This is a genomic window from Lysinibacillus composti (genome assembly GCF_016908465.1).
Lineage (GTDB): Bacteria > Bacillota > Bacilli > Bacillales_A > Planococcaceae > Ureibacillus > Ureibacillus composti_A.
Genome location: NZ_JAFBDY010000024.1, coordinates 1 through 52,186 on the forward strand (window position 1 = coordinate 1; position 52,186 = coordinate 52,186).

Annotated in this window: 62 protein-coding genes, 1 pseudogene and 2 other annotated features; all 63 genes and pseudogenes read right to left on the reverse strand. The window is 37.8% G+C overall.

The features are described from left to right. Positions 1-727: DNA-directed RNA polymerase subunit alpha (locus tag JOD29_RS17000; protein ID WP_205101725.1), on the reverse strand; the 727-nt coding region annotated here is incomplete at its 3' end. Positions 728-870: 143 nt separating this feature from the next. Continuing rightward, positions 871-1,260, reverse strand: a complete 390-nt coding sequence (gene rpsK / locus JOD29_RS17005; RefSeq protein ID WP_124766189.1) for a 30S ribosomal protein S11 — start codon at positions 1,258-1,260, stop codon at positions 871-873. Positions 1,261-1,285: 25 nt separating this feature from the next. Further along, positions 1,286-1,651 (reverse strand): 30S ribosomal protein S13, encoded by a 366-nt coding sequence (gene rpsM / locus JOD29_RS17010; RefSeq protein WP_124766188.1) that lies wholly within the window; start codon positions 1,649-1,651, stop codon positions 1,286-1,288. A gap of 22 nt (positions 1,652-1,673) precedes the next feature. Next, positions 1,674-1,787, reverse strand: coding sequence for a 50S ribosomal protein L36 (gene rpmJ / locus JOD29_RS17015; RefSeq protein WP_000868344.1), 114 nt, complete (start codon positions 1,785-1,787; stop codon positions 1,674-1,676). Positions 1,788-1,824: 37 nt separating this feature from the next. Continuing rightward, positions 1,825-2,043, reverse strand: coding sequence for a translation initiation factor IF-1 (gene infA, locus JOD29_RS17020; protein WP_016839390.1), 219 nt, complete (start codon positions 2,041-2,043; stop codon positions 1,825-1,827). A gap of 399 nt (positions 2,044-2,442) precedes the next feature. Continuing rightward, on the reverse strand, positions 2,443-3,099 hold the full coding sequence (locus tag JOD29_RS17025; protein ID WP_124766187.1) for an adenylate kinase: 657 nt from the start codon (positions 3,097-3,099) through the stop codon (positions 2,443-2,445). A 58-nt stretch (positions 3,100-3,157) separates the two neighbouring features. Beyond that, a complete protein-coding gene (secY, locus tag JOD29_RS17030; RefSeq protein ID WP_124766186.1) occupies positions 3,158-4,453 on the reverse strand; it encodes a preprotein translocase subunit SecY in 1,296 nt (431 codons plus the stop codon). Then, a complete protein-coding gene (gene rplO / locus JOD29_RS17035) occupies positions 4,453-4,893 on the reverse strand; it encodes a 50S ribosomal protein L15 (protein ID WP_124766185.1) in 441 nt (146 codons plus the stop codon). Before rplO ends, secY begins: the two co-directional genes overlap by 1 nt. Positions 4,894-4,927: 34 nt before the next feature. Beyond that, the gene (gene rpmD, locus JOD29_RS17040; protein WP_124766184.1) at positions 4,928-5,110 is read right to left on the reverse strand and encodes a 50S ribosomal protein L30; all 183 of its coding nucleotides are present in this window, start codon (positions 5,108-5,110) and stop codon (positions 4,928-4,930) included. 13 nt (positions 5,111-5,123) lie between these two features. Continuing rightward, on the reverse strand, positions 5,124-5,624 hold the full coding sequence (rpsE, locus tag JOD29_RS17045; RefSeq protein ID WP_124766183.1) for a 30S ribosomal protein S5: 501 nt from the start codon (positions 5,622-5,624) through the stop codon (positions 5,124-5,126). Positions 5,625-5,645: 21 nt separating this feature from the next. After that, the gene (gene rplR, locus JOD29_RS17050; RefSeq protein ID WP_124766182.1) at positions 5,646-6,005 is read right to left on the reverse strand and encodes a 50S ribosomal protein L18; all 360 of its coding nucleotides are present in this window, start codon (positions 6,003-6,005) and stop codon (positions 5,646-5,648) included. 34 nt (positions 6,006-6,039) lie between these two features. Then, entirely contained in the window at positions 6,040-6,579 is a 540-nt protein-coding gene (gene rplF, locus JOD29_RS17055) for a 50S ribosomal protein L6 (protein WP_124766181.1), read from the reverse strand. Between the two features lie 30 nt (positions 6,580-6,609). Continuing rightward, the gene (gene rpsH / locus JOD29_RS17060) at positions 6,610-7,008 is read right to left on the reverse strand and encodes a 30S ribosomal protein S8 (RefSeq protein WP_124766180.1); all 399 of its coding nucleotides are present in this window, start codon (positions 7,006-7,008) and stop codon (positions 6,610-6,612) included. A 29-nt stretch (positions 7,009-7,037) separates the two neighbouring features. After that, positions 7,038-7,223 carry a type Z 30S ribosomal protein S14 gene (locus JOD29_RS17065; protein ID WP_004233656.1) on the reverse strand — a complete coding sequence of 62 codons (186 nt, stop codon included), beginning with the start codon at positions 7,221-7,223 and terminating at the stop codon, positions 7,038-7,040. Positions 7,224-7,244: 21 nt separating this feature from the next. Beyond that, positions 7,245-7,784 (reverse strand): 50S ribosomal protein L5, encoded by a 540-nt coding sequence (rplE, locus tag JOD29_RS17070; protein WP_124766179.1) that lies wholly within the window; start codon positions 7,782-7,784, stop codon positions 7,245-7,247. Between the two features lie 28 nt (positions 7,785-7,812). Continuing rightward, complete coding sequence (gene rplX / locus JOD29_RS17075) at positions 7,813-8,121, reverse strand: 50S ribosomal protein L24 (protein WP_124766178.1); 309 nt, start codon at positions 8,119-8,121, stop codon at positions 7,813-7,815. Between the two features lie 37 nt (positions 8,122-8,158). Beyond that, positions 8,159-8,527 (reverse strand): 50S ribosomal protein L14, encoded by a 369-nt coding sequence (gene rplN / locus JOD29_RS17080; protein WP_124766177.1) that lies wholly within the window; start codon positions 8,525-8,527, stop codon positions 8,159-8,161. 45 nt (positions 8,528-8,572) lie between these two features. Then, a complete protein-coding gene (gene rpsQ, locus JOD29_RS17085) occupies positions 8,573-8,836 on the reverse strand; it encodes a 30S ribosomal protein S17 (RefSeq protein ID WP_124766176.1) in 264 nt (87 codons plus the stop codon). 24 nt (positions 8,837-8,860) lie between these two features. Next, the gene (gene rpmC / locus JOD29_RS17090) at positions 8,861-9,058 is read right to left on the reverse strand and encodes a 50S ribosomal protein L29 (protein WP_124766175.1); all 198 of its coding nucleotides are present in this window, start codon (positions 9,056-9,058) and stop codon (positions 8,861-8,863) included. Beyond that, on the reverse strand, positions 9,048-9,482 hold the full coding sequence (rplP, locus tag JOD29_RS17095; protein ID WP_124766174.1) for a 50S ribosomal protein L16: 435 nt from the start codon (positions 9,480-9,482) through the stop codon (positions 9,048-9,050). The genes rpmC and rplP overlap by 11 nt, the downstream gene beginning before the upstream one ends. A gap of 2 nt (positions 9,483-9,484) precedes the next feature. Continuing rightward, a complete protein-coding gene (gene rpsC / locus JOD29_RS17100) occupies positions 9,485-10,141 on the reverse strand; it encodes a 30S ribosomal protein S3 (RefSeq protein ID WP_124766173.1) in 657 nt (218 codons plus the stop codon). A gap of 3 nt (positions 10,142-10,144) precedes the next feature. After that, complete coding sequence (gene rplV / locus JOD29_RS17105; protein ID WP_042478638.1) at positions 10,145-10,489, reverse strand: 50S ribosomal protein L22; 345 nt, start codon at positions 10,487-10,489, stop codon at positions 10,145-10,147. Positions 10,490-10,511: 22 nt separating this feature from the next. Then, positions 10,512-10,790, reverse strand: a complete 279-nt coding sequence (rpsS, locus tag JOD29_RS17110) for a 30S ribosomal protein S19 (RefSeq protein ID WP_124766172.1) — start codon at positions 10,788-10,790, stop codon at positions 10,512-10,514. Between the two features lie 60 nt (positions 10,791-10,850). After that, positions 10,851-11,681, reverse strand: a complete 831-nt coding sequence (gene rplB, locus JOD29_RS17115; RefSeq protein ID WP_124766171.1) for a 50S ribosomal protein L2 — start codon at positions 11,679-11,681, stop codon at positions 10,851-10,853. A gap of 52 nt (positions 11,682-11,733) precedes the next feature. After that, positions 11,734-12,018 carry a 50S ribosomal protein L23 gene (gene rplW / locus JOD29_RS17120; RefSeq protein ID WP_124766170.1) on the reverse strand — a complete coding sequence of 95 codons (285 nt, stop codon included), beginning with the start codon at positions 12,016-12,018 and terminating at the stop codon, positions 11,734-11,736. After that, on the reverse strand, positions 12,018-12,641 hold the full coding sequence (gene rplD / locus JOD29_RS17125; protein ID WP_124766169.1) for a 50S ribosomal protein L4: 624 nt from the start codon (positions 12,639-12,641) through the stop codon (positions 12,018-12,020). The genes rplW and rplD overlap by 1 nt, the downstream gene beginning before the upstream one ends. Before the next feature lie 26 nt (positions 12,642-12,667). Next, positions 12,668-13,297: a 50S ribosomal protein L3 gene (gene rplC, locus JOD29_RS17130; protein ID WP_124766168.1), complete on the reverse strand. Its 630-nt coding sequence runs from the start codon at positions 13,295-13,297 to the stop codon at positions 12,668-12,670. Between the two features lie 49 nt (positions 13,298-13,346). Next, a complete protein-coding gene (gene rpsJ / locus JOD29_RS17135) occupies positions 13,347-13,655 on the reverse strand; it encodes a 30S ribosomal protein S10 (protein ID WP_036172433.1) in 309 nt (102 codons plus the stop codon). A 370-nt stretch (positions 13,656-14,025) separates the two neighbouring features. After that, positions 14,026-15,357 carry a Na+/H+ antiporter family protein gene (locus JOD29_RS17140; protein ID WP_124766167.1) on the reverse strand — a complete coding sequence of 444 codons (1,332 nt, stop codon included), beginning with the start codon at positions 15,355-15,357 and terminating at the stop codon, positions 14,026-14,028. A 239-nt stretch (positions 15,358-15,596) separates the two neighbouring features. Beyond that, on the reverse strand, positions 15,597-15,923 hold the full coding sequence (locus tag JOD29_RS17145) for a hypothetical protein (protein ID WP_124766166.1): 327 nt from the start codon (positions 15,921-15,923) through the stop codon (positions 15,597-15,599). Positions 15,924-16,267: 344 nt separating this feature from the next. Further along, positions 16,268-16,810, reverse strand: coding sequence for a hypothetical protein (locus tag JOD29_RS17150; RefSeq protein ID WP_205101726.1), 543 nt, complete (start codon positions 16,808-16,810; stop codon positions 16,268-16,270). Positions 16,811-17,257: 447 nt separating this feature from the next. Further along, positions 17,258-17,898, reverse strand: a pseudogene (locus tag JOD29_RS17155) (response regulator transcription factor). Between the two features lie 276 nt (positions 17,899-18,174). Then, positions 18,175-19,362: an elongation factor Tu gene (gene tuf / locus JOD29_RS17160; protein WP_124766164.1), complete on the reverse strand. Its 1,188-nt coding sequence runs from the start codon at positions 19,360-19,362 to the stop codon at positions 18,175-18,177. Between the two features lie 130 nt (positions 19,363-19,492). Then, positions 19,493-21,568, reverse strand: a complete 2,076-nt coding sequence (gene fusA, locus JOD29_RS17165; protein ID WP_124766163.1) for an elongation factor G — start codon at positions 21,566-21,568, stop codon at positions 19,493-19,495. Positions 21,569-21,793: 225 nt separating this feature from the next. Further along, a complete protein-coding gene (rpsG, locus tag JOD29_RS17170; protein ID WP_124766162.1) occupies positions 21,794-22,264 on the reverse strand; it encodes a 30S ribosomal protein S7 in 471 nt (156 codons plus the stop codon). A gap of 68 nt (positions 22,265-22,332) precedes the next feature. Next, a complete protein-coding gene (gene rpsL / locus JOD29_RS17175) occupies positions 22,333-22,752 on the reverse strand; it encodes a 30S ribosomal protein S12 (RefSeq protein ID WP_124766161.1) in 420 nt (139 codons plus the stop codon). Between the two features lie 101 nt (positions 22,753-22,853). Further along, positions 22,854-23,102, reverse strand: coding sequence for a 50S ribosomal protein L7ae-like protein (locus JOD29_RS17180; protein ID WP_124766160.1), 249 nt, complete (start codon positions 23,100-23,102; stop codon positions 22,854-22,856). Positions 23,103-23,223: 121 nt separating this feature from the next. Further along, complete coding sequence (gene rpoC, locus JOD29_RS17185; RefSeq protein ID WP_124766159.1) at positions 23,224-26,913, reverse strand: DNA-directed RNA polymerase subunit beta'; 3,690 nt, start codon at positions 26,911-26,913, stop codon at positions 23,224-23,226. 120 nt (positions 26,914-27,033) lie between these two features. Then, on the reverse strand, positions 27,034-30,600 hold the full coding sequence (gene rpoB, locus JOD29_RS17190) for a DNA-directed RNA polymerase subunit beta (RefSeq protein ID WP_192894241.1): 3,567 nt from the start codon (positions 30,598-30,600) through the stop codon (positions 27,034-27,036). Positions 30,601-31,030: 430 nt separating this feature from the next. Next, the gene (locus JOD29_RS17195) at positions 31,031-31,633 is read right to left on the reverse strand and encodes a class I SAM-dependent methyltransferase (RefSeq protein ID WP_124766157.1); all 603 of its coding nucleotides are present in this window, start codon (positions 31,631-31,633) and stop codon (positions 31,031-31,033) included. A gap of 150 nt (positions 31,634-31,783) precedes the next feature. After that, complete coding sequence (rplL, locus tag JOD29_RS17200) at positions 31,784-32,143, reverse strand: 50S ribosomal protein L7/L12 (RefSeq protein ID WP_124766156.1); 360 nt, start codon at positions 32,141-32,143, stop codon at positions 31,784-31,786. 80 nt (positions 32,144-32,223) lie between these two features. Continuing rightward, the gene (gene rplJ / locus JOD29_RS17205; RefSeq protein ID WP_124766154.1) at positions 32,224-32,724 is read right to left on the reverse strand and encodes a 50S ribosomal protein L10; all 501 of its coding nucleotides are present in this window, start codon (positions 32,722-32,724) and stop codon (positions 32,224-32,226) included. A 32-nt stretch (positions 32,725-32,756) separates the two neighbouring features. Further along, positions 32,757-32,902 (reverse strand) — a sequence feature (ribosomal protein L10 leader region). Between the two features lie 67 nt (positions 32,903-32,969). Next, positions 32,970-33,668 (reverse strand): 50S ribosomal protein L1, encoded by a 699-nt coding sequence (gene rplA / locus JOD29_RS17210; RefSeq protein WP_124766152.1) that lies wholly within the window; start codon positions 33,666-33,668, stop codon positions 32,970-32,972. A 126-nt stretch (positions 33,669-33,794) separates the two neighbouring features. Continuing rightward, the gene (gene rplK, locus JOD29_RS17215; RefSeq protein WP_141396955.1) at positions 33,795-34,220 is read right to left on the reverse strand and encodes a 50S ribosomal protein L11; all 426 of its coding nucleotides are present in this window, start codon (positions 34,218-34,220) and stop codon (positions 33,795-33,797) included. 170 nt (positions 34,221-34,390) lie between these two features. Continuing rightward, entirely contained in the window at positions 34,391-34,927 is a 537-nt protein-coding gene (gene nusG / locus JOD29_RS17220; RefSeq protein WP_124766150.1) for a transcription termination/antitermination protein NusG, read from the reverse strand. Positions 34,928-35,109: 182 nt separating this feature from the next. Continuing rightward, entirely contained in the window at positions 35,110-35,295 is a 186-nt protein-coding gene (secE, locus tag JOD29_RS17225; protein WP_124766148.1) for a preprotein translocase subunit SecE, read from the reverse strand. A 44-nt stretch (positions 35,296-35,339) separates the two neighbouring features. Further along, a complete protein-coding gene (gene rpmG / locus JOD29_RS17230; protein ID WP_124766212.1) occupies positions 35,340-35,486 on the reverse strand; it encodes a 50S ribosomal protein L33 in 147 nt (48 codons plus the stop codon). Positions 35,487-35,562: 76 nt separating this feature from the next. After that, the gene (sigH, locus tag JOD29_RS17235; protein ID WP_124766146.1) at positions 35,563-36,210 is read right to left on the reverse strand and encodes an RNA polymerase sporulation sigma factor SigH; all 648 of its coding nucleotides are present in this window, start codon (positions 36,208-36,210) and stop codon (positions 35,563-35,565) included. A 105-nt stretch (positions 36,211-36,315) separates the two neighbouring features. Then, positions 36,316-36,828, reverse strand: a complete 513-nt coding sequence (locus tag JOD29_RS17240; protein WP_124766144.1) for an NYN domain-containing protein — start codon at positions 36,826-36,828, stop codon at positions 36,316-36,318. 9 nt (positions 36,829-36,837) lie between these two features. Then, a complete protein-coding gene (rlmB, locus tag JOD29_RS17245) occupies positions 36,838-37,590 on the reverse strand; it encodes a 23S rRNA (guanosine(2251)-2'-O)-methyltransferase RlmB (protein ID WP_124766142.1) in 753 nt (250 codons plus the stop codon). Between the two features lies 1 nt (position 37,591). Further along, positions 37,592-38,008, reverse strand: coding sequence for a Mini-ribonuclease 3 (locus tag JOD29_RS17250; RefSeq protein WP_124766140.1), 417 nt, complete (start codon positions 38,006-38,008; stop codon positions 37,592-37,594). Position 38,009: 1 nt separating this feature from the next. Continuing rightward, on the reverse strand, positions 38,010-39,413 hold the full coding sequence (cysS, locus tag JOD29_RS17255; protein ID WP_124766138.1) for a cysteine--tRNA ligase: 1,404 nt from the start codon (positions 39,411-39,413) through the stop codon (positions 38,010-38,012). A gap of 273 nt (positions 39,414-39,686) precedes the next feature. Beyond that, positions 39,687-39,952, reverse strand: a binding site (T-box leader). A gap of 85 nt (positions 39,953-40,037) precedes the next feature. Further along, complete coding sequence (gltX, locus tag JOD29_RS17260) at positions 40,038-41,498, reverse strand: glutamate--tRNA ligase (RefSeq protein ID WP_124766136.1); 1,461 nt, start codon at positions 41,496-41,498, stop codon at positions 40,038-40,040. 126 nt (positions 41,499-41,624) lie between these two features. Further along, a complete protein-coding gene (gene ispF, locus JOD29_RS17265) occupies positions 41,625-42,101 on the reverse strand; it encodes a 2-C-methyl-D-erythritol 2,4-cyclodiphosphate synthase (RefSeq protein ID WP_124766134.1) in 477 nt (158 codons plus the stop codon). A gap of 10 nt (positions 42,102-42,111) precedes the next feature. Further along, the gene (gene ispD, locus JOD29_RS17270) at positions 42,112-42,795 is read right to left on the reverse strand and encodes a 2-C-methyl-D-erythritol 4-phosphate cytidylyltransferase (RefSeq protein ID WP_124766132.1); all 684 of its coding nucleotides are present in this window, start codon (positions 42,793-42,795) and stop codon (positions 42,112-42,114) included. Between the two features lie 97 nt (positions 42,796-42,892). After that, positions 42,893-43,990, reverse strand: coding sequence for a PIN/TRAM domain-containing protein (locus JOD29_RS17275; protein WP_124766130.1), 1,098 nt, complete (start codon positions 43,988-43,990; stop codon positions 42,893-42,895). A gap of 398 nt (positions 43,991-44,388) precedes the next feature. Further along, complete coding sequence (gene radA / locus JOD29_RS17280) at positions 44,389-45,765, reverse strand: DNA repair protein RadA (RefSeq protein WP_124766128.1); 1,377 nt, start codon at positions 45,763-45,765, stop codon at positions 44,389-44,391. 146 nt (positions 45,766-45,911) lie between these two features. Continuing rightward, complete coding sequence (locus JOD29_RS17285; RefSeq protein WP_124766126.1) at positions 45,912-47,249, reverse strand: gluconate:H+ symporter; 1,338 nt, start codon at positions 47,247-47,249, stop codon at positions 45,912-45,914. A gap of 30 nt (positions 47,250-47,279) precedes the next feature. Further along, entirely contained in the window at positions 47,280-48,278 is a 999-nt protein-coding gene (locus tag JOD29_RS17290; RefSeq protein WP_124766124.1) for a LacI family DNA-binding transcriptional regulator, read from the reverse strand. Between the two features lie 3 nt (positions 48,279-48,281). Beyond that, a complete protein-coding gene (locus JOD29_RS17295; RefSeq protein WP_124766122.1) occupies positions 48,282-49,118 on the reverse strand; it encodes an SDR family oxidoreductase in 837 nt (278 codons plus the stop codon). Between the two features lie 5 nt (positions 49,119-49,123). Further along, positions 49,124-50,188, reverse strand: coding sequence for a mannonate dehydratase (gene uxuA, locus JOD29_RS17300; protein WP_124766120.1), 1,065 nt, complete (start codon positions 50,186-50,188; stop codon positions 49,124-49,126). A gap of 15 nt (positions 50,189-50,203) precedes the next feature. Further along, on the reverse strand, positions 50,204-50,824 hold the full coding sequence (locus JOD29_RS17305) for a bifunctional 2-keto-4-hydroxyglutarate aldolase/2-keto-3-deoxy-6-phosphogluconate aldolase (protein ID WP_124766118.1): 621 nt from the start codon (positions 50,822-50,824) through the stop codon (positions 50,204-50,206). Between the two features lie 20 nt (positions 50,825-50,844). Next, on the reverse strand, positions 50,845-51,798 hold the full coding sequence (locus tag JOD29_RS17310; protein WP_124766116.1) for a sugar kinase: 954 nt from the start codon (positions 51,796-51,798) through the stop codon (positions 50,845-50,847). Between the last annotated feature and the right edge of the window lie 388 nt (positions 51,799-52,186).

The window sequence follows — 52,186 nt, forward strand, 5'->3', positions numbered from 1 at the left end:
CTTCTTCTTTTTCGACCATGATTTCTGCAGTTTGTGCTTCATCAGTTAAGCCAACGAATATGTTTAAATGCTCTGTTAAAATTTTCGCTCCAAGCGAAATTGCTTCTTTAGGACCGATACTACCATCTGTCCATACATCAAGTGATAACTTATCGAAATCAGATTTTTGTCCAACACGAGTGTTCTCCACTTGGAAATTAACGCGTGAAACTGGAGTGTAAATAGAGTCGATCGGGATCACGCCTATAGGAAGATCCTCACGTTTGTTTTGATCAGCAGGAGTATAACCGCGGCCTCGACGAGCGTACATACGCATACGTAAGTGGCCATTTTTTGCAATTGTTGCGATATATAAATCCGGATTAAGGATTTCAACGTCACTGTCATGCGTAATATCCGCAGCAGTTACAATGCCATCGCCTTTAACGTCAATTTCGATTACTTTTTCTTCATCTGCATAAATTTTAAGCGCAAGTTTTTTGATATTTAAAATGATTGAAGCAACATCTTCAACTACGCCTTCAACAGTTGAGAATTCATGTAATACGCCATCAATTTGGATTGATGTTACAGCAGCTCCTGGTAAAGAAGACAGAAGGATTCGACGTAAAGAATTACCCAAAGTGTTTCCGTAACCACGTTCTAGTGGTTCTACAACAAACTTGCCATATTTGGAATCTTCGCTGATCTCAACAGTTTCAATCTTTGGTTTTTCAATTTCGATCATTCAATTTACCCTCCTTCAAAACATCGAATGTATAGGTTTACCATCATATATTGTCAATAATGATTGACTTTATCAAATTGCACAAGTAATTTGCTCTTTGTACAAGAAAATGATGTACTCAATTTATCTTTGAGATGCACCCATTACACACGACGACGTTTTGGCGGACGGCAACCGTTATGTGGAACTGGAGTAACATCTTTAATTGCTGTTACTTCTAAACCTGCAGCTTGAAGTGCACGAATTGCAGCTTCACGACCTGCACCAGGACCTTTAACTGTTACTTCCAACGTCTTCAGACCATGTTCAAGGGATGCTTTTGCAGCAGCCTCAGCAGCCATTTGCGCAGCGTATGGAGTAGATTTACGTGAGCCTTTGAAACCAAGCGCACCAGCACTAGACCAAGAAACCGCGTTACCTTGCATATCTGTGATCGTTACGATTGTATTGTTAAATGTAGAACGAATGTGTGCAACACCAGATTCGATATTCTTTTTCACACGACGTTTACGAGTTTGTTGTTTACGAGCCATGTTAAGAAGGAACCCCCTTTACTTATTATTTTTTCTTGTTCGCTACAGTTTTACGAGGACCTTTACGCGTACGCGCATTGTTTTTCGTATTTTGTCCACGAACTGGTAAACCACGACGGTGACGGATACCACGGAATGAACCGATTTCCATTAAACGTTTGATGTTTAATGAGATTTCACGACGTAAGTCACCTTCTAATTTGTATTTATCTAATTGTTCACGAATTTGGTTTAATTCATCTTCAGTAAGATCGCGAACGCGAGTGTTTTCGTTAACACCAGCAGCTGCTAATACTTTTTGAGATGTAGTTTTACCTACTCCGTAAATATAAGTTAATGAAATTACCACGCGTTTGTCGCGAGGAATGTCAACACCAGCAATACGTGCCATTCGTTAGTGCACCTCCTTCTAATTATCCTTGTTTTTGTTTATGTTTAGGATTTTCACAGATTACCATTACTTTACCGCGTCGGCGAATTACTTTACATTTTTCGCAGATCGGTTTCACAGATGGTCTCACTTTCATCTAACCTAACCTCCTTAATAGTCCGGAGTGCAAAAGATTATTTAAAACGGTATGTGATTCGACCGCGAGTTAAATCATAAGGAGATAACTCTATTGTAACCTTATCTCCAGGTAAAATTCGGATGAAATGCATACGAATCTTTCCAGAAACGTGTGCAAGCACCGTATGCCCATTTTCTAATTCTACCTTAAACATCGCGTTTGGCAAAGTCTCAACAACTGTTCCTTCGACTTCAATTACATCGTCTTTCGCCATCTACTCTGTCTCCCTTCTATATGAGATTCCCGATTTTCAACGTTACATGATTTAGAGAATACATGCAACTGTTTTCTTCCAATTAGAAGCAACCCCATCACCATATGCTTGGATTGTATGAGAGATGTTCGAAAGGCGCTCGTCTGGTTTCGCTTCACACAATCCTGGGAATGATCAGATCCGATTAAGGAAGAGAAAATTCCTATTTGCTTAACGATAGCCGGAATGTCTTGGATGAGAAGTTCATACCCGTTATACAAATGCTTCCACGAAACCCTTAACACTTTTATGAAAAGTGTATACCGGGCACAATATGCTTTTGCAACTCTCAAAATAATGTTTCGTTGTTGCCTCCGCATGTTCCCACGGAAGCAGTTGTTAATCGCCCAATGACGGGTATTAGCTGCGGCTGCCCTGTAATAATAGAGCGTCAAGATCAGCAAATACTTTTGCGATATCTTGCTGTCCATCTATATTTGTAAGAACACCTTTATCTCCATAAAAATCAAGTAAAGGTTGTGCTTGTTTCATATTTACTTCCAGACGGTTCGCAACCGTTTCAGGATTATCGTCCGCACGTGTATATAATTCGCCACCATCTTTATCACATTTACCTTCCACAGCAGGTGGATTGAAAATAAGGTGATAAGATGAGCCACAAACTTTACAAATACGGCGTCCACTTAATCGTGCAACAAGTTCATCTTTTTCAACTTGGATATTGATGACATGCTCAATCTTTCTACCAAGCTCTTCAAGAATTGCATCTAAAGCTTCAGCTTGAGGAACTGTGCGTGGGAATCCATCTAATAAGAAACCTTTTTCACAGTCATTTTGACTTAGTCGTTCACGAACGATACCAATCGTTACTTCATCAGGTACTAATGAACCTTGATCCATAAACGATTTAGCTTGTAAACCTAGTTCTGTACCATTTTTAATAGCAGCACGGAACATATCGCCTGTAGAAATATGAGGGATTGCGTATTTCTCAACAATTTTGTCTGCTTGAGTACCTTTACCAGCACCAGGCAAACCCATTAGAACGATATTCATACGGTTGTTTCCCCCTTAAAGCTGCTGGTTAGGAAACATTCGTTTCCTAAAACCAACATTATTTCATAAAGCCTTTATAGTGACGTTTAACCAGTTGTGCTTCTAATTGTTTCATTGTTTCTAACGCAACACCTACAACGATAATAACACTAGTACCACCAATTTGCGCGGAAGCAGGTAAGTTCATAAAGTTAATAAACAAAATAGGCATAATCGAAATTACAATTAAGAATATAGCACCAACAAATGTTAAACGGTATAGAACTTTCGTTAAGTAACTTTGAGTATCATTACCCGGACGAATGCCAGGTATGTATGCTCCTTGTTTTTTCAAATTATCTGCTAAGTTTTCAGGATTCACTTGAATAAATGCATAGAAGTAAGTGAATGCAACGATCAGAGCAACATAGATTAACATACCAACTGGTTTTGTATAATCAAACGTATTTTGTATAAAAGACGTAATGTCGTTTTGACCGAAGAACGTAGCCAAAGTTTGAGGTGTTACAATAAACGCAACAGAGAAGATTACCGGAATAACCCCCGCAGCATTTACTTTTAAAGGTAAATGTGTTTGTTGTCCACCAGTCTGTGGCGTACGACCTGCAACTCTTTTAGCATATTGGATAGGAATTTTACGCAAAGCTTGTTGTACGTAAATTACACCAACGACAATTGCTAAAAGCACCAAGGCAAGTAATACAAGTATCAAAATTTTAATAAAAAGTTGATCCCCTGCATCCTCAACTTGTTGAGCATATATTTGATTTGCAGCATTTGGAATTGCAGCAACAATCCCTGCAAAGATAATGATTGAAATACCATTACCTACTCCATGAGCGGTAATTTGTTCACCTAACCACAATAAGAAAGAAGTACCTGCAGTTAATACAATTGCAATCGTTAAATATGAGATGACACTAGTGTCTGTAATTAACGAACCGCCGTACATTTGGTTAAACCCAAATGACATAGCAAAAGCCTGAATAAAAGCTAATATTATTGTAAAGTAGCGAGTAAACTGAGCTAGTTTACGACGACCAACATCACCTTGTTTTGCCCACTCTGCAAATTTCGGTACAACATCCATTTGTAATAGCTGAACAATAATTGATGCAGTAATGTATGGCATAATTCCCAATGCAAAGATTGAGAAGTTAGCCAATGCACCACCACCAAATGTATTAAGGAAACCAATTAAATTAAATTGATCGGCAACCTTTAATACATCTGAGTCAACGTTTGGTACTGGAATAAAAGATCCAATACGGAAAACAATCAACATTAATAAAGTGAAAATGATTTTATTTCGTATATCTCGAACGCGCATGAAGTTTGAGATTGTCTGAAACATTAAATCACCTCAGTTGTTCCGCCAGCGTTCTCAATCGCTTCTTTTGCTGAAGCAGAGAACTTATGAGCTTTAACAGTAAGCTTTTTGTTTAAAGTTCCATTACCTAAAACTTTAATTCCAGCTTTTTCTTTGCTCACAATACCAGTTTCGAGTAATAATGCTGGTGTTACTTCAGCACCGTCTTCGAAACGGTTTAATACATCAAGGTTAACGATAGCATATTCTTTACGGTTGATGTTCGTAAAGCCGCGTTTAGGTAAACGACGGAAAAGTGGGTTTTGACCCCCCTCAAATCCTGGGCGAACGCCGCCGCCAGAACGAGCGTTTTGACCTTTATGACCTTTACCTGCAGTTTTACCGTTACCAGAACCGATACCACGACCAACACGGTTACGTTCTTTACGTGATCCTTCTGCTGGTTTTAACTCATGAAGTTTCATATGGGTGGCACCTCCTTGTTCAAAGTTTTAAAGATTAAATTTCTTTTACAGTAACTAAGTGAGCTACTTTAACAATTTGACCACGAACAGCTTCGTTATCAGCTTGTTCTACAGTTTGGTTAACTTTACGTAGACCTAAAGCTTCAATCGTTTTGCGTTGTTGTGGTTTAGTACCAATCAAAGACTTAGTAAGGGTGATTTCTAATTTGTTTGCCATTATAATTCCCCCCTTATCCTAATAGTTCTTCCACTGATTTACCACGAAGTTTTGCAACGTCCTCTGCACGTTTTAATTCTTTTAAACCAGAGATTGTTGCACGAACCATATTGATAGGTGTGTTAGAACCTAGAGATTTTGAAAGAATATCAGTAATACCAGCAAGTTCTAGTACGGCACGTACTGGACCACCAGCGATAACTCCTGTACCAGGAGCTGCAGGTTTGATTAAGATATTACCTGCGCCAAAGCGACCAATTACATCGTGTGGAGTTGTTCCACCAACACGTGGCACTTCGATTAAGTTTTTCTTCGCGTCTTCAACAGCTTTACGGATTGCATCTGGTACCTCTTGAGCTTTACCAGTACCAAAACCTACATGACCGTTTTTGTCACCTACAACAACTAATGCTGTGAAGCGGAAGCGACGTCCACCTTTAACAACTTTCGCAACGCGGTTAATCGTTACTACGCGTTCTTCAAGTTCAAGTTTGTTTGCGTCAATGCGACTCATGAAGTATGTCCCTCCTTCTTATTAAAATTCTAAGCCGTTTTCACGTGCAGCTTCAGCTAAAGCTTTTACACGTCCATGATATAAGTAACCACCACGGTCAAATACAACAGCAGTAATATTTTTTTCCGCAGCGCGTTTAGCGATGATTTCACCGATCTTTGTTGCAGCTTCTACATTGTTACCTGAACCCTCAAAAGCTTTTTCTTGAGAAGATGCACTAACAATTGTTACGCCCGCTACATCGTCAATAAGTTGCGCATAGATGTTCTTGTTTGAACGGTATACGTTTAAACGTGGACGCTCAGCAGTACCCGAAATTTTAGAACGAACACGCGCATGACGTTTTTTACGAACTTGATTTTTATCTTGTTTCGTAATCACAGAGGTCACTCCTTTCTAATGCTTTTAAGCGGCATTATTTACCTGTTTTACCTTCTTTACGACGAACATGTTCGCCTTCGTAACGAATCCCTTTACCTTTGTAAGGCTCTGGAGGACGTACGTCACGGATGTTAGATGCTAAAGCACCAACACGTTCTTTATTAATACCTTTTACGATCACTTTTGTATTTGAAGGAACTTCTACTTCTATACCTTCTTCAGGTGTAAACTCTACAGGGTGAGAGTAACCAACGTTAAGTACAAGTTTTTTACCTTGTAATTGTGCACGGTAACCTACACCGACAAGTTCTAGAGTACGAGAGAACCCTTCAGAAACACCAGTTACCATATTCGCTAGTAACGCACGAGTCGTACCGTGAATAGTACGGTGTTCTTTAGAATCAGAAGGACGTGATAACGTAATTACGTTTCCTTCTTGTTCGATTTTAATATCATTGTTGAATGATTGAGTTAATTCACCTTTAGGCCCTTTTACAGTTACTGTATTGCCAGCAGCGACAGTTACAGTAACGTTAGTAGGAACCTCGATTGGCTTTTTACCTACACGAGACATTTAGTTGCACCTCCGTTCTTTTATTGCTAATTACCAAATGTAAGCTAAGATTTCTCCGCCAACTTGTTTCGCACGTGCTTCTTTATCAGTTAAAACACCTTGTGAAGTTGACACTAAAGCGACACCTAGACCATTTAATACTTTTGGTACTTCATTAGTTTTCGCATATACACGTAGACCAGGTTTTGAAATACGTTTTAAACCAGTGATAACACGTTCGTTGTCTTTTCCGTATTTTAAGAAGATACGAATAATACCTTGTTTGTTATCCTCAACATACTCAACATCACGAACGAAACCTTCACGCTTTAAAATTTCAGCGATTTCTTTCTTTAAGTTTGAAGCAGGTACTTCTAACTTTTCGTGACGAACCATGTTCGCATTACGAATGCGAGTCAGCATATCTGCAATCGGATCTGTCATTGTCATAAATTTTACCTCCTTCCCTAATTAGGGGATTACCAGCTAGCTTTTTTAACGCCAGGAATTTGTCCCTTATATGCAAGTTCACGGAAACAAATACGGCAAAGTTTAAATTTACGATATACAGAGTGTGGACGACCACAGCGTTCACAACGTGTATATTCTTGAACTTTAAACTTTTGCTTACGTTGTTGTTTAACGATCATTGATTTTTTAGCCACGTTTTCGCCCTCCTTATTTAATTACTTTTGGAACGGCATACCGAATTGTGTCAATAACTCGCGAGCTTCTTCGTCAGAATTCGCAGTCGTTACGATCACGATGTCCATACCGCGTACTTTTGAAACTTTATCGTAATCGATTTCAGGGAAAATTAATTGTTCTTTAACACCTAAAGTGTAGTTACCGCGACCGTCGAATGCTTTTTTAGAAACACCACGGAAGTCACGTACACGTGGAAGTGCGATAGCGATTAATTTATCCAAGAATTCATACATACGCTCACCGCGTAATGTAACTTTTGCACCGATAGGCATACCTTCACGTAGACGGAAACCTGCGATCGATTTTTTCGCTTTAGTTACAACCGGTTTTTGACCAGTAATAATTGTTAACTCTTCAACAGCTGCGTCTAAAGCTTTAGAGTTTTGTACTGCGTCACCAACACCCATGTTGATCACGATCTTTTCAACTTTTGGTACTTGCATTACAGATTTATATTCGAACTTGCTCACAAGAGCAGGAGTAATTTCACTTACATATTTTTCTTTTAGGCGGCTCATGTTCGTACCTCCCTTCTCATTTTACTTATTAGTCGATTACTACACCTGATTTTTTTGCAACACGAACTTTTTTGCCATCTTCGATTTTATAACCTACACGAGTCGGCTCGCCAGATTTTGGATCGATTAGCATAACGTTCGAAACGTGGATTGCGGCTTCTTGGCTTACAATACCACCTTGTGGGTTTAACTGGTTAGGTTTAACGTGTTTTTTAACGATGTTTACACCTTCAACTAAAACACGGTCCTTTTTAGGGAAAGCAGCTAATACTACGCCTTCTTTACCTTTATCTTTACCAGTGATAACTTTAACTTTGTCGCCCTTTTTTACATGCATTATGTGTCGCACCTCCTTGATTGGTACTATCATGAAATTAAAGAACTTCTGGAGCTAGAGAAACGATTTTCATGAAGTTACTGTCACGTAATTCACGAGCAACAGGTCCAAAAATACGAGTTCCACGTGGTGACTTATCATCTTTAATGATTACGCAAGCGTTCTCGTCAAATTTAATATAAGTACCGTCTTTACGACGAACACCAGATTTTGTGCGAACTACAACAGCCTTTACAACGTCACCTTTCTTGACAACGCCCCCTGGTGTTGCTTTCTTAACTGTTGCAACGACGATATCGCCGATGTTTGCAGTCTTACGTCCAGAACCACCAAGTACTTTGATTGTTAATACTTCACGTGCACCTGAGTTGTCAGCAACTTTCATACGACTTTCTTGTTGGATCACTTAGGTTACCTCCCTTCGGAATTATGTTTTCCGAAATATTATTTATTAGATAATAACCGCTTTTTCTACAACTTCCACTACGCGGAAACGTTTTGTAGCTGACAGCGGGCGAGTTTCCATGATACGCACGATATCACCGATTTTCGCTTCGTTTAACTCATCATGAGCTTTGAATTTTTTAGAGTACTTAACGCGTTTACCGTATAATTTATGTTTCTTATAAGTTTCAACAAGAACAGTAACTGTTTTGTCCATCTTATCTGAAACTACACGCCCAGTGTAAACTTTACGTTGATTACGCTCAGTCATGCTTAAAAACCTCCTTTATCAGTTTTATTTTGCACTGATTTCTCTTTCGCGAATCACAGTTTTCATACGCGCAATCGCTTTACGAACTTCACGAATGCGAGCTGTGTTTTCTAATTGACCAGTCGCCAATTGGAAGCGAAGGTTGAAAAGCTCTTCTTTCAGTGATTTCACTTTTAATTCAATTTCAGAAGTGGCAAGGTCACGGATTTCATTAGCTTTCATTAGATTCACCACCAGTTTCTTGACGTTTAACAACTTTACATTTAACAGGAAGTTTGTGTGCTGCTAAACGAAGTGCTTCACGAGCAACCTCTTCAGATACACCAGCAATTTCAAACATTACTTTTCCTGGTTTTACTACTGCTACCCATCCTTCTGGAGATCCTTTACCAGAACCCATACGTACCTCTAGAGGCTTTTTAGTATAAGGCTTATGTGGGAAAATTTTAATCCAAACTTTACCGCCACGTTTCATGTAACGTGTCATTGCAATACGAGCAGATTCGATTTGACGGTTAGTAATCCAGCTAGCTGTTTGAGCTTGTAAGCCCCATTCACCAAATGTTACTTCTTTACCGCCTTTCGCTTCACCACGCATGTTACCACGGTGTTCACGACGATATTTTACGCGTTTTGGTAATAACATTATTATTTGCCTCCTTCCACAGAGTTCTTTTTCGTTGGAAGGACTTCACCACGATAGATCCATACTTTAACACCTAATTTACCATAAGTAGTGTCAGCTTCAGCGTGAGCATAGTCAATGTCAGCGCGAAGAGTATGAAGTGGAACCGTACCTTCACTATAGTGTTCAGCACGAGCGATATCTGCTCCACCTAAACGACCAGAAACTTGTGTTTTAATTCCTTTTGCACCAGCACGAATTGTGCGTTGGATTGCTTGTTTTTGAGCACGACGGAATGATACGCGGTTCTCAAGTTGACGAGCGATGTTTTCAGCTACTAAACGAGCGTCTAGATCAGCCTTTTTAATTTCAACGATATTAATGTGAACACGTTTACCAGTTAAATCGCTAAGGTGTTTACGTAAGTTTTCAACTTCAGTACCGCCTTTACCGATTACCATTCCTGGTTTCGCAGTGTGAATTGTAACGTTAACGCGGTTTGCAGCGCGTTCAATTTCTACTTTAGAAACAGAAGCGTCTTTTAAAGTAGTTTCGATATATTTACGGATTTTGATATCTTCATGAAGTAAAGTCGCATAGTCTTTCTCAGCGTACCATTTTGACTCCCAGTCACGAATAATACCAACTCGTAGTCCTATTGGATGTACTTTTTGACCCACGGATTAACCCTCCTTCTTTTCAGATACCACTACAGTAATGTGGCTTGTGCGTTTGTTAATTGCGCTTGCACGTCCTTGCGCACGTGGACGGAAACGTTTTAATGTTGGACCTTCGTCAACAAATATTTCAGAAACAACTAAGTTGTTTACATCTAATTCATAGTTGTGCTCAGCGTTAGCAACTGCAGATTTTAATACTTTTTCAACGACTGGAGACGCCGCTTTTGGAGTATGACGTAAAATTGCAACTGCTTCACCAATTTGCTTTCCTCTAATTAAGTCAACTACTAAACGTACTTTACGAGGAGCAATTCGCACTGTGCGAGCGATAGCTTTAGCTTGTGTCATTAAGATTTACCTCCTCTCAAAATTAGCGTCTTGTTTTTTTATCATCTGCACCATGACCTTTGTAAGCACGAGTTGGTGCGAATTCGCCTAATTTGTGACCTACCATATCTTCTGTAACATATACAGGAACATGTTTACGTCCATCATAAACAGCGATTGTTAATCCGATGAAGCTTGGGAAGATAGTAGAACGGCGAGACCAAGTTTTAATAACCTGTTTTTTCTCAGAACTTTGTTGTGCATCAACTTTCTTTAATAAGTGATCATCAACAAAAGGTCCTTTTTTCAAGCTGCGACCCATTTAGGAACCTCCCTCCGTGATTCCACCACGGTCCACCAAGCGAACCGTAGTTTAACCACTTTATTTTTTACGACCACGAATAATTAACTTATTAGATCTATTTTTCTTATTACGAGTTTTGTAACCAAGAGCTGGTTTGCCCCATGGTGTCATTGGAGATTTACGTCCGATTGGAGAACGACCTTCACCACCACCGTGTGGGTGATCATTAGGGTTCATTACAGATCCACGAACAGTTGGACGTTTACCTAACCAACGTGTACGACCCGCTTTACCGATGTGAATAAGTTCGTGTTGTTCATTACCAACTTGACCGATAGTTGCACGGCAAGTAGCTAATACTAAACGAACTTCACCAGATTGTAAACGAACGATTACATATTTACCTTCACGACCAAGTACTTGTGCAGAAGTACCAGCTGAACGTACTAATTGTCCGCCTTTTCCAGGTTTTAATTCAATATTGTGAATTGTTGTACCCATTGGGATGTTTGCTAATGGTAATGCGTTACCTACTTTAATATCTGCATCAGGACCAGATACAATCGTTTGACCTACTTCTAATCCTTTTGGAGCTAAGATGTAACGTTTTTCACCGTCAGCATAGTTGATTAATGCAATGTTTGCAGAGCGGTTTGGATCATATTCGATAGTAGCAACGCGTCCTGGAATGCCATCTTTCAGACGTTTAAAGTCGATGACACGGTATTGACGCTTATGACCACCACCATTATGACGAACAGTAATTTTACCTTGGTTATTACGACCAGCTTTGCGTTTTTTAGGCTCAAGCAATGATTTCTCAGGCTTAGTAGCAGTAATTTCCGCAAAGTCAGATGACGTCATGTTACGACGGCCATTTGATGTTGGTTTATACTTTTTAATCGCCATTGTGTTTTCCCTCCTTCTTATTTCTTTCAATCAAAAATTTCCTTTTCGGAAATTAAATGTCGAAAATTTCGATTTCTTTGCTGTCAGCTGATAATTTAACGATTGCTTTACGACGTTTGTTTGTGTATCCGCCGAATTTACCAACACGTTTAAATTTAGCTTTGTAGTTCATGATGTTAACTTTTTCAACTTTTACATCAAAAATTTCTTCAACAGCGTCTTTTACTTGAGTTTTGTTCGCGCGAACATCAACTTCGAAAGTGTATTTTTTGTCAGCCAAAAGTTCTGAAGAACGCTCAGTAATGACCGGACGTTTAATGACATCACGTGCTTCCATTATCCAAGCACCTCCTCAACTTTTTCTACTGCAGCTTTTGTGAATACAACTTTGTCGTGACCTAATAGATCAAGAACGTTGATTCCTGTTGCTGTTAAAACAGTTACACCAGGGATGTTACGTGCAGATAATGCTACGTTTTCATCTAAATCAGCTGTAACGAATAATGCTTTTTTATTGATATTTAAGTTTCCTAAGATTGCTTTAAACTCTTTAGTTTTTGGTGCTGCTAATGTTAAAGCATCAAGAACTACTAAGTTTTGTTCTCCAACTTTCGCTGATAAAGCTGATTTAAGAGCTAAGCGACGAACTTTCTTAGGTAATTTATAGCTATAGCTGCGTGGAGTTGGTCCGAATACGATACCACCACCGCGCCATTGTGGAGAGCGGATAGAACCTTGACGTGCACGACCAGTTCCTTTTTGACGCCATGGTTTACGACCACCACCAGCAACTTCTGAGCGGTTTTTAACTTTGTGATTACCTTGACGTAGAGAAGCACGTTGTGCAATTACTGCGTCGAATAATACTGCTTCGTTTGGCTCGATTCCGAAGATTGTATCGTTTAATTCGATTTCACCAACTGAAGCACCTGTTTGACTAAGTACAGATACCTTTGTCATTCCTGTTTCCTCCTTTCTTTGGGAAATTATTTAGATTTCACAGCAGTTTTAACAACTACTAGAGCTTTTTTAGAACCAGGAACATTACCTTTAACAAGTAGTAAGTTACGATCTGCATCAACTTTTACGATTTCTAAGTTTTGGATAGTAACTACATTTCCACCCATTTGACCAGGTAATTTCTTTTGCTTGAATACGCGGTTCGGAGCAACAGGCCCCATTGAACCAGGACGACGGTGGTAACGAGAACCGTGGGCCATAGGTCCACGAGATTGGCCATGGCGTTTAATTACACCTTGGAAACCTTTACCTTTAGTAACACCTGTTACATCAATTACATCGCCTTCTGCGAAAATTTCTACTTTGACTTCCTGACCAACTTCGTACTCTTCCACGTTTACATTGCGGAATTCACGAATGAAGCGCTTAGGAGCAGTATTCGCTTTTGCTACGTGACCTTGTTGAGGTTTGTTAGAAAGTTTTACACGCTTATCTTCAAAACCAACTTGGATCGCTTCGTAACCATCAGTTTCAACAGTTTTCTTTTGAAGTACTACGTTTGGTGTAGCTTCGATTACTGTTACTGGGATTAAATCGCCATTCTCAGCGAAAACTTGTGTCATACCAATTTTTCTACCTAAGATTCCTTTAGTCATTTTGTCACACCTCCTATGGTTATTAAAAAGTTTCTATTTGTTTTTACCATTAAAGTTTGATTTCAATATCAACGCCAGATGGTAAATCAAGTTTCATTAACGCGTCAACAGTTTGTGGTGTTGGGTTAATGATGTCGATTAAACGTTTATGCGTACGCATTTCGAATTGTTCACGAGAATCTTTGTACTTGTGAACCGCACGAAGAATTGTGTACACAGACTTCTCAGTTGGTAACGGAATCGGACCTGATACACTAGCACCTGAACGTTTTGCAGTTTCCACAATTTTCTCAGCAGATTGATCTAAAACTCTGTGATCATACGCTTTTAAACGGATACGAATCTTTTGTTTTGCCATTATTTTCCCTCCTTTTTTCGCCTATTTTCTAGACATTCTCCACGGAAATTTCCCACACACGCGCCATGGCAAAGCGGCCGGGTGTGTCGGCAACCTCCCGCTTCATCGCAGTCAAAGACCAACATTCAACATTATATACAATAAAAAAAGAATAAGCAAGTCTTTTTGCTAAATTCTTTTAAATTGTTAGGTTTATATTTCGATATCTTCTTAACGCACTCTTTTGAACGCATAAACTAGTATATATAAAATACTTGTCGATTTCAACAGTTTAATAAAACTTATTACTGATAATATTTTCCTTCTATATAATAGAAGAAACTGTACAATCATTTTGAATTGTCATACAGTTTCTTCTGTGTAAAAGTTTTTATGAGAAGAACATAACCGCTACCCATCCGAAGATCATTAAAGGTATGTTAAAGATAAAGAATGTAGGGATACATGTATCTCGTATATGATCATGTTGTCCATCCACATTTAAACCGGCCGTGGGTCCCAATGTTGAGTCTGAAGCTGGAGAACCTGCGTCCCCTAGTGCACCCGCTGTACCTATCAAAGTAATAATCGCTGCAGGGCTTAGACCAAACTCTACAGAAATAGGTACAAATATAGCTGCAATAATCGGTATTGTTGCAAATGACGACCCAATTCCCATATCGATAATAAGACCAATTAGCAGCATAATCAGTACAGCCAGACCTTTATTATCTCCTAATATAAGAGTCGCTCCATTCACTAGTGACTCTACATGACCTGTGTCTCTTACAACTTGAGCAAAGCCACTAGAAGCAATCATTACTAATCCGATAAACGCCATTAACCGCATACCATCTGTTAAAACTTGATCGGCTTCGCTCCATTTTAATGCCCCAGTAACATATAAAATGATAACCCCAGCTAAAGCACCTAAAAACATTGCTCCTGACTCTAATGGTACGATTGCTGGTATTTGTACTATTACAGTTGCGATTAACGCTATTATAGTAAAGAATATATTTTTCTTTTCTATTGTTACTTTTAGTTCCGTATCTACAACAATATTTTCATATGTTCGAGGTTTTCGGAAAACAAAAAATGCTACAATCAGACCAACGAACATTCCTATTGCTGGAATCAGCATTGGGCCATATACATCTGATTTTGTAATCGCTAATCCAGCAGCCGTGATTTGGTCCGCAACAATTCCTTGATATACTAGACCAAACCCGAACGGTAAGCTCATATACGGAGTAATTAAACCAAATGCCAAAATACAAGCAATTAACCGACGATCAATTTGCATTAAGTTTAGTATTTTAATAATTGGTGGAATAAGTAATGGTATAAATGCAATATGAATCGGAATTAAGTTCTGCGAAAAAATGGACATTAGTAAAATAACGAAAAATACTAATGCTTTTGCTAAACTTGATTTTTGAGAATCTCCTTCGCGTTTCACTAAATTTAAAACGCTTGAGACTAGCAATTCTGACATACCTGTTTTTGATATAGCAATTGCTAAACCACCTAACATCCCATAGCTTAGTGCAACTTCTGCTCCATCACCAAGACCATTAACGAATGAGGTCATTGTTTCATCTAGTGTCATCCCTGCAGTTATACCACCTGCCAAGGCACCAATCGCTAATGAAAATACAACATTTACTCTTAACACACTTAGAACAAGCATAATAACAACAGCAACTATTACTGCATTCATCTAAAATCCTACTTCCCCTTACTATTTTGCTAACGTGCTAAAGTGTAAACAATGATGATTAGAATGTCAATGTTAAAAGTCACCAACTACTATAGTTAGCGACTTCATTTTGTTCATAGCGAACTGTTTATAACTTTCTTATAATACTGGGTAGATAGTATTGCAAATATAGTATATAAAACAACATATACTAACATAGTAACAACTAGTGGTGTTACCAGTTCTGTGCCAAATAAAAATCAACCAGATTTTACAGCAAAGTAACTATGAAACAAACCTATTATTAATGGAACCCCAAAGTTAAAAGCCTGTTTTGCATATATTCCACTCATCAAGTGTGAAGTAGAAAATCCAATCTTTCGCAAAATCATGTAAGACTCTCTTTCATCCTCCGCCTCAGCCATCTGTTTAAAGTAAAGCCATGTTGTTAATAAAAATGCTAATCCGAGGAATGAAGTTATAAATACTGTTGTTCCAATTGTTGCAATCTGTTCTTTTCTGAGTTCTTCATATGACTGTTGAATCCAACTATCTTGATGTCCGTTTTCGAATTTTTGCCCATACACTGTTCTCTCAGGTGTCAGTTTCTAATATATTTGCTCCGCACGATGTAAGTCACTTTGTTCAGTAACATTTATACCGATTTGTGAACGCCATATCGCTGTCTTTTTCTCCTCTTTATTAATCTTTTCAAACAAGTCATCTGATACAACAAAAACAGGATTACCATACGTTATTTTATTGGATAATAAATAATCTCCTCTAATATCTTTTATAAATAACGGTATCTCTAAATCGCCTGCTTTAATGACAATATCTTTTTCCTTTTGAAGAAGTAAGAGTTCAGCAAAAAAATTTGCATAGCTAGTTAAAAATGCCTCTCCTTCTTTTAGTTCTACATTTGGTTCTACTATATGAAATCACTTATAGGAATAACCAATGATGTCACTCCATGACTAAACAGAGGACTATCCTTTAACGAATCTTCTACTAAATCTTTAATATTAAACGTTACTTCTGAGATACGAAACGAATCCTGATCAGACTCAATTCCCTCCAACCGCAATTGATCTAAAAATTCCAATCCTTGATTATTTAATAAAATAAAATCATACGGTGAAGCTTGTCTTGCACTTTCTTCAGATGAGTAATAGCCAATATAAGATAAACTTGTAATTCCTACAGATAACCCTGTTAATATCGTGATTAATGTTAGTGATTTGGCATTTCCTTTCATCCGATACATAATCGGCGTAACCCCTAATACATCCTTTACATTCAGATGACCATTTTTTCTTGCACGAATGATATTCATGAGGAGTGCCACTGAATAACGAAAGAATAAGAATATACCTAATATTGTTGATGCTAAGATTACAATAATGTGTAAATATAGATTATCAAATTTACTTTTCTCAACATCAAACAGGCATGTAGATTTGATAATATCCATAAATAATTAATAATATTCCTACTCCACCCATTGCATATGAAATATACTTAAACGTTGTATTCTCTCATCGTCATAATTGTAGTATTCTTGTGTTGATTGATTTCTTCTAAGTTGGATAATTATTTAATTGTAATTCAAAGTTTCAATTATTGTATGAGTGCCACAGTATATTTTTGTTGATAAGGTGTGAATGTTATACTTTCTGACGATAATAATTTATTTATTTCCGAGATATTTCCCAGGTAATGCTTTACTAGTCTAGTCTCAATGGTATAACACACGACGAGAAAAAGAGAGACCATAGAAAAAGTTACTATATTAAAATAAACAATTGAAACCCCGGAAAAACCAGTGTCCAAGTAAAACAGGAAATTCATACTAACCAACAATACGAAAAAGAATAAAATCCAGGGGTACCGTTCTCTAAGAAAGAGTGTAAACAATTATTCACCTCTTTGAAGTAATTGCCATATAGCCAAGTCCTTTTTTCGTAATAATTACATCGATTAGTCCTATTCCCTCAAGCTTTATACGTAATCTATTAATATTAACAGAAAGTCTATTATCATTTACGAATCTCTCATCATCCCACAATTCTCGCATAAGCTCATCTCTTGAAACGATTTGGTCCATTCGCTGCAATAGAATAAGCAGTATAAATAATTCATTTTTTGTCAGTTCACAAACTTGATCATCATTTTGGATTGTTCCCTTTGCATAATCAATTGTTGCATCATTCCAACGCACAAAATCAGTTTGCACCTCTTTGTAAATCATATGTTCGTCGTAATAATGCTTGGATTTTAGCTAAAAGTACATCCATATGAAAAGGCTTTTGAATAAAGTCATCAGCTCCCAATTGCATAGCCATCACCATATCCATTGGATGGTCTCGAAGATAAGAAGATAATGGGGACTTTAGAACCTGCCCGTATTTCTCTACACCAATGAAAGCCATCGTATGCTGGAAGCTGAATATCAATAATTACAAGTTGAAACTTTTCACTCAGAAAATAATCCATCACATTTTGAAAGTCAAGCGGTCTTACAACTTCTAAAGACCACGCCTTAAAACGCTCTTGAGTCATTTCAAAAATTGATTGATCATCTTCAATAAGTAAAATTTTAAAATTTCAAAACAAACACCTCCGCCACAATAATTGTAACATCTAATTCCAATCGCTTAAAAGTAGCGGTCTATTATGTATAGAACAATTTAAAATGTAAAATTCATTCGACTAAATTACATTAAATAAAATATGTTCAGCAACATATAGTAATAAAACAATAAGGAAAAGGTAAATAAAAAAAACCAATTCGGAGCGTCCCCCGAATTGGTTTAAAAGATTTAGCTTTCGCCAAAATTATTTTTGAATAGTAGCAACTACGCCAGCGCCTACAGTACGTCCACCCTCACGGATAGAGAATTTTGTACCTTCTTCAAGAGCGATTGGAGAAATTAATTCTACGTGCATTTCGATGTTGTCACCAGGCATTACCATTTCAACGCCTTCTGGTAAGTTAATAACACCAGTTACGTCAGTTGTACGGAAGTAGAACTGAGGACGGTAGTTAGAGAAGAAAGGAGTGTGACGTCCACCTTCTTCTTTTGATAAAACGTAAACTTCTGCTTTAAAAGTAGTGTGTGGAGTGATTGAACCTGGTTTAGCTAATACTTGTCCACGTTGGATATCTTCACGAGCTACACCACGAAGTAAAGCACCGATGTTGTCACCAGCTTCAGCATAGTCTAATAATTTACGGAACATTTCAACACCAGTTACAGTAGTTGATTTTGCTTCTTCAGCTAGACCAACGATTTCTACAACGTCACCAACTTTAACTTGACCACGGTCAACACGACCAGTAGCAACAGTACCACGACCAGTAATAGAGAATACGTCCTCTACTGGCATCATGAATGGTTTGTCAGTTTGACGTTCTGGAGTTGGGATGTATTCGTCAACAGCGTTCATTAATTCAACGATTTTTTCTTCCCATTCTGCTTCACCTTCAAGAGCTTTAAGAGCAGAACCTTTAATTACTGGAAGATCATCACCTGGGAAGTCATATTCAGATAGTAGGTCACGGATTTCCATTTCTACTAATTCTAATAATTCTTCATCGTCAACCATATCACATTTGTTCATGAATACTACTAAGTAAGGAACACCTACTTGACGAGATAAAAGAATGTGTTCACGAGTTTGTGGCATTGGGCCGTCAGCAGCAGATACTACTAAGATACCGCCGTCCATTTGAGCAGCACCAGTGATCATGTTTTTAACATAGTCAGCATGTCCTGGGCAGTCAACGTGTGCATAGTGACGAGTTTCAGTTTCATATTCTACGTGAGAAGTGTTGATTGTGATACCACGTTCTTTTTCTTCTGGAGCGTTATCGATATCAGCGTATGATTTAGCTTCTCCACCCATTTTTTTAGAAAGAACTGTAGCGATAGCAGCAGTTAATGTAGTTTTACCATGGTCAACGTGTCCGATTGTACCAATGTTAGCATGCGTTTTTGAACGGTCAAATTTTTCTTTAGCCATTAGAGAAAGCCTCCTATAATCAATAGTTTATTTTTTTATGTTTATAACCGTTGGCAGGAAATCTCTTTCCTACCAGACAATCATAAGCTTACAAATTATTTATACTTTAAATAAGGTGAAATATCAATTATTATTCACCTTTATTTTTTTTGATAATATCTTCAGAAATTGATTTTGGTACTTCTTCATAGTGATCGAATACCATTGAGAACACACCACGACCTTGAGTTGCAGAACGTAATGTAGTTGCATATCCGAACATTTCAGCAAGTGGAACCATTGCACGAACAACTTGAGCGTTACCGCGAGCTTCCATACCTTCTACACGTCCACGACGAGAAGTGATGTTACCCATGATATCACCAAGATATTCTTCAGGAATTACAACTTCTACTTTCATCACAGGTTCTAAAAGAACTGGATTACATTTAGAAGCGGCAGCTTTAAGAGCCATAGAAGCGGCAATTTTGAATGCCATTTCGTTTGAATCGACATCATGGTAAGAACCATCATATAATTTAGCTTTAATGTCGATTAATGGGTAACCAGCAATTACACCACGGTCAAGTGAGTCACGAAGACCCGCTTCAACTGCAGGAATGTATTCACGAGGTACAACCCCACCAACGATTGCGTTTTCGAATTCGAAACCTTTACCTTCTTCGTTAGGTGCGAATTCAATCCATACATCACCATATTGACCACGACCACCAGATTGGCGTGTGAATTTACCTTGAACTTGTGCAGAACCACGGAATGTTTCACGGTAAGATACTTGAGGAGCACCTACGTTACATTCAACTTTAAATTCACGTTTCATACGGTCAACTAAGATGTCAAGGTGAAGTTCACCCATACCTGAGATGATTGTTTGACCAGTTTCTTGGTCTGTATGTGCACGGAATGTTGGATCTTCTTCTTGAAGTTTTTGTAAAGCTTGTCCCATTTTGTCTTGGTCAGCTTTTGATTTTGGCTCAACAGATAAAGAGATAACTGGTTCTGGGAATTCCATAGACTCTAAAATAACATGGTCTTTCTCGTCACATAGAGTGTCACCAGTTGTAGTATCTTTAAGACCTACAGCAGCAGCAATATCACCAGCGAATACTTTAGAAATTTCTTCACGAGAGTTTGCGTGCATTTGAAGGATACGACCTACACGTTCACGTTTACCTTTTGTTGAGTTTTGTACGTATGAACCTGATTCTAAAATACCAGAGTACACACGGAAGAATGTTAATTTACCAACATAAGGGTCAGTCATAACTTTGAATGCAAGTGCAGCAAATGGTTCTTCATCGCTAGCATGCTTTTCAATTTCTTCACCATCATCATTAATACCTTTAATTGCTTCTACATCAGTTGGTGCTGGTAGATAGTCAATTACAGCATCAAGCATTAATTGTACACCTTTGTTTTTGAATGCAGTACCACAGATAACTGGGTAGAACTGTACTGATAAAGTTGCTTTACGAATAGCAGCTTTTAACTCTGGAATTGTAATTTCTTCGCCAGCGAAGTATTTTTCCATAAGTTCTTCATCAAGTTCAGCAACCGCTTCAACTAACTTTTCACGGTATTCTTCAGCTTGAGCTTTATATTCTTCTGGGATTTCCCCTTCAGTAATATCAGTACCAAGATCGTTAGTATAGAAAATAGCTTTCATTTCAACTAAGTCAATGATTGCTTCGAATTGATCTTCAGCACCGATTGGAAGTTGAATTGGGTGAGCATTTGCTTGTAAACGGTCATGTAATGTACCAACAGAATATAAGAAGTCCGCACCGATTTTATCCATTTTATTAACGAATACAATACGTGGAACTCCATAAGTTGTAGCTTGACGCCATACAGTTTCAGTTTGTGGCTCAACACCTGATTGAGCATCAAGTACTGTTACTGCACCATCAAGTACACGTAAAGAACGTTCAACTTCAACTGTGAAGTCTACGTGTCCTGGTGTGTCGATGATATTAACACGGTTACCTTTCCATTGAGCTGTTGTTGCAGCAGAAGTGATTGTAATACCACGTTCTTGCTCTTGCTCCATCCAGTCCATTTGAGAAGCACCTTCGTGAGTTTCACCGATTTTATGAATCTTACCAGTGTAATAAAGGATACGCTCAGTTGTTGTTGTTTTACCAGCATCAATATGAGCCATGATCCCAATATTACGAGTATTCTCTAGTGAGAATTCGCGTTTCATAGGGGATTTCTCCTTCCGTATTGGGTATATACTATAATTGTAATCTTACGACGAGGTGCATCAAAGAGTTATTCTCTGATAATTGAATGCCCCAATTAATAAATATGTGCTATGCGCAATCACACCATTCATCATTTTTGACATTCGTCGGAGAAAAAACCATATTCTGTTTTCACAGATACATTTAAGCTACGTGCCAGAAACTCTAGCACGTAGTCAAATAAATTACCAACGGTAGTGAGCAAATGCTTTATTTGCTTCTGCCATTTTATGCATATCTTCACGTTTCTTAACTGAAGCACCAGTGTTGTTAGATGCATCAAGAATTTCGTTAGCTAAACGCTCTTCCATAGTTTTTTCACCACGAAGACGAGAATAGTTAACTAAATAACGAAGACCTAAAGTGATACGGCGTTCTGGACGTACTTCAACTGGTACTTGGTAGTTAGAACCACCAACACGGCGAGCACGCACTTCAAGAACTGGCATAACGTTATTTAATGCAGCTTCAAATACTTCTAGAGGTTCATTACCTGAACGTTCTTTAACAAGTTCGAACGCACCATATAAGATCTTTTGAGAAGTACCTTTTTTACCATCAACCATCATTTTATTAATTAAACGAGTTACTAGTTTTGAATTATAAATTGGATCTGGTAACACGTCACGTTTGGAAACAGGACCTTTACGAGGCATGTGTTTTCCTCCTTTCAACTATTTATATATTGGAGTTATATTGATTTGCTAGCTAAATCAAAATTAAATTATTTTTTTTCTTTTGGACGTTTTGTACCGTATAAAGAACGTGATTGCATACGACCGTTAACACCAGCTGTATCAAGAGCACCACGTACGATATGGTAACGTACCCCTGGTAAGTCTTTTACACGTCCACCGCGGATTAATACTACGCTGTGTTCTTGTAAGTTGTGACCTTCACCAGGAATGTAAGCTGTAACTTCGATTTGGTTAGTTAAGCGTACACGAGCATATTTACGTAACGCTGAGTTTGGTTTTTTAGGTGTCATAGTACCTACACGAGTACATACACCGCGTTTTTGTGGAGAGTTAACGTTTGTTAAAGATTTTTTGAAACTGTTATACCCTCTGTTTAACGCAGGTGAATTTGATTTCGTGCTTTTTGATTTACGAGGCTTACGTACCAATTGGTTAATTGTAGGCATCGGATTTTCCTCCTCTCATCTATTCAATGTTAATCCACACATCCAGGTGGTTCATTTTTAGGGTAAAAACAAAGTCTTTGTGTTCCTAAACACAAAAACTACTATGCAGTAATTGCTACAACCGCAGCTCCAACTTGTATACCACAAGCTTTTCCAAGTTCTTTTTTTGACTCAACGAGGCAAACTGGTACGCCGATTTCTTTTGCAAGAACTACTACTTGATCGGTTACCCAATTGTCTGCATCAAGTGCTACAAAAAGTTCAGTTACTTGACCAGCACGCATTGCTTTTACTGCTTGCTTTGTACCTATGATTGTTTTACTAGCCTGTTTTACTTTATCATAAGACATTTTCATATCCTCCGAAGTACAGACAGTTAACTATCAACCTTAAGTATATTAACATTACAAGCTTGAACTGTCAAATATTTTTTATAGATTCGCGGAGAGAAAATTCTCTCCACGATCTTTTTTATTCAGCTGAAGTTAGTTCTCCAGCAAGTTCTAGGTCATCTTCATGGATACGAATTTGTCGATAACGTTGCATACCTGTACCAGCCGGAACAAGCTTACCGATAATTACGTTTTCTTTTAGACCAAGAAGTTCATCACGCTTACCTTTAATTGCAGCATCCGTTAACACACGAGTTGTTTCTTGGAATGATGCAGCAGATAAGAATGATTCTGTTTCAAGAGATGCTTTTGTAATACCAAGAATTACAGGGCGACAAGTCGCAGGAATTTTTCCATTTGTAATTGCTTCTTTGTTTGCTTCAGTGAATTGGTGAATATCAAGTAATGAACCAGGTAATAATTCTGTATCCCCAGCTTCAATAACTCGAACTTTACGAAGCATCTGGCGTACCATTACCTCGATATGTTTATCGCCAATTTCTACCCCTTGCATACGATATACTTTTTGCACTTCTTTTAATAAATACTCTTGAACCGTTGAAACGTCTTTTACTTTTAGTAATTGTTTCGGATCAATTGAACCTTCAGATAAAATTTGACCAGGTAAAATAGAATCACCTTTTGCTACTTTTAAACGAGCATTATAAGGTGCTTGGTATTTACGAGTTTCAATTTCACCTTGAATTGTAACTTCTTTTAAGCCTTCACGAATTTCATCAATTTCTGAAACCGTACCAGTGATCTCAGAAATCACCGCTTGCCCTTTCGGATTACGGGCTTCAAAAATCTCTTGAATACGTGGAAGACCTTGAGTGATATCGTTCCCTGCAACCCCACCAGTGTGGAATGTACGCATTGTTAATTGTGTACCAGGTTCTCCAATTGATTGGGCAGCAATAATACCTACCGCTTCCCCAACTTCAACTTCTTCACCTGTTGCTAAGTTGATACCATAACATTTTTTACATACACCATGTTTTGTATTACATGTGAATGCAGAACGAATTGTCACTTCAGTAATGCCCGCATCAATAATTTCACGAGATTTATCTTGTGTGATTAGCTCGTCACGAGCAACAATAACTTCGCCTGTCTCTGGATGACGTATTGTTTTCTTCGCATGACGTCCCTCAATACGTTCATCTAAACCTTCAATAATTTCTGTACCTTCCATCAAGGCACCAATTGTTAAGCCACGGTCAGTACCACAGTCGTCTTCGCGTACAATTACGTCTTGAGCAACGTCTACTAAACGACGAGTTAAATAACCTGAGTCAGCTGTTTTAAGGGCTGTATCGGCAAGACCTTTACGAGCACCATGTGTAGAGATGAAGTATTCCAATACTGTTAAACCTTCTCGGAAGGAAGATTTGATTGGAAGTTCGATAATACGTCCAGCCGGGTTGGCCATCAATCCACGCATACCTGCAAGCTGAGTGAAGTTTGATGCGTTACCACGGGCACCTGAGTCACTCATCATGAAGATTGGATTTGTATCTGGTAAAGAGTCCATCAGTTTCCCTTGGATATCATCTTTTGCAGCAGACCAACTTGAAATGACGCGGTCATAACGTTCTTCTTCCGTAATTAAACCACGACGGAATTGAACCATTACTTTATCTACTTTTTTCTGTGCTTCTTCTAGGATTTCATTCTTTTCTGGTAATACAACGATATCTGAAATCGCAACTGTAATACCTGCTTTAGTTGAGTATTTAAATCCTAAGTCTTTCATTCGGTCAAGCATTTTAGAAGTTTCAGTAATGTGGAATCGTTTGAATACTTCTGCAATGATGTTACCTAAGAATTTCTTACGGAATGGGTTAATAGTCGGGATAGATTTAAAGTGCTTTTTCAATACTGCTTGTCGTTGTACTTCAACTTTTTCAGCATCAGATAATTCACTATATCCAGCACTAGCTTCAACCTCTGCTAGTAATTCATCATCAATTGTTAAATTGATGAAGTATTGATCAGGTGTTTTTTGTTCTAAATTTTTTGCTGTTGGCTCATTAATGTAAGGGAATGATTCAGGAAGAATTTCGTTGAATATTACCTTACCTACCGTTGTTACTAAGAACATTTTATTTTGTTCTTCTGTAAATGTTTGGTTGTTTAATGAACCTGCTTTAATTGCAATACGTGTGTGTAAGTGTACTTGACCGTTTTGGTATGCAAGTAATACTTCATCACGTCCGTTGAAGATAGCCCCTTCACCACGTGCTCCTTCGCGTTCAAGTGTTAAGTAATAGTTACCTAATACCATATCCTGAGAAGGTGTTACTACCGGTTTACCATCTTTAGGGTTCAAGATGTTTTGAGCAGCTAACATTAGTAAACGCGCTTCAGCTTGCGCTTCTGCAGAAAGTGGAACGTGTACCGCCATTTGGTCACCATCGAAGTCAGCGTTATAAGCTGTACATACTAATGGATGAAGACGAATTGCACGGCCTTCAACTAATGTTGGCTCAAAGGCTTGAATACCAAGTCTGTGTAGAGTCGGTGCACGGTTAAGTAAAACTGGGTGCTCACGAATTACATCTTCTAAAACGTCCCAAACTTCATTGTGTAAACGTTCAATTTTACGTTTCGCACTCTTAATGTTATGAGCAAGACCGCGTTCTACAAGTTCTTTCATAACGAAAGGCTTGAATAACTCAATCGCCATTTCTTTCGGAAGTCCACATTGGTACATTTTTAAGTTTGGACCTACTACGATAACTGAACGACCAGAGTAGTCAACACGTTTACCTAATAAGTTTTGGCGGAAACGACCTTGTTTCCCTTTTAACATATGTGAAAGGGATTTTAATGGACGGTTACCTGGACCAGTAACTGGACGGCCACGACGACCGTTATCAATTAATGCATCCACTGCTTCTTGTAACATACGTTTTTCATTTTGAACGATGATGCTAGGAGCACCAAGGTCTAGTAAACGTTTTAAACGATTGTTACGGTTGATTACTCGACGATATAAATCGTTTAAATCAGAAGTCGCAAAACGCCCACCATCTAATTGCACCATTGGACGTAATTCTGGTGGGATAACAGGTAGCACATCTAAAATCATCCATTCTGGTTTGTTACCAGAGTTACGGAATGACTCGATTACTTCAAGACGTTTAATCGCACGTGTGCGACGTTGACCTTGAGCCGTTTTCAACTCTTCTTTTAACATTGTTGTTTCTTCTTCAAGATCTATTTGTTCAAGAAGTTTTTTAATAGCTTCCGCTCCCATTGCAGCATCAAAACTATTACCAAATTTTTCGCGATATGCACGATATTCTTTTTCAGAAAGAAGTTGTTTCTTTTCTAGATTTGTACCAGCTGAATCAATCACTACATAAGAAGCAAAATAGATTACTTCTTCAAGCGCACGAGGTGACATATCAAGGATTAGACCCATACGACTTGGAATTCCTTTGAAATACCAAATGTGTGATACAGGTGCAGCTAATTCAATGTGTCCCATACGTTCACGGCGAACTTTTGCACGAGTAACTTCAACACCACAGCGGTCACAAACAACACCTTTATAACGGACACGTTTGTATTTACCACAGTGACATTCCCAGTCTTTCGTTGGCCCAAAAATTCGTTCACAGAAAAGACCGTCTTTTTCCGGTTTTAATGTACGATAGTTAATTGTTTCTGGCTTTTTAACCTCACCATAAGACCATGAACGGATTTTATCAGGTGATGCTAAACCAATTTTCATATACTCAAATTCATTAACGTCTATCAAGGAGCCTACCTCCCTTTAGTATAAGTCCTTTATCGACTTTTCGAAGCTCGACTTTTCATTGCAAATATTTATATATAACGAACTGGCAGGCATAAATGTCCTGCCCGTTCGTACTAAAACCTACTCAAGCGTTTCTACTGCTTCTTCTTCTTTATCAGCTGCTGGTAAGATGTTTAATGCATCTGTTGGTTGAAGTTCATCTTCATCATCAATATCACGAAGTTCAACTTCTTCATCGTTTACAGTTAGCATTTTCACATCTAACCCTAGTGATTGAAGTTCTTTAATTAATACTTTAAATGATTCAGGTACACCTGGTTCAGGTACACTTTCACCTTTTACAATTGCTTCATAAGTTTTTACACGTCCAACAACATCATCCGATTTAATTGTTAGAATTTCTTGCAGTGTATATGCAGCACCGTAAGCTTCAAGTGCCCATACCTCCATCTCACCAAAACGTTGACCACCAAATTGAGCTTTACCACCAAGTGGCTGTTGAGTTACAAGAGAATATGGTCCAGTTGAACGAGCGTGAAGTTTATCATCAACCATGTGTGCTAATTTGATCATATACATGATCCCAACAGAAACACGGTTATCAAATGGTTCTCCAGAACGCCCATCATAAAGTATTGTTTTACCGTCACGGTTCATACCCGCTTCTTCCATCGTTTCCCAAACATCTTCCTCGTTTGCTCCATCAAATACAGGACTTGCCATGTGAAGTCCTAAATAGCGCGCAGCCATTCCTAAGTGAAGCTCTAAAACTTGTCCGATGTTCATACGTGATGGTACCCCAAGTGGGTTTAACATGATGTCAACAGGTGTTCCGTCTGGCATAAACGGCATATCTTCTTCAGGTAATATACGAGAGATTACCCCTTTGTTACCGTGACGTCCGGCCATTTTGTCCCCAACGCGAATTTTACGTTTTTGAACAATATAAACACGTACTAATTGGTTAACACCAGGTGGTAATTCGTCGCCATCTTCACGGTTAAAGACTTTTACATCAAGAACAATTCCGCCTGCACCATGAGGTACACGTAAAGAAGTATCGCGAACTTCACGAGCCTTTTCACCGAAGATTGCATGTAATAATCTTTCTTCAGCTGTTAACTCAGTAACCCCTTTAGGTGTAACTTTCCCTACTAAGATATCGCCATCGCGAACTTCAGCACCAATACGGATAATACCGCGGTCATCCAAGTTGCGAAGTGCATCTTCACCAACGTTTGGAATGTCACGAGTAATTTCTTCAGGTCCTAGTTTTGTATCACGAGACTCAGATTCGTATTCTTCGATGTGAACAGATGTATATACATCATCTTTAACAAGACGTTCATTCATGATAACAGCATCTTCATAGTTGAAACCTTCCCATGTCATGAAGGCAACTAAAACGTTACGTCCTAGTCCTAATTCGCCTTTTTCCATAGAAGGACCATCAGCTAAGATATCTTTCGGTTTAACACGATCTCCAACTTTTACAATAGGACGTTGGTTAATAGAAGTACCGTGGTTAGAACGAGTGAATTTTTGAAGTTTATATTTTACTAACTCACCTTTAACTTCTTTACCATCGATTTCTTCAATACGACGAACTTGAATTGTACGAGCTTCTACATGCTCAACAATACCATGGTATTTATTAACTACCGCAGCACCTGAGTCACGAGCATTCACGTGTTCCATACCTGTACCAACAAATGGCGCTTCAGGATTTAATAAAGGAACAGCTTGACGTTGCATGTTCGCACCCATTAACGCACGGTTAGAGTCATCGTTCTCTAAGAACGGGATACATGCCGTTGCAGCAGATACTACTTGTTTTGGAGATACGTCCATATAGTCAATACGTTCTTTCTTAAATACTGTATTGTCCCCACGGAAACGACCTAAAACTTCATCTTTTGCAAATGTACCATCTGGATTTAAGATGGAGTTCGCTTGAGCTACAACGTAGTTATCTTCCTCGTCTGCTGTTAGGTAGTCAATTTGTGCTGTTACTTGACCCGTTTCAGGATCAACTTTACGATAAGGAGTTTCGATAAACCCAAATTTATTAACTTTCGCATAAGATGAAAGTGAGTTAATTAATCCAATGTTTGGACCCTCTGGCGTTTCAATCGGACACATACGACCATAGTGAGAGTAGTGAACGTCACGTACTTCCATACCTGCGCGTTCTCGAGTTAATCCACCAGGCCCTAATGCAGAAAGACGACGTTTATGAGTTAACTCTGCAAGCGGGTTAGTTTGATCCATGAATTGCGATAATTGAGAGCTACCAAAGAACTCTTTAATTGAAGCAATTACAGGGCGAATATTAATTAATTGTTGTGGTACGATTGATGCTGTGTCATTGATTGACATACGTTCACGTACTACACGCTCCATACGAGATAACCCAATACGGAATTGGTTTTGTAATAACTCACCAACTGAACGTAAACGACGGTTACCTAAATGGTCAATATCATCAGTATTTCCCACTCCATGTAGCAAGTTAAAGAAGTAAGACATTGAAGCAATAATGTCTGATGGTGTTAGACTCTTAACTTCTTCCTCTACATAAGCATTAGAAATAACGTTAATTTCCTTTTGTGCTTCATCGTTTGGTGCAAAAATCTTAACTGATTGAATCGTTACATCATCTTCTAGTACGCCACCAACTTGTGATAATGTACGGAAGCCGATACCGCTTTCTAAATAAGGAATTAACTTATCTAGAGTTCGACGATCAAGCATTTTCCCTTTTTCAACCAAAATTTCTCCTGTTTCTGGATCCACAAGTGTTTCAGCAACAGTTTGGTTAAACAAACGATTTTTAATATGAAGCTTTTTATTCATTTTATAGCGCCCTACATCAGCTAAATCATATCTTTTCGCATCAAAGAAGCGAGAGTATAATAAGCTTTTTGCGCTTTCAACTGTTGGTGGTTCACCCGGACGAAGACGCTCATAAATTTCTAACAGTGCCTTTTCAGTACTATCAGTATTATCTTTTTCTAGCGTATTTCGTAGGTATTCGTTATCACCAAGGATATCAATAATTTCTGAATCTGAACCAAATCCTAATGCGCGCAACAGTACTGTTGCAGGTAGTTTACGAGTACGATCAATTCGTACATATACTACGTCCTTAGCATCCGTTTCATATTCTAACCATGCACCACGGTTCGGAATAACTGTAGCGCCGAAACCTTTTTTACCGTTTTTATCGGTTTTATCATGGAAATAAACACTTGGAGAACGAACTAATTGTGAAACGATAACACGTTCAGCACCATTAATTACAAATGTGCCTGTTTCTGTCATTAATGGGAAGTCACCCATAAAGACATCTTGTTCTTTCACTTCGTCTGTTTCCTTGTTGTGAAGACGCACTTTTACACGCAATGGTGCAGCATAGGTAACGTCACGTTCTTTACATTCATCGACATCATACTTTGGCTCACCTAAACTATAGTCGACAAACTCAAGTGAAAGATTACCTGTAAAATCTTCGATTGGAGAAATGTCGTGGAACATTTCGCGCAATCCTTCTTCCAGGAACCACTCATAAGATGCTGTTTGAATTTCGATTAAATTCGGAAGTTCCAGCACCTCTTTAATACGCGCAAAACTTCTACGCTGGCGGTGTTGTCCGTACTGAACTAGTTGACCTGTCAACTCATTCACCCCTCATTAAAGCGATTATAGGTCTTTCCAAAATCATATAAATGGTGTATGATTTCGAAAGATAAAAAGAAAACGAGACTTTTCTAAAATCCCATTCTCGGTTAAACTAAACTTATCCGTGGTAAGTATACCCACTTAAAGTGAGTTGCATACAAATGGGCATACTCCCACAAAATAATAATTTTGCATTTTATTATGTTATCATAGCAAATTTGTCAAGTCAATAATCTACAATTATTCAATTACAATTCAATGTAATTGTGTCTATAATTTGAATTTATTCCGTGTATTATCAACACGCTTTAATATCTAAACTATCGGACTAGATTAAAACCTAACACCATTTCATGCGACTAGTAGTTTCAGAAGCAGAATAAGGCTTGATATTGTCTCGAGTTCTTCCTCAACGATCACTGTATCAGTGGAAATTTTATTTTTTCCCCCTAATAATCCAATAACCCTTTTTCTTCTCGACAATCTCAACTTCCGAAAACATTTCTTCTAAACGACTAACTGTAGACGGAGCTCCCTGTTTCTTTTGAATCACAACCCACAGTTCTCCACCTTCTAACAACCTGTCATAAGCACCTTCATAGAATCTAAAAATCGTTTCTTTACCAGCACGAATTGGTGGATTTGTTAAAACTGCAGCCACTTGTAGTTGTTCATCAACAGCAGCTATACCATCACTTTGAAATATTCGTACATTTTGAATTCCGTTTAGATTCGCATTTTTTTGCGCTAACGCAATCGCACGTTCATTAATATCCATCATGTAAACCGTTCGATCTGGATTTTTTTTCGCAATCGCCAATCCAATCGGTCCGTATCCACAACCAATATCTACTACTGCACCATCGATTTGCGGCATTTCAAATGAGTCAATTAAAACACGGGATCCAAAATCTACTTCGCTTTTACTAAATACACCGGCATCCGTTTCAAATAAAAATGAATGGCCTAGTAATGTAAATTTCCATTGACGCGGTTTACTTTCAGTTTGAGGTTTACTTGAGTAATAATGTTCAGACATGAATGCCCTCCTCAAGGAAAATAAGAAAGCCCGTCAAAATAGACGAGCTTTCAGGCTGTGTTAACAAATGCTTGATCCGTGCACTCGCTTTTAAAACAAGTACTCGACTGTCAAAGAATATGTTGCGACAGCCACTTTTTATTTAAGAAATTATTTAACTTCTACAGAAGCGCCAACTTCTTCAAGTTTAGCTTTAATTTCTTCAGCTTCTTCTTTAGATACGCCTTCTTTTAATGCTTTAGGAGCGTTATCTACAACTTCTTTAGCTTCTTTTAATCCAAGACCAGTAATTTCACGTACTACTTTGATTACTTTAATTTTTTGGTCTCCAGCAGATGCTAATACCACGTCAAATTCAGTTTTTTCTTCAGCAGCTGCAGCGCCACCAGCAACTACTGCTACAGGAGCAGCAGCTGTTACACCGAATTCTTCTTCGATTGCTTTTACTAAATCGTTTAATTCAAGAACTGTCATAGCTTTGATAGCTTCTAAGATTTGATCTTTGTTCATTTTATTTTCCTCCTATATGGATAATATGATTTTTTTAGGCTATTCGCCTTAAATTTGTTGTATTGAAGTTTAGGCTATTATTAAGCGCCTTGCTCTTCTTTTTGTTCTGCAACAGCTTTTGTTGCAAGAGCGAAGTTGCGTACTGGTGCTTGAAGTACAGATAAAAGCATAGATAGTAAACCTTCGCGTGATGGAAGTTCTGCTAGAGCTTTTACATCTTCAGCTGAAGATACGTTTCCTTCGATGATACCCGCTTTAATTTCAAGCGCTTCATTCTTTTTAGCGAAATCATTGATGATTTTCGCTGGTGCTACTACGTCTTCGTTAGAGAACGCAACAGCATTTGGACCAGTTAAGAATTCGTTAATTCCAGAAACACCAACGATTTCTGTAGCACGACGAGCTAAAGTGTTTTTATATACTTTGAACTCTACTCCAGCTTCACGAAGTTGTTTACGAAGTTCTGTAACTTGAGCAACAGTTAATCCGCGGTAATCCACTACAACTACAGAAGCAGCAGCTTGGAATTTATCAGCGATTTCTTGTACTTGAACTTTTTTTGTTTCAATTGCACTGCTCATGATTGACACCTCCTATTAGAATGGGTCATTTATACCGACAAAAGAAAGCCTCTAGCCAACAAAAGTAGACTAGAGGCGGAAAATTCATCATCTTAAAAGAATCCGATTTCTGTGTCCTCGGTAGGATCATTAAGTGACAAGTCACTCCTACTGTCTACGGTACAAATGGATATTCACAACGTCATCCATCTTACCAAGAAGGAGAATCGTTGTCAACAATATTTATATAAAAATACTTTATGTTATTATTTAACAACTACGCTTGTTGAGTCAACTTTTACAGATGGACCCATTGTTGTAGTTACGTTTACAGATTTCATGTAAGTACCTTTAGCTGCTGCAGGTTTTGCTTTTTGAACTACATCAAATACAGCTAAGAAGTTTTCTACTAATTTGTCAGTTCCGAAAGAAACTTTACCGATAGGAGCGTGAATAATACCTGCTTTGTCGGCACGGTATTCAACTTTACCAGCTTTGATTTCTTGGATTGCTTTAGTTACATCAAATGTAACAGTACCAGTTTTAGGGTTTGGCATTAAACCTTTAGGTCCTAATACACGACCTAATTTACCAACTTCACCCATCATATCTGGAGTTGCAACGATTACATCAAATTCGAACCAACCTTGTTGAATTTTATTGATGTATTCAGCATCACCAACATAATCAGCACCTGCTGCTTCTGCTTCTTTAAGTTTTTCGCCTTTAGCGAATACTAATACACGTTGAGTTTTACCAGTTCCGTTTGGAAGCACTACAGCTCCACGGATTTGTTGGTCATTTTTACGAGTATCGATACCTAATTTGAAAGCTACTTCAACAGTTGCATCAAATTTAACTGTGCTTGTTTGTTGCGCTAAAGCGATTGCTTCTTCAGCATTATATAATTTAGTACGGTCTACTAATTTCACTGCATCTTGCAGTCTTTTACCTTTTTTAGCCATTATATTATTTCCTCCTTGATTGTGGTTGTAGCGGAATAAACCTCCCACGAATAGAGGTTGCGCTCTGTTCAATTGAACTCTTCGCAACCTCCTAAAACAAAACTTTCATCATCAAGTAATCGGGAATTAGTCTTCGATAACAATACCCATGCTTCGCGCTGTACCTTCAACCATCGCCATAGCTGCTTCAACTGATGCAGCGTTTAGGTCTGGCATTTTTTGTTCAGCGATTTCGCGTACTTTATCACGTTTAACCGTTGCAACTTTTTTACGGTTAGGTTCACCTGATCCAGATTGGATACCTGCTGCTACTTTAAGTAGAACTGCTGCAGGTGGTGTTTTAGTAATGAAAGTAAATGAACGGTCTTCGAACACTGTAATTTCTACTGGAATGATTAATCCAGCTTGATCAGCTGTACGAGCGTTGAACTCCTTACAGAATCCCATGATGTTAACACCTGCTTGACCTAATGCAGGACCAACCGGTGGAGCTGGATTAGCTTTACCAGCAGGGATTTGAAGTTTTACAATTTTAATAACTTTTTTAGCCACGAGACACACCTCCTTAAGTCCGTGATGTGGTAATTGGGTTGCCCCTCCCACTCATATCTGTCTGTCAGCTGTTTGCCGATAACATTAATTCTCGTATGTCAAACTGTAAATTGACAGTCTGACCTCTGAAATGATACCACTTTTAATTTCTATATGCAAGTATTATCGTTCTATATTTTTTGAATCTGTTCAAAATCAAGTTCCATCTTCGTCTCGCGACCGAACATGTCAATAGTAACTTTTACTTTACCTTTATCTGCATCGATTTCTTCAACTTTACCTTGGAAATGAGCAAACGGCCCTTCTAGCACTTCCACCACTTCTCCAACAGTTACATCTAGCTCACCGATTGCTTTTTTCGTCATACCCATTTGTTTTAATAGACGATCGGCTTCTTCTGGTAATAGCGGAGTAGGTTTTGCTCCACCACCTGAAGAACCAATAAAGCCTGTTACACCAGGTGTATTGCGGACAACATACCATGATTCATCAGTTAAAATCATTTCGACTAATACATAACCAGGGAATACTTTACGCATAACCGTACGTTTCTTACCATCTTTTAAATCTGTCTCCTCGTGCTCAGGAACAACCACACGGAAGATGTTATCTTGCATCCCCATTGTTTCAACACGTTTTTCAAGGTTTGCTTTTACTCGATTTTCGTATCCTGAATAAGTATGAACTACATACCATTGTTTCTCCATAATACCTCGGACTCCTCCTTCACACATATCATGTGCGATGCTTACAAAGTTAGGGTTTCCCTCTACTTCTACATTTCTTAATTAGTATAAATCAATCCATCTTTTGCATAACTGTTAAAAACCAATGAAAAAAACCCGCTAAAGCTATACGGGCTATTTTTTAACATATTAACATAAACTCATTATAAATCTAAATACCAACGGAATAGTTTCGAGATCCCTAAATCAACTAACACAAAAAATATTGCCATAAAAATTACAGTTGATACTACTACAACAGTATATTTTGTAAGCTCTTTACCTTTTGGCCAGCTCGTCTTTCTCATTTCTGACATAACATTATGCAGAAACTTTTTTAACTTCCCCATCTAGCCTAACCTCCGAATAAATCGTCTATTCTATGTTACATCGTTTATTTTGTTTGTTTATGCATCGTGTGTTCATTGCAATAAGAACAAAACTTTTTTAACTCAAGACGTTTTGTCGACCCTACTTTTTCAGGGTATGTATAATTTCTTGAGCCACATTTTTCACAACTTAAAATAACCTTATTAGTCATTAGAATCACCACTCGACAGTTTGTCATTTAAAGACTAACACCTATTATGGCCTCTGTCAATAAGTGACATATAGTGTTACTCGCCTTCATCAAATTCTAAATGGCGTTCTAATTTACGTTTCACTCGTTGTAATGCATTGTCAATAGACTTTACATGACGATTTAATTCTTCTGAAATCTCATTGTAAGATTGTCCATCTAAGTATAGCGCTAAAACTTGTTGCTCTAAATCACTTAATATTTTACTAATCTTTTCTTCCAAATGAGAATATTCCTCTCGATTAATCATCAAATACTCAGGGTCTTCCGATTCAGTACTTGTAATAACGTCCATTAATGTACGATCAGATTCTTCATCATAAATTGGTTTATCAAGAGAAACATAAGAATTAAGCGGAATATGTTTTTGACGTGTCGCCGTCTTAATTGCCGTAATCATTTGGCGTGTAATACAAAGTTCTGCAAACGCTCTAAACGACGCAAGCTTGTCCCCTTTAAAATCGCGAATAGCTTTATATAAACCTATCATACCTTCTTGTATAATATCTTCCTTATCTGCTCCAATGAGAAAATAAGAGCGAGCCTTCGCTTTCACAAACTTGCGATATTTAGTAATTAAATAATCTAACGCCTCCGCATTTCCTTGATGCACTTGTTCTATAAGTCCTTCATCTGTTAGATCTTCATATGGTTGTAACACTTGTGTTTGATCACTTTTTAGCAACGCTCTCACCCCAGTAACGTTAGAATCAATTCGCCTCTATTTTTTGAATATTTTTGAAATATTTTAGCATTAGTATAACGGAATTAGAAAATAGCGGTCAATGAGTTATTTCAATCCCCTTCTCCATTTCTCAAATTCTATTTCTATTTCTCTAGGGAGTTGGATTCTTGAAGGGGGCCTTTCTACTTTTGTTGTCTTTACTTCTGCGGAGATTTGTTCCTGTATAATTTGCATTTCAATTTCTAGCTCACGCGCAGATTTTCGTAGTGCCCCATTTCCAAAAATCACATTTTGCTCTGTTAAATCAGATGTCGCTACATAAATTTGTCTCTTTCTGCCCTTTAATTCATTCGTTAACTTTTCAATACGTTCATCAGCTGTTTCACTTTTTCTCGTATATATAATTTCAACTGCATTTTGAATATAGTTTTGTTCAATACCTGGAACATGATAAGCGTCAAACACGACAATCACTCGCCAGCCCATCGCTGCTTTGTATTCAGCCATAAGTTCAAGCAAGCGATTGCGTGCTTCTTCAAAGTTCGTATCTCGTAATGGTCGTAATTCCTTCCATGCACCAATCATATTGTAGCCATCGACTAACAAAATATTTTGCATATCGAAGTACTATCCATTCACAGCAGTACGTTTTCGATACACTTCATACATTAGAAGGGCTGCTGCCACAGAGGCATTTAGTGATGTAACATGGCCAATCATTGGTAAATGATATAGGAAATCACACTTCTCTTTTAGTAATCGACTCATTCCACGACCTTCACTACCAATAATAATTCCAAGAGGTAAAGTTGCGTCCATTTTACGATAATCAACAGAGCCTTTTGCATCTGTTCCAGCAATCCAAACTCCACGATCCTTTAATTCATCAACAGTTTGAGCTAGATTCGTAACACGTACAACCGGCACATGTTCGATTGCACCCGTAGATGCTTTGGCAACAACGGCCGTTAACCCAACAGCACGACGTTTTGGAATAATAATTCCGTGTACACCAATGGCATCTGCCGTACGCATAATTGAACCTAAGTTATGTGGATCTTCCAACTCGTCGAGAATTAAAAAGAAGGGATCCTCATTTTTCGCTTTTGCTACGTTGAATAAATCATCTAATTCTGCATATTGATATGCCGCAACAGAAGCTACAATCCCTTGGTGGTTAGCATCTGATAATTGATCAACTTTTTTCTTAGGAACAAATTGAACAAGTACACCACGTTCTCGAGCTAAGTCTAGCAACTCATTTACACCTGTTTTTTTAACCCCTTCAGCAATCCAAAGCTTATTAATCTCACGACCTGAGCGAAGTGCTTCTAAAACTGGATTTTTTCCTGCGATGATTTCACCATTTTGTTCTACCATTTCATGAAACTCCTTTCGACTGCTCGACTATTTCAATTGCGTACTCAATTAGTTCATAAAGACGTGTATGTTGCTTTGTTAAATATAAGCTTCCTAATACCGCTTCAAATCCAGAGCTATTCCGATAGGTTTGTACATCTGTATTTTTAGGTACAGAGCCCGACTTTGCATTACGTCCTCTCTTGAAAACAGCTAACTCTTCTTCTGATAAATAATTTTCATCAATTAGCCGATAAATTATCATTGACTGCGCTTTTGCAGACACGTAATTTGTTGCTTCTTTATGCAGTCGGTTTGGTTTTGAACGACCACTTAAAAGGAGATGTTCCCGAACTTTTTGTTCAAGAACAGCATCTCCCATATACGCTAACGCTAAAGCGTTTAATTGCTTTACATCCTCTACTCGAAGTTGTGCCATCTTAAGAACCTCGTTTCCAACGTGTTCCTTGACGTGTGTCTTCTAGAACGATATCCATACTTAGCAATTGGTCACGGATCTCATCTGAACGAGCAAAATCACGGTTTTTACGAGCTAAGTTTCTTTCTTCGATTAACGCTTCAATATCCGCGTCTAATAATTCACCTTCAATATTGAACTGTATCCCCAATACTTCCCCTAGGATATCGAAAGTTTCGATAAAGGCTAATAATACCTTTTCTTCTGTGTTACTTTCATTTAGATACGTATTTGCATTACGGGCAAGTTCAAAAAGAGCTGAAATGGCATTTGAAGTATTGAAGTCATCATCCATCGCTTCTTCAAATTGCTTTTTCACTTCTTCGATCTTAACTAAGTATTCGTCAGCCTGATTTGTTAAATCGGTTGTTGTTTTTAAGCGATGTTTAAGATTTGAATAAGCTGTACGAAGTCTCTCTAGACCCGCTTTTGCCGACTCAACTAAATCCTGTGCAAAGTTAATTGGATGACGGTAATGTACAGATAGCATGAAAAATCTTAATACCTCAGGGTCAATTTGCTGGCGGATATCATGTACTAAAACAAAGTTCCCTAGTGATTTTGACATTTTTTCATTATCAATATTAATATAACCATTATGCATCCAGTAACGTGCAAAGGTTTTACCAGTATAACTCTCTGATTGGGCGATTTCATTTTCATGGTGTGGGAATGTTAGATCTTGACCACCTGCATGGATATCAATTGTGTCACCTAAATGCTCACGGGCCATTACTGAACACTCAATATGCCACCCCGGACGCCCTTCTCCCCAAGGACTACTCCAATGAATTTCACCTGGTTTCGCTGCTTTCCAAAGAGCAAAATCAAGCGGATCTTCTTTTTTCTCTCCTGCTTCAATTCGAGCCCCAACCTTTAAATCATCTATTGATTGGTGACTTAACTTACCATACCCATTGAACTTGCGTGTACGATAATAAACATCTCCTTGGGATTCATAGGCATACCCTTTTTCGACTAAAACATTAATGAATTCAATAATATCATCCATATGATTCGTTACACGTGGATGCACATCAGCCTTTTTACAACCAAGTGCTGTAATGTCTTCAAAGTAGGCATTAATAAAACGTTCTGTAAGCTCAAAGACTTCCTCACCTAATTCATTTGCTGCTTTAATGATTTTGTCATCCACATCTGTAAAGTTGGATACATATTTCACTTCATAACCTTTGTATTGGAAATATCGACGTACTGTATCATACACAATGACTGGACGAGCATTTCCGATATGAATGAAGTTATATACTGTAGGCCCACATACATATATTTTTACTTTTCCTTCTTCTAATGGGACAAAGGGTTCTTTTTGTCTCGTTAAAGAATTGAAAATTTGAATTGTCATGATAAAATTCTCTCCTCCCTGAGATTCTCGCTACTGCGATTTTCTTAAACATATTTTAAAATGACCACTTATTGGATCACATCGAGGTTGGTCAATCAATTTTTAATTCGTCTATCTTCTTCAGCTATCCACTAAATACAGGAGGCATTTACCATTCCCTTTCCCCTTTTCGCCTATGTTTACACCTTTTTATAAACAATCAACAAGTAGGACTATATAGGGGCTCACACTTCCACCCAAAATAAAAACGCCCCTGCCATTCCTGTAAAGAATGACAGAGACGCAAAATTTCGCGCGGTTCCACTCTGATTGAAAGTATAAGAAGGACAGGACGTATGGTCAAATTAGACTCAAATGTCTTAAGGGTATATACTTTCCGCTTTAAGTCCTTTAACGGGGATTAGCCGACTAGCCTACTATATTTCAGCCAAGTGCTCAAAGGTGCATTTCCGTAAAATAGAGGCCTAGGTCACTCTCAGCCAATGATGACCCTCTCTTAAAAACATATTTCACGTACTTCTCCTTATCAACGCTTTTTCGAATTAGATACATTTTACATTATACCTATTAAAAGTCAACTTATTAAGCACCTGAGAACCAATAACTTATGCACAAAATAATTACTTATTTAATATACCCACTGATACGAGCAATTACCTTTTCTTTGCCGATTAACGCAATAGCATCCGGAAGTTCTGGACCATGTGTTTGGCCAGTTGTTACAACACGAATTGGCATAAATAGGTTTTTACCTTTATGTCCAGTTTCTTTTTGAACTGCTTTAATTGAAGCTTTAATTGAAGCTGGATCGAAACTTTCTAACGACTCAAGTTGTGCTTTAAAGGCACTCATAACTTCAGGAACTTGTTCACCAGCTAATACTTCTTTCGCCTCTTCATCATATTCGATGTCATCAGTAAAGAATAGGCTAGTTAATTCCACTATTTCTGCACCAAAGCTCATTTGATTATGATAAAGACCAATTAATGCAGTTGCCCATTCTTTTTGTTCTTCAGTTAGCTCTTCTGAAAGTAGGCCAGCTTTTTGTAAATGCGGTAAAGATAATTCCACCACACGTTCAAGTTCAAGCTTTTTAATATATTGGTTGTTCATCCATGTTAATTTTTGTTTATCAAACATAGATGGTGATTTAGATAGGCGTTTCTCATCAAATATTTCAATGAATTGTTCTTTTGTAAAGATTTCTTCTTCCCCTTCAGGAGACCACCCAAGAAGTGCAAAGAAGTTAAACATTGCTTCTGGTAAATAGCCCAGGTCTTTATATTGTGAAACGAATTGAATAATTGTTTCATCACGTTTAGATAATTTTTTGTGATCTTCATTTACGATTAGTGTCATATGGCCGTATTGTGGATACTCCCAATCAAATGCATCAAAAATCATCATTTGTTTTGGAGTATTTGATAAATGCTCTTCTCCACGGAATACATGAGTAATATCCATAAAGTGATCATCAAGTACAACGGCATAGTTGTATGTCGGAATACCGTTTGCTTTCACTAGTACCCAGTCACCAACATCTTTGGATTCAAAGGATACATCACCACGTACTAAGTCTGTAAACTTATACGTTACGTTTTCTGGTACACGCATACGGATTGTGAATGGAATACCTGCAGCCTCTTTTTCAGCTACTTGTTCCTTTGTTAAATGACGGCATTTTCCATCATAATTTGGTGCAGCTACACCATTCGCTCTTTGAAGTTCACGTGAAGCTTCTAATTCTTCAGATGTACAGAAACACTTATATGCAACGCCACGATCTAATAAGTCATCCGCATGTTTTTTATAAATATCTAAGCGTTCCATTTGACGGTATGGTGCGTATGGACCGCCAATATCAATTGATTCATCAGGGATAATCCCTAACCAACGTAAATTATCAAGTTGTGAAGCTTCTCCACCCTCTACATTACGTTCAATATCTGTGTCCTCGATTCGAACAATAAATTTACCGTTATGGTGTTTTGCGTATAAATAGTTAAATAACGCTGTACGTGCTCCACCAATATGTAAAAATCCAGTTGGACTTGGTGCATAACGAACGCGAACTTCTTTGGTCATGATTAATTGCCTCCTATATTGCGATCAAACTTTGAAAACTAATACCTTTTATCGTTTAAATTAACCTTGTACATTTTACCACTGTGATTTGAGAAAGGAAAGTTGCACATGTATTGGGAAACCCAATTATTTTTTTATTAATAAAATTGTAGCCATTGAAGCAATTCCCTCTTCACGGCCTGTAAATCCTAGCTTCTCAGTTGTTGTTGCCTTTACATTTACCTGAGAAGGCTCTGCATTTAAAAGTTCTGCAATTCGATTACGCATTTGTTCTATATATGGAGCTAACTTAGGTCGCTGTGCCATAATTGTACAATCAACATTTCCCAGGACATAACCTTTACTTTCAACCATTTCCCAAATATGTGAAAGTAGTTTTGCAGAGTCTGCATCTTTAAACTCTGGGTCTGTATCAGGGAAATGGCGGCCAATATCTCCTTCACCAATGGCACCTAAAGCTGCATCTGTTACAGTATGTAATAAGACATCCGCATCTGAATGACCTATTAACCCACGCTCATGAGGAATAGTAATTCCTCCAAGTATTAATGGACGCCCTTCTTCAAAGGCGTGTACGTCAAATCCTTGTCCTACTCGAAACATATTAATCCTCCTAAATTGTACGGTGCTGTATAATCGCTTCCCCGAACAGTATATCTTCTTTTGTTGTTATTTTTACATTTTCATAAGTGCTTTCAACGATATGCACTTGATGTCCTAACCGTTCTACTAACATTGCCTCATCTGTTCCTAAAAAGCCGACTTTCTCCGCTATATCTTCAGCTTCTTTAATTAAATCAAATTGAAATGCTTGTGGTGTTTGAATTGACCAAAGATTATCGCGATCCACCGTTTCAACGATAATGCCATCAGCTACTTTTTTCATCGTATCCTTTGCTCGTACTCCAGCAATTGCTGCCCCTTCTTCTTTTGCCGTCAGGACTAACTTTTCAATTACCGGAGTCGTAATAAAGGGTCTTGCAGCATCATGTACCAAAACAATGTCAACTTGATTCATTTCTTTAATGCACGAGTGGACAGAATGTTGACGCTCATTACCACCACTTGGTAAACCCTTAACTTTAGTAATTCGATATTCTTCAAGTAATTGTTGAATATAATCACGTTCTTCTGGCTTAACCGCTAGCCAAATCCCCGTACAATTTCCATCCCTTTGAAAAACCTCAAGTGTATGAATTAAGATTGGTTTATTTGCTAGTAATAAAAATAATTTGTTTTTTCCTGCACCCATTCTTTTTCCGCTTCCTGCTGCAGGTAATACGACTTCATAATGCAAGTTTTTTCACTTCCTACTTTGTCAAAAACGATGATGTCAACCAATAACCTATATTGATTTAGCACTTCTCATAAATTTTATCAAATAATGCCACTAATTAGGCAACTTGTTCATCTTTTGGCTTTGCAAATATCATTCGACCTGCTGATGTTTGCAGGACACTCGTTACAGTTACTGTGATTGATCGACCAATATAGTTTCGGCCACCTTCTACTACAATCATTGTTCCATCATCTAAATACGCTACACCTTGATTATGTTCCTTACCATCTTTAATGACAACTACCTGCATATCCTCACCAGGAATGACGACAGGTTTTACAGCATTTGCAAGATCATTAATATTTAATACTTGAACATTGTGTAGGTCACAAACTTTATTTAAATTAAAATCATTTGTTAGGATTTGAGCACCCATCTTTTTTGCTAATCTGACAAGTTTTAAATCAACTTCTTGTACATCCTCAAAGTCTTCTTCACTAATTGAAACCTTCGTCAACCGCTCATCTTGAAGCTTTTTCAAAATATCAAGCCCTCTTCGGCCGCGCGTTCTTTTTAATGTATCTGAAGAATCAGCTATATGTTGAAGTTCCGTTAATACAAATTGCGGGACAACCAAGACCCCTTCAATAAATCCAGTCGATGAAATATCAGCGATTCGACCATCAATAATGACACTTGTATCCAGCAATTTATATAACGGTTTCGTTTCAAGTGCATTTCCAGTTTGAGCATCAGGGTTCTTCTTTTTAATGCTCGGATTTGATTTTGAAAATATTTGTACTAGTTCATCACGCTTAGTAAAGCCTACGCGGAAACCTAAATAACCTAAAATGATCGATAATAGCACTGGTAAGTAGTCCCTAATAATCGGTAAATTAATTTTCCCAATCGCAAACCCAGCAAAATAGGCAACGATTAAACCTACAATTAAACCTAAAGACCCAAACAATAAATCTGCTGCTGGAAGCTTAAATAAGACATCTTCCATCCAAGAAATAAATCTTACACAGTAATCTGATAATGAAAATGATAAAATGAATAAGAAAATTGCTCCAAGTGCTACAGATACGTATGGATTATTGATCCAAGGATTAGATGATAAATTTATAAATTCGTATAATGGCGGTAAAAAAACAAGACCTAATGCTCCACCGATTAGCAAGAAAGCAACTTGTATCACTCTTTTTAACATTATTCCACCTCCTTTTTCACTTACTTAAAGATAATTATACAAGTTTGAATAACAGTTGGCGATTTCAACACCTCGCAATCCTACAATAGAGGAAATTTAGCGTTAAAAAAGTAAAATCGGCTAATAAACCTACTACCCTTGACAGTTGGTGTTCAGACTTTACTGGAATAAAGGCAAAACTTTATATAGAACTCCCACCTATAATGAGTGGGAGTCTTTTTATAAAGTTAAAATAAGTTATTATATTACTGCCCACTTTAATAGTGAAGAATGCCTATTCATCAAAAATCTTCTACGGGTGATCAAATAGTGTATTACTCTTCATCTCAATATAAAAAGCAAACCCCTCTACACTTGTATTATTTCTATAACATCTACAAATATTTGTTTAGGTTATATTATAGATCATTAAAGCAAGCTCTAATTGACTCATTAATAGTCTCTACTCCAATAATCTCAATACCACTTGGATATTCCCATCCCCCTAAATTTGCTGCAGGAATAAACGCTCGTTTAAAGCCTAGTCTTGCCGCTTCTTGAACTCTTTGTTCAACTCGTGAAACTCTGCGTACTTCACCGGTTAACCCTACCTCACCTATAAAACAATCTGTTGCCAGAACTGCTTTGTCTTTAAAACTTGAGACAATACACGTTAATACAGCCAAATCAATAGCAGGCTCATCAAGTTTTACACCACCTGCTACTTTAATATACGCATCTTGTGCCTGTAATAGCATACCCATTCTTTTTTCTAATACGGCCATTAATAACTGAACACGATTCTGATCAACACCTGTTGCCATTCGTTTTGGATAGTTAAAACTTGTAGGTGTTACAAGCGATTGAATTTCAACTAAAATAGGACGAGTACCTTCCATCGACGCCACAATAGTTGAACCAGCCGCACCATGTGAGCGCTCTTGTAAAAATAGCTCAGACGGGTTTGATACTTCTTTTAATCCATGATGAACCATTTCAAAGATGGCAATTTCATTCGTAGAGCCAAATCGATTTTTCTGACTTCTTAATATTCGATATGTATGGTGACGTTCCCCCTCAAAATAGAGCACCGTGTCAACCATATGTTCTAGCAATCTCGGCCCTGCAATTTGACCTTCTTTCGTTACATGGCCAACTAAGAAAATGGCAATCCCTTTTGTTTTCGCAATGCGCATAAGTTCTGCTGTACATTCCCGAACTTGTGATATACTCCCAGGTGCACTCGTTACTTCAGGGTGATGTATGGTCTGAATGGAATCCACTATGACAAACTTCGGTTGAACTTCTTCAATTGTTTGGTGAAGTAATTCTAGGTTTGTTTCGGAATAAATATAGAGTTCCGGTGATTGAACACCTAAACGGGATGCACGAAGTTTGGTTTGACGCATCGACTCCTCACCCGATATATATAAAATGCGGTGACCTTTATTTGAGAGAATAGCTGAAACTTGCATTAATAGAGTTGACTTCCCAATTCCAGGATCACCTCCGATTAATACAAGTGAACCCGGGACAATGCCCCCACCTAATACTCGATTCAGCTCTTCCATATCTGTTGTGACACGAGGTTCTTCTGCTGTTTCAACATCAATAATTGGTGTCGCCTTCTGTGAAATCGAGTTTGAGTGTTGAAATGCCCCTCGAGGACCCTTTGCAATGACTTCGACTTCTTCCACCATCGTATTCCATCCACCACACCCAGGACAACGCCCCATCCATTTCGGGGACTCATAACCACATGATTGACAACCAAATTTCGTTTTCTTTTTCGCCATAGTGTCTCTCCTTAGATTTAAATTCTTGTTTTAATTGTACATGACGAATCTTTAAACCTCCTAATAATACAACAGGTACTGACTCAAATTTTTAACGTAATATAAAAAGCCGCTCGTTAAAAACGAGCGGTCTTGCAATCTCTCATTTACATAAAGAGGTCTAATATTAATACTACACCTAAGCCAACTAAAGAACTTGTGAATAATAATAAGCCCCATGTTTTAAATGTTTCTTTTATTGTTAAATTGAAATACTCTTTAAACAACCAAAATGATGCATCATTAACATGCGTAATCGTGTTACTTCCCGCAGCAGTCGCTAACACCATTAGCACCGGATTAACATCAAATAACGGGATTAGTGGACCAACTATACCTGCTGCAGTAACAGCAGAAACTACTCCTGTTCCTGTTGCAATACGGATCATTGCCGTGATTAGCCATGCCATAATTAATGGTGAAATACTTGAATTCTCCATTAAATGTGCAATCGTGTCACCTACACCTGAATCTAAAATAATTTGTTTAAATGCACCACCTGAACCGACGATAAAGATGATCATTGCAATTCCCTCAATTGCTTTTGAGAAAGAATCCATAACCGCTTTCATTGATCTTCCACGACGAATACCTAATACATAAATTGCAATTAGAACAGCTAAAATCATACTAATTTCAGCACTACCAAAGAAGCTAATTAGCTCATACGTCTTAGACCCTTCTTCGATAAACATTTTCCAAATCGTAGCAATTGTAATGATGAACGCCGGTAATAATGGAATAAATAAACTAGTAAAGAAACTTGGTAGTTCTGACTCTTCAAATTCCTTTTCTTTCTTAACAAGAGGGGGAACCGGTTTATCTAAATTTTTCAGTAATCTTGGTAAAATGATTCCACCAACGAGTACAGCCGGAATGAATACAACAATTCCAATAATATAAACCATTCCCATGTCTGCCCCATATGCTTCAACTAAAGCAACAGGACCAGGTTGCGGAGGGAAAAGACTATGTGCCAATGTAGCGGCAGCTACCATTGTCATTCCAAGACGCATATATGGAATTTTTGCCTCTACTGCAATACTAATTACTAAAGGCGCTAAAATAATAAATGCTACCTCGTAAAATACCGAAATCCCAAAAATCATCCCAACAATAACGATTGCCCACTCTACATTCTTAACACCAAACTTGCGAAGTAATGTAGATGCTACTTGTTGAGCTGCACCTGAATCTACCATTAACTTTCCTAGCACTGCACCCATCCCGATGATAATCGCTAGGCTACCTAAAGTACTTCCAAACCCACTTTTAACAGTTGCTACAACATCTGTTAAGCCCATTCCATTTAACAAACCAACGAGAATTGCAACAATGAGCAATGCTAGTACACTATTAAGCTTTACTTTCATATTAAGAAATAGAAGCAACGCCACCCCTAAGGCAACCCAAATTATGGGTAAGTATTGCAAAATTGTTTCCATGAACATTCCACCCTTTTCTCTTAAAGTTGATTAATATGAATCTCTGTCATTAAGTTTTGGTAAAAAGCGATAGATTTCTTGATAAGTTTTGTTTTGACTTTGGATTTTTTCTACTAAAATCGTAGCTGCTTGCAATGCAATTTGTTCAAATGGTTGTTCGATTGTACAAATTGGCGGATCGAAAAAGGACGCAAAAGGTACTTCATCAATACCAATAATTCCAATCTCACTTGGTATTTTTATTCCCTTTTGTTTTACAAAGCTTAATAATTCAATTAGTACACGGTCATTTGCTACTAAAATCCCATCTGGTTGAACTTCATTAAATAAATCGTTCAACCTTTGCTGAATTTGGTTTACAGGAACCGCATTTAAATGCCCCTTAGATACCGAAAGCCCATAAGATTCCATTGCTTCTTTAAATCCCTGTAATCGCTCCACACGTGGTGTAATTGGTTGATCTATCGCATTGGTAATGAACGCGATATTTTGATAACCCTTCTCTACAAATGCATCTACCGCTAATTTACTTGCTAGCTTGTTGTCCAATAAAACACTAGGAATAGGTAAACTATCTATTTTGCGGTCAATAAAGACAATTGGAAAATGCTGCTTATACAATTTTTCAAATAAATCAATATTGTCGGTTGTTGGAAACACAATAATTCCATCTACTTGTTTAGATATAAGAACTTCAATATGTTCCCGTTCCTTTTCTGGCTGATCATTTGAGTTGCAAACGATCATATGAAACCCATTTTTATGTAAGTTAATTTCCAATTCATTTATGACTTGTGTTGAGAATGAGTGAACAATATTGGCAACGATTACCCCTACTGTTTTCGTTGACTTTTGTTTTAAGCTTCTGGCAACTATATTTGGTCGATAATTTAAGTTTTCAATTGCGTCTTGGATTTTTTGACGTGTTTCTTCACTCATATATTCAAAACGATTGTTCAAATATTGTGATACTGTGCTCTTTGAAACATTTGCTTCACTTGCAACGTCACTAATTGTTATTTTTTTCATTAATTAAACTCCTGAATATGCGTTAAATCCACCATCCACTGGGATTGTAGTACCTGTTACAAATGAAGAATAGGCTTCATCTGCCAGGAATAATAAAGCACCTAATAATTGTTCTGGCTCACCGAATTTTTTCATAGGTGTAGCTGCTAGTATCTTTTTTGAGCGATTTGTATATTCACCCTTTTCATCTACAAGTAAATCTTTATTTTGCGTTGTTATAAAAAATCCCGGAGCAATTGCATTCACTCGAAGCCCTGCTTGTGCAAAGTGAACCGCTAGCCATTCTGTAAAGTTATTAATAGAAGCTTTCGCTGCACTATAAGCAGGTATTTTTGTCAATGGTGTTAACCCACTCATAGATGAAATATTAATAATCGATGGAGCTTGAGCTTTTAATAATTCTTGACCAAATACTTGGCAAGCAAGGAAGGTCCCTGTAAAGTTTAAAGAGAATACATTTGTAAACCCGCGTTCTTCTAAATCAAAGAACGATTTCCCTTCTACTTCTTGAACTGATTCCTCAGGCGCTGTTATTGCATCTGGGTGATTTCCGCCTGCTCCATTTATTAATAAATCAACACCACCAAATTGGGTTAATATTTCTTCTCGCGCTGCAATTAATGACTGTTTTTCTAAAACGTTGGCACTGATAGCCATTGCTTCTCCACCAGAGCTAACAATGCTATCTACTACTTTTTGTCCTTTGTCTTTGTTCAAATTGATAATGGCGACCTTCATTCCTTGACGCGCTAATTCACGAGCCATTTCAGAACATAAAACTCCACTACCTCCTGTAATTACAGCGACGCGTCCTCTTAAATTGCCGTGTACTGGAATCATTCAAATCACCCTTTCACATTTTTATAAGCATCCCAAAGTCCTAGTAAATACATAATGCCTAATGCGCGGTCGTATAAACCGTAACCTGGGCGACAATCTTCTCCCCATAAGTGACGCCCATGATCCGGACGAACATATCCTTTATAATTTTGATCTGAAAGTACTTTTACAACACTTTTAATATCAATAGAACCATCGCTAGTAAAATGAGACGTTTCGGCAAAACTACCATTCTCCTCAATTTTCACATTTCGAATATGTGAGAATGGGGATCTATATGCGTATTTTTCTGCAATTTCAACCATATTGTTTTCTGGGCTAGCACCCATCGAACCTGTGCAAAGAGTGAAAGCGTTTGCATGTGATTTAGTAATTTGAATTAAACGTTCATAGCTATCTGCCCCTGTAATAATACGAGGCAATCCAAAAATTGAATACGGTGGATCATCTGGGTGAATGGCCATTTGAATACCAACTTCTTCTGCAACAGGAATAATAGCTTCTAAAAAGTATTTGAGATTTCCCCAAAGTTGTTCCTCATCGACCCCCTTATATTCCTCAAAAAGTTCAGAAAGGCGAGCTAAACGTTCCGGCTCCCAACCCGGTAATGAAAGGTCTGATGCTTGGCTAACTGTATTTACAAGTTCTTGTGGATCTAGGTTAATCACCTTTTCTTTATCAAAATATAGCGCTGTTGATCCGTCAGGCAATGGATGGAAAAGGTCGGTACGAGTCCAGTCGAAAATCGGCATGAAGTTATAGCAAATCACCTTCACTCCAAATTCTCCTAGATTTCGAATTGTTTCTTTATAGTTTTCGATATATTGGTCGCGAGTTGGTTTACCAAGTTTAATATCTTCATGTACATTTACACTTTCTACAACATCTGTGTGAAACCCAAAGCTTTGAATATAATCGACTTCTTCTTTAATCTCTTCTTTTGTCCAAAGTTCACCAGCTTGTTTGTTATGAAGTGCCCAGACAATTCCTTTTGTACCTGGAATTTGTTTAATATGTTCTAACGTCACAGTATCATTACCACGACCATACCAACGAAATGTTATATTCATGATTATATTCGCTCCTTATTTACTAAGTTCTCCACGGTATTTTCTACTTGCCGCTACCACCGCTTCATATCCGCCATCTTTATATGCTCGATTAAAGTCACTGCCTATTCCAACAGCTACTGCTCCTGCATCAATCCAGTTATTCATATTGCTTGCATTAATGCCACCGGTTGGCATTATTTGTACATGAGGAAGGGGTCCTTTTACAGATTTGATAAAGGAAGGGGTAAAATTGCTTGCTGGGAACAGCTTCAAAATATCACATCCTGCTTCTAGAGCCGCGACCATTTCACGAATCGTCATGCATCCTGGTAAATAAGGGATGCTATATCGATTACAGACAATAGCAATTTCTTTACTAAAGGAAGGGCTAACGACAAACTGCGCACCATGTAAAATAGCGTGTCTTGCAGTTTCTGCGTCTAAGACAGTTCCTGCACCAATTAATGCTTGGCTATCCTTAAAAGCCGTAAAAACTTCATGTACAAACGGTGTTGTATATGTAAGCTCGATTGAGGTAATACCACCCTCAATTGCACCTTTTGTTAAAGTAATAGCTTCTTCTGGACTATTACCGCGAATAACAGCAACTAACTTTTCATTGACAAGAGTTTGTAATACTTCGAATTTCCTCATTTCAATTCACCTTCCCTTTCTTATCGCTCGATAATTTTCCGTTTTCCAAGAAATGCTTCAACATCTTCTAATTCCGGCAAGCCTTCGTTATCACCTGATACAGTTGTAACGAGACCTCCAACTGCATTGGCAAAAGTTAATCGTTCATCTATTGACATATCATTTAAAAAACTGTAAATATAGGCAGCATCAAATCCATCTCCAGCCCCTACTGTATCAATTACCTTAAATTTAAATGCTTCTTTTTTATACCAATTTTCGTTGATATAAGCTTGGACTCCATTACTACCATCTTTAATAATCAATTGAGCGATGTCATTTTCACTCGCAAACCGTTCCAAGCTATCTTTCGAAGCATTTTCGAGTATTAGTTCAATTTCGTCGAAACCTGTTAGTAAAATATCAACAAATGGGAAAATTTTTGCATAAGCCCTCTTTGCCTCTTCAATTGTCCAGAGTTTTAATCGAATATTCGGATCAAAAGATACTGTAATATCGTTTTCCTTTGCTATCTTCAATACACGCATTGTAATATTCAAATTTTGTGGCGCAATCGCTAAAAATACTCCGGTTAAATGAATGACATCAACCCCTTCAAACATTCCCTTTGAAATATCATCTTCTGATAGTGTTAAAATCGGTGATTGATTTCGGTAATAAAATGTTTTACCAGAGCCATCTTCTCGTATTTCTTTAAAGTTTAATGAGGTTGGGTAGCCTTCCACTAGCTTGACAAAAGACATATCTATGCCTTCACCGCGCGCAAAATTATAAATAACCTTCCCAAACTCATCTCCACCAAGTCGACTCATCCACTTTGTTTGTAAACCTAGTCTTGCACATCCGATTGCAAAGTTTAATTCAGCCCCACCAACTTTACGTTCAAAACTTGATACATAACGCATCGGACCTGTGGTAGATGGATTAAAGGTAATTAGCGCATCTCCTAAAGTCCAAACTATTTTAGAAGTCACTTCAATCCCTCCTATATTATTTATTATCTATATTTTATAAATCGGTTTACTAAACCGGTTTAGTAATTAGTTATTACAAAAACTATACAATGTAACTGCTTTCATTAGCAACGGTTTTTTAAATAAAAACGAGCATTTTTATTTATTCAAAAACAACAATTGTGTATTTTCGAGAAATTATCAAATAAAATTAGCTGTTTTATAACAGAAAAGTTTTTAGATATTTCAGAGTAATCAATAATTAAATGTTTCCATTTTATAAATAAAAAAAGGACTCGTAATATACGAGTCCTTTCAGATTGTCGACAAAAGGCCTTCAGAATGGTTTCATTCTGAAGGCCTTTTGTCTTTTTGAGATTTTTCGGGTATTTTTCAGTCTTATTTTAAG

What these genes read in the sequence shown, in the direction of transcription:
- rpsK (WP_124766189.1), bottom strand. Translation starts at nt 1,260, where the DNA reads ATGGCTCGTAAACAACAAACTCGTAAACGTCGTGTGAAAAAGAATATC.
- rplC (WP_124766168.1), bottom strand. Translation starts at nt 13,297, where the DNA reads ATGACTAAAGGAATCTTAGGTAGAAAAATTGGTATGACACAAGTTTTC.
- nusG (WP_124766150.1), bottom strand. Translation starts at nt 34,927, where the DNA reads ATGGAGAAACAATGGTATGTAGTTCATACTTATTCAGGATACGAAAAT.
- rplV (WP_042478638.1), bottom strand. Translation starts at nt 10,489, where the DNA reads ATGACACAAGCTAAAGCTATCGCTCGCACAGTGCGAATTGCTCCTCGT.
- rpsM (WP_124766188.1), bottom strand. Translation starts at nt 1,651, where the DNA reads ATGGCACGTATTGCTGGTGTTGACATTCCTCGCGACAAACGCGTGGTA.
- rpsS (WP_124766172.1), bottom strand. Translation starts at nt 10,790, where the DNA reads ATGGGTCGCAGCTTGAAAAAAGGACCTTTTGTTGATGATCACTTATTA.
- rplP (WP_124766174.1), bottom strand. Translation starts at nt 9,482, where the DNA reads ATGTTATTACCAAAACGCGTAAAATATCGTCGTGAACACCGTGGTAAC.
- radA (WP_124766128.1), bottom strand. Translation starts at nt 45,765, where the DNA reads ATGGCGAAAAAGAAAACGAAATTTGGTTGTCAATCATGTGGTTATGAG.
- JOD29_RS17180 (WP_124766160.1), bottom strand. Translation starts at nt 23,102, where the DNA reads ATGTCTTATGATAAAGTAAAACAGGCTAGTAAAACAATCATAGGTACA.
- rplL (WP_124766156.1), bottom strand. Translation starts at nt 32,143, where the DNA reads ATGAACAAAGATCAAATCTTAGAAGCTATCAAAGCTATGACAGTTCTT.
- rpmG (WP_124766212.1), bottom strand. Translation starts at nt 35,486, where the DNA reads ATGACTAATAAGGTTATTTTAAGTTGTGAAAAATGTGGCTCAAGAAAT.
- rpsJ (WP_036172433.1), bottom strand. Translation starts at nt 13,655, where the DNA reads ATGGCAAAACAAAAGATTCGTATCCGTTTAAAAGCGTATGATCACAGA.
- rpsQ (WP_124766176.1), bottom strand. Translation starts at nt 8,836, where the DNA reads ATGACTGAGCGTAATCAACGTAAAGTTTACACTGGGCGTGTAGTTTCA.
- rpsL (WP_124766161.1), bottom strand. Translation starts at nt 22,752, where the DNA reads ATGCCTACAATTAACCAATTGGTACGTAAGCCTCGTAAATCAAAAAGC.
- tuf (WP_124766164.1), bottom strand. Translation starts at nt 19,362, where the DNA reads ATGGCTAAAGAAAAATTTGACCGTTCAAAAACGCATGCTAACATTGGT.
- rplB (WP_124766171.1), bottom strand. Translation starts at nt 11,681, where the DNA reads ATGGCGATTAAAAAGTATAAACCAACATCAAATGGCCGTCGTAACATG.
- JOD29_RS17140 (WP_124766167.1), bottom strand. Translation starts at nt 15,357, where the DNA reads ATGAATGCAGTAATAGTTGCTGTTGTTATTATGCTTGTTCTAAGTGTG.
- rpsH (WP_124766180.1), bottom strand. Translation starts at nt 7,008, where the DNA reads ATGACAATGACAGATCCGATTGCAGATATGCTGACTCGCATTCGTAAT.
- rpmD (WP_124766184.1), bottom strand. Translation starts at nt 5,110, where the DNA reads ATGGCAAACAAATTAGAAATCACCCTTACTAAGTCTTTGATTGGTACT.
- rplD (WP_124766169.1), bottom strand. Translation starts at nt 12,641, where the DNA reads ATGACAAAGGTATCTGTACTTAGTCAAACAGGTGCTTCAGTTGGTGAA.
- JOD29_RS17275 (WP_124766130.1), bottom strand. Translation starts at nt 43,990, where the DNA reads ATGTTAAAAAGAGTGATACAAGTTGCTTTCTTGCTAATCGGTGGAGCA.
- secY (WP_124766186.1), bottom strand. Translation starts at nt 4,453, where the DNA reads ATGTTTCAGACAATCTCAAACTTCATGCGCGTTCGAGATATACGAAAT.
- JOD29_RS17025 (WP_124766187.1), bottom strand. Translation starts at nt 3,099, where the DNA reads ATGAATATCGTTCTAATGGGTTTGCCTGGTGCTGGTAAAGGTACTCAA.
- rpmJ (WP_000868344.1), bottom strand. Translation starts at nt 1,787, where the DNA reads ATGAAAGTGAGACCATCTGTGAAACCGATCTGCGAAAAATGTAAAGTA.
- rplX (WP_124766178.1), bottom strand. Translation starts at nt 8,121, where the DNA reads ATGCATGTAAAAAAGGGCGACAAAGTTAAAGTTATCACTGGTAAAGAT.
- uxuA (WP_124766120.1), bottom strand. Translation starts at nt 50,188, where the DNA reads ATGAATATAACATTTCGTTGGTATGGTCGTGGTAATGATACTGTGACG.
- ispF (WP_124766134.1), bottom strand. Translation starts at nt 42,101, where the DNA reads ATGTTTCGAGTAGGACAAGGATTTGACGTACACGCCTTTGAAGAAGGG.
- rplO (WP_124766185.1), bottom strand. Translation starts at nt 4,893, where the DNA reads ATGAAACTTCATGAGTTAAAACCAGCAGAAGGATCACGTAAAGAACGT.
- JOD29_RS17305 (WP_124766118.1), bottom strand. Translation starts at nt 50,824, where the DNA reads ATGAGGAAATTCGAAGTATTACAAACTCTTGTCAATGAAAAGTTAGTT.
- JOD29_RS17150 (WP_205101726.1), bottom strand. Translation starts at nt 16,810, where the DNA reads ATGGATATTATCAAATCTACATGCCTGTTTGATGTTGAGAAAAGTAAA.
- rplW (WP_124766170.1), bottom strand. Translation starts at nt 12,018, where the DNA reads ATGGAAGCACGTGATGTCATTAAACGTCCGGTCATTACTGAGCGTTCT.
- gltX (WP_124766136.1), bottom strand. Translation starts at nt 41,498, where the DNA reads ATGACCAAAGAAGTTCGCGTTCGTTATGCACCAAGTCCAACTGGATTT.
- secE (WP_124766148.1), bottom strand. Translation starts at nt 35,295, where the DNA reads ATGGGGAAGTTAAAAAAGTTTCTGCATAATGTTATGTCAGAAATGAGA.
- rplF (WP_124766181.1), bottom strand. Translation starts at nt 6,579, where the DNA reads ATGTCTCGTGTAGGTAAAAAGCCAATCGAGGTTCCTACTAACGTTACT.
- rpmC (WP_124766175.1), bottom strand. Translation starts at nt 9,058, where the DNA reads ATGAAAGCTAATGAAATCCGTGACCTTGCCACTTCTGAAATTGAATTA.
- rpsG (WP_124766162.1), bottom strand. Translation starts at nt 22,264, where the DNA reads ATGCCTCGTAAAGGTCCTGTTTCCAAACGTGACGTGTTACCAGATCCA.
- JOD29_RS17290 (WP_124766124.1), bottom strand. Translation starts at nt 48,278, where the DNA reads ATGAAAAAAATAACAATTAGTGACGTTGCAAGTGAAGCAAATGTTTCA.
- JOD29_RS17250 (WP_124766140.1), bottom strand. Translation starts at nt 38,008, where the DNA reads ATGGCACAACTTCGAGTAGAGGATGTAAAGCAATTAAACGCTTTAGCG.
- rplA (WP_124766152.1), bottom strand. Translation starts at nt 33,668, where the DNA reads ATGGCTAAAAAAGGTAAAAGACTGCAAGATGCAGTGAAATTAGTAGAC.
- rplJ (WP_124766154.1), bottom strand. Translation starts at nt 32,724, where the DNA reads ATGAGCAGTGCAATTGAAACAAAAAAAGTTCAAGTACAAGAAATCGCT.
- infA (WP_016839390.1), bottom strand. Translation starts at nt 2,043, where the DNA reads ATGGCGAAAGACGATGTAATTGAAGTCGAAGGAACAGTTGTTGAGACT.
- JOD29_RS17295 (WP_124766122.1), bottom strand. Translation starts at nt 49,118, where the DNA reads ATGATTCCAGTACACGGCAATTTAAGAGGACGCGTCGCTGTAATTACA.
- JOD29_RS17240 (WP_124766144.1), bottom strand. Translation starts at nt 36,828, where the DNA reads ATGCAAAATATTTTGTTAGTCGATGGCTACAATATGATTGGTGCATGG.
- rplE (WP_124766179.1), bottom strand. Translation starts at nt 7,784, where the DNA reads ATGAGCCGCCTAAAAGAAAAATATGTAAGTGAAATTACTCCTGCTCTT.
- JOD29_RS17285 (WP_124766126.1), bottom strand. Translation starts at nt 47,249, where the DNA reads ATGGAAACAATTTTGCAATACTTACCCATAATTTGGGTTGCCTTAGGG.
- JOD29_RS17195 (WP_124766157.1), bottom strand. Translation starts at nt 31,633, where the DNA reads ATGTCTGAACATTATTACTCAAGTAAACCTCAAACTGAAAGTAAACCG.
- rlmB (WP_124766142.1), bottom strand. Translation starts at nt 37,590, where the DNA reads ATGGTAGAACAAAATGGTGAAATCATCGCAGGAAAAAATCCAGTTTTA.
- cysS (WP_124766138.1), bottom strand. Translation starts at nt 39,413, where the DNA reads ATGACAATTCAAATTTTCAATTCTTTAACGAGACAAAAAGAACCCTTT.
- rpsE (WP_124766183.1), bottom strand. Translation starts at nt 5,624, where the DNA reads ATGAGTCGCATTGACGCAAACAAACTTGAACTTGAAGAACGCGTAGTA.
- fusA (WP_124766163.1), bottom strand. Translation starts at nt 21,568, where the DNA reads ATGAAACGCGAATTCTCACTAGAGAATACTCGTAATATTGGGATCATG.